Raw genomic sequence first — 57,671 nt, 5'->3', positions numbered from 1 at the left:
TTACGGGTGCAGCGAGCCAAAGATCACGTGAGCTTAAGTTCACCCGAGCCAATCGCGGCCTTGATTCTGCTTGTCGGCCGAATTTGCAAGTGACGCTGTCGTCTCCTGGTTGCCTGTCGGCCCCTAGTTGTGCTGTCGTCCCCTAGTTGTGCTGTCGTCCCCTAGTTGTGACGGGCCGTTTCTTGGTCTCCAAGCAACCCAGGGTTGCAGCGAGATGGCCTTCGGCATTCTCGGCTTTAACCTCCTGGGCTAGGTTGTTTAACGCCGTTGGCGTAGGGAACAAATCCCGCGCACGCACAAACAGCCGCAATACCCTCTTATTAGCAGCCCAAGCTTGGGCCGATCCCCCAGGTTCTCAGACGTGCAGTTCTCAGACGTGCAGTTCTCAGACGTGCAGTCGGCGCAGCACTAAGCAGGTAGGCAGGAATGAATGGCTGAAATCCCATTAGCCACTTGGGCGTTTGCCTGGGCTGCTAAAACTTTGGTATGGACAGAGCATTTCGTGAAGGCATTTTTGTTCCGCGATCTTTGTCCTGAAGGCTTTGTCCTTCCGGTGGTATTCGCTGCGCTCAAGCCACCGGCTACTGTCCGTCATCCCGTCGGGATGAAAATTGCGCAAACCCAAAAAAACACAACCCCAACTTTTCCACGGTCCAGCGTTAGCCCCGCTTGAACCGGCTGAACCGCTTGAACCGTGGCTAACGCCAAAACGGCTAATCTACCGAAAGACTCCTGCCTATCTGCACGGGGTTCCTGGCCGCTCAGTTATTTTGACGTCGCGATGATTTTCTCTCTCGCGATTTCCTGTCGGGGCACAACGTCTACGCGGCACGTTGTTGTGAGCATTCGCGTGCTTCGGCGATCCAACGTGCGACATTGGTTTCGTCCGGCGGTGTGCTGCTGCGCAGGATGCGTTGTCCCGCTTTGGTTTGAGCATAGCGAGCAATCGCAGCGGTCAGTTCATCCGCGTCGCGTTCGGCAAGTTGCGCTGGAGTGCGGCAATCGATCGCGACTAGCAATTGTGATTTGTAACCGCACAGCGATGCGATGGAAGTGACAAACGTGGCTTGGGCTTGCCAATCTTCGATTAACGCGGGCGTGATCCATTGGGTGTTTAACTGGCTTGCCATCTGCTCAGGAGCACTGGCCAAAAATTGACCGATGGTGGTGATCCCGATGTTCGCGAATCGGGCGGCGGTCTTGGGGCCGATGGAAGGGGCGTCGACGAGGTTGTCGGAGACGGAGGTGTTCGTCGAGGCAGGCGGCGATGACGTTTCCGTGGCGGGGGCCAGGATCGGGGAGGCGAGTTTGGCAGGTGCTTGAACGACCGGTTCGCTGGGCAGGGTTAAGGTGGGGATCGGCGGTGTTGTTGAGGATGCGCTCATGGGTCGCTCGGCACGCACGAGACGGACTTCCTCGGGCAAGTGGGTTTGCACTTTTCCAGTGCTTTGGAATTCCGCGAACAGAGCTTTGATGGCTTGTTGTTCTTGTACGGAAGCAATTTTACGAATCACCCATTTCGACGGAATTTGAATCGCCGCGATCACCGTCGTCATGGTCAATGGCATCGCAGGGATCGTGGTTTTGCTTTGCTCGGCGATCCGTTCGAGGATCCGCGCCCAGCCGGTAATCGCGATACCAAACATGTTGCTCAGGATTTCGCGTGCTTCGGCGTTGAGACCGTCGGGGGGATTTTTCACGCCGCGCTGAAGATCGTAAATCTCGATCAGTCGTTCGTAATGGGGATTGGATGCTTGGGCGGCAGCGAAGACGGCGTCGGAGATCCATGCATCGCCGTTGGCGAGTTGGAATTCGACGCGCATCTTGCCGTGGTTGAGTTCGGCGTAAATTTCCTCGTACGCTTTGCAAACACTCCATTCCATCGGTCGATGAACGATCCCTTCACGCTCGCTCGATCCGGTGTGTAGGGGCATGATGGGATCGGTGAAATAGTGGCTCAGCACGCCCAGGCTATAGGCCGCCTCTTGGAATTGTTCGTTGTCGAGTTGCTCGATTGCGATGCGGAGCCATTTTTCGCAAGCGCGTGGAGCGCCTCCCCAATGGTTGTCACGGACATGCAGGACGTGGTTTTTGAAGTCGCGAAACTCGGTGTCGGGCGCCTTCGCACCTTTGAGGTAGGCGTCGTAGTACTTCGTCAACATGTTGCTGAGCAAGATGCCGCGCGGCGTTTTGAGTTGCGCAAACGCATCGAGAGCAAAGTAGTGATGAGTGCTACGGCAATGAGCTGCGCGCAGAATCGTGATGATCCGTGACATTCCGTTCTCCAAGGGGGGACACTTCCGATTCGGCGATCGCGTGCCCCACAGGGGAAGACGCGACACCCGCACGATCGGGTTCGAGGAATCCATGGACGGAAGATCGCAAATCGACGGCCACCGCGTCAAAGGGAATGCTCCTGTTCTTTCTCGAAACTCGCAAAGGAATTAAAGGGATGCGTGTATGAAACGTGGTCGTGAAACCGCTCGGAAGGCTGTTTCCGGCGGATCGCGTCGGAGCTGGTGTTGCGTGGGTGGGTGGGATTCAATGGCAGCCGCGGTCGCTTGATTTGCATGAACCGGTGGAGGTGAAATGCATTGTGATGAAATGGAAATGAATTCGAGAATTTCGGGTGAAACGTCCTGATCGAGGGAGCACCCAAGCCCGGGCAATCGGACTTGTTCCCGCCAGATCAGGGGACTGCCGAATGTTTCACTCCTCGCTCGTCGCCCCTTGTTATTCAAATTCCGTTATGGGAATGTGGGTCGCGTTGTTTCATCCATGTTGCTCATCTACGGGGCCCACTGTGCGGTCATCTCGTCTGTTTTGGAAGCTTTTCCTGATCTCGGTTGGTTTGAATTTGACGCTTGCCGTCGGGTTCTTGTTCATCGTGAATTCTTCGCAACGGGTGGAGATCAACCGGCAAGTGGAGCAGCGTTTGTTCGACACCGCGGTCGTGTTACGGAGCCACATTAGCGGCTTGGTCGCGAGTGTTCTCGACGAGGATGTCGAGCCTGCGGTTCACACCGCTAAGCAACAAGCGTTGCAAACGTTGATCCAGCGTTTGGCGACGGAAACCGACACCCGTTTGACGATCATTGATTCCGAGGGTTTGGTGTTGGCCGATTCCGAGCATGATCCCAGATCAATGATCAGTCATGCCAATCGCCCGGAGTTGATCGCCGCGGGGGAGGTGGGAAAAGGGACTGCGACGCGCGAGAGTCCGACGCTTTCGATCGACATGTATTACTTGGCGTTACAGACCGAAGCGTTCAACGGAAAGTCTGCATTTGTGCGAGTGGCGGAGCGACTGGATACGATCAATGACCGTGTTGCGGCGGTCCGCCGATCGTTGTGGTTGTTGGCGCTGTTGTTTGGTTCGATTGCCACCGGACTGACCTACGCGATTGTCGGCCGCATCATTGACCCGCTGGCCCAATTGACCGAGCGTGCTCAGGCCATTGCCGCAGGGGTCGACCAAGCTCCGGTCTCCGTTCGTAGCCAGGACGAAGTGGGCTTACTTTCCGAAGCGTTCAATCAGATGCAATCGGAGTTGGCCAGGCGATTTCGGCAGTTGCGAGAAAAGAACGAACAGATGTCCACGGTGCTGGGCAGCATGGATGAGGGGATCATTGCTATCGATGTACAGCAGCGGATCGTCTTGGCGAACGGAGCCAGCAAAATGTTGCTCAATTTTGCAGCGACCAATGAAGTCGGTCGTCCGTTGTTGGAGGCCGTGCGGAGCCGATCGCTGCACGAAGTGGTGCAGAAATGTCTAGAAATGGGCGGTCCCGTCCAAACCGAGTTTGAATCCATCAGCCAAATTCGTCGTGATTTAGCGGTCCGAGCGACCTGTTTGCCAGGCAACCCAGCCAACGGCGTTGTGATCGTGTTGCATGACATCACCGAGTTGAGGCGGCTAGAAAACCTGCGTCAAGAATTTGTCGCGAACGTGTCCCACGAACTGAAAACTCCGCTGGCGTCGATCAAGGCCTATGCGGAAACGTTGCGTTTGGGAGGCCTGAGCGATCTGGAAAACAATGTGCACTTTGTCCAACGGATCGAAGAAGAGGCGGAGCGGTTGCACCAATTGATTCTCGATATGCTGCAGATCGCCCGTGTTGAATCGAAGGAAGAGGCGTTTGAGGTGGGGGACGTTCCTGTCCGCCGAGTGGTCGACGCGTGTATCAAGCACCACGACGATGCCGCTCAGCGAAAAGAGATCCGGCTCGTCGTCCAACCGCCTGTGACGGCGCTTTCGGTCTATGTCGATGAAGATGGTTTAACCACGATCCTAGACAACTTGATCGGCAATGCGATCAAGTACACCCCCGAGCGTGGTCAAGTGACGGTGCGTTGGCTTCAAGAGTCGGACCAAGTGTTGTTGGAGGTCAAGGATACAGGGATCGGGATTGCACCTGAGCATCACACACGCGTCTTTGAACGTTTTTATCGGGCGGATAAAGCTAGGTCTCGCGAGTTGGGAGGGACGGGACTCGGGTTGTCCATTGTCAAACATCTTTGCCAAGCCTTTGATGGCTCGGTGAGTTTGAAAAGCAAGCCTGGCGAGGGCAGCACGTTTCAAGTGCGATTGCCATTGAGTTAAGCAGATGGGGGCGCTAGGATGGCGGGGGGCGGTCCTCTCGACCCTCACATTCGGAGCGGGATTAATGGGCCAGTTGTTGGCCGGCCATCAAGGTGGTTTTATTATCGCGCTAGCTTCAATCGTTCTTAACGCATTCTTCACAATCAAGCTCTAGGATCTCGGGGGTCGAGTCGGTGTCACGACTTGTTACCTCAGTTAAGATCCTGGAGAAGGCGAATGAAGTTGTTGGAACCGTTTCGTAGCGGCACTGCGGTGTTTGGCGAAACAGTGGCGGTTTGCTTTGTGTGTTTGGCGTTGATCGGTTGCGGTCCGACGGCGACCACGCCTTCGTCTACCCCTAGCGGGACGGCCCCGGATCTTGGCGCCAGCGAGCTCACCGAGATCGAGGGAGCGGTTGCGATTGACGGTTCGAGCACGGTGGCTCCGATCAGCGAAGCGGCAGCAGAAGCGTTTGGAAAGACGTTCAAAAACGTGAGGGTGACCGTCGCGATCTCCGGTACCGGTGGAGGTTTCGGTCGGTTCACCAACGGCGAAATCGACATCTCCGATGCCTCGCGTCCGATCAAGGATTCCGAATTCAAAGCCTGCCAAGCCAAGGGGGTGTCGTTCGTCGAATTGCCGATCGCCTATGACGGCTTGTCGATTGTGATCAACAAAGACAACGACTTTGTCGACCAGCTCACGATTGACGAATTGAAGAAGATTTTCTTGCGTGAGGGCGGCGCGAAGAGCTGGAAAGAAGTGAACCCAGCATGGCCCGATGTGGCAATCAAAATCTACGCACCGGGCACAGACTCGGGGACGTTTGACTACTTCTTTGGCGATGTGGTTGCCAAGGATAGCGACAACGAGCATCCTCGCGACGACATGTCGGTCAGCGAAGATGACAACGTACTCGTCACTGGGATTGCGGGCGAAAAGGGCGCGATTGGCTTCTTTGGCGCTTCGTATTACTTTGCGAATGTCGACAAGATCAAAGCGGTCAAGATCGTCGATCCTAAGACGGGTGAGGCCGTTGGGCCGACGCCTGAGACAATCGAAAGCGGGCAATACGCTCCCTTTAGCCGCCCCCTCTTCATCTACGTCAACACGGACTCGATGAAGCGTCCCGAGGTCAAAGCGTTTCTCAAGTTCTACTTGAAGGAAGCTGGCAAGTTGGCCGAGATGGTCGACTATGTCGCCTTGCCCCCCTCGATCTACGAAGTCGTGCAAACCCACTACGAAGAGCGGATTACGGGGACCCACTACTTGACCGAAGCGTTGGAAAAGCGAACCGGTCCGCTGGCAGAGCTTTATACAACCGAGAGTGTGGTGGACATCGAGTAGCGAGTTTTCAGAGCTGAATGTTAGGGGGGGGTGTAGTGGATCTTGCGAAAGATCCTGCGGCACAAGGATCTTTCGCAAGATCCACTGCACCAATGGTCGGCTGTAACGCGGCGCAAGTCGGTGGGCCGCCAAACGAGCTAACTGGTTGAACGAAACTTTCTTGTGAGTTTCGTTACAGACAAACGGGCACGATCCAAACGGAAAACGATTTTCATGAGCGTGATTAACGCCCCTTACGAGATCACCGATGTGGTCCACCACCCCTCGCGACGGAGGTCGCCGATCGCTGCACAGATCGGCGATCGTTTGGTTCGCGTGATGTTGTTCTTAAGCGCATCGTTGTCGATCGCCATTACCTTCGCGATTATCTTCGTGTTGTTCCGCGAGACGTTCCGTTTCTTTGGAATGGATGGAGTGAGCGTCGGGAAGTTCTTGGGCTCCGCCAAATGGTCTCCGCTGTTTTCGGGTGAGATTGGGATTTGGCCTCTTGTGGCTGGGACGATGTTGGTGACGACGGTGGCGATGGTCGTGGCATTGCCGCTGGGGTTGGTGACGGCGATCTATCTAAGCGAATATGCACCACGAAAATTGCGAGCGGTGTTGAAGCCGACGCTTGAAATTTTGGCGGGCATCCCGACGGTTGTGTACGGTTACTTTGCCTTGACGGTGATCACGCCTGGTTTGAAGTTTTTGCACGAAGGCTTTAATGTTTTTAATGCCTTCAGCGCAGGATTGGCGGTTGGGATTCTCTGTTTGCCGACGGTGTGTTCGCTCTCCGAAGACGCGTTGCATGCGGTGCCGCGAAGTCTTCGCGACGGGGCCTATGGATTGGGGGGGACTCGCTTTGACGTGGCGACGAAGGTGGTGGTGCCGGCGGCATTGTCGGGTTTGGTTTCGGCGTTCTTGTTAGCAATCGCGCGAGCGATTGGGGAAACGATGATCGTCGCACTGGCCGCGGGAGCGACAGCTCAAATGACCGCGGATCCACGAAATGAGATTCAGACGATGACGGGTTGGATGGTGCAAATGGCACTTGGCGACGCCAGTCATGAGGGGATGGAGTACTACTCGATGTATGCGGTCGCAGCGGTGTTATTTGTGATCACGTTTAGTTTGACGGTGTTGGGAAATGTAGTCCGAAAGCGATTCCGCGAGGCATACGAATGAGTCAAAATAGCGAAGTGACAAACGCGAAATCGCCGCACCGTTCTCTGCACGGTCGCCATCGACTGGACCGCTGGTTCGTTCGCTTTTGTCAAGCCACCGCGATGGTCTCGGTGATCATGTTAGCGATCATGTTGACGGCGGTTTTCTATCAAGGTTTGCCGGGCTTTAGTTGGCGTTTTGTCAGCTCGGCTCCGAGTGCGACTCCGTCGGAGGCTGGGATTCGACCGGCGCTGTTTGGATCGATGTGGGTGTGCGGGGTGTGTGCGTTGTTCGCGTTGCCGATCGGGGTCTCAACGGCCATCTTTCTCGAAGAGTTCAAGCCACGCCGTCGTGTGATGCGTTGGTTCCACAGCTTTATTCAATTGAACATCAGCAATTTGGCGGGGGTGCCCTCGGTGGTCTACGGCATCATTGGGTTGACGGCCTTCGCGGGCATGTTCGGGATCATGGGGCAAACCAATGAAGCGGCGTTTGAAGTCGGAGCCACTTACTTTGATCAATTCGTCAGCGAAGGGGACCGGATTTTGTTGGTGCCGGCCGACGCGGCGGGGGCTCCCGAGCCCATATTGAAATCGGGGTTGGTGGCGTTGACGAGTTCGGGTGAATCGGTCCAGGTGAATGTGATCGGGGCGAAGAGTCGGCTTCCCAAACAGGCTGACGTTCGCGCGGTCACCCTGCGTGAGGATGCCGAAGCGGGACGGATCAGTAAAAAGACTTGGTACTACTTTCGTTTGCCGCTCGGACGAGGCGTGTTGACGGGCGGTTTGACGTTGATGTTGGTCGTTTTGCCGATCGTAATCATCGCGTCGCAAGAGTCATTGCGAGCGGTTCCAAATTCACTTCGCGAAGGGTCCCTTGGCATGGGAGCCACGCAGTGGCAAACGGTGCAAAACGTGACGTTGCCCTCGGCGATCCCAGGGATCATGACCGGGGCGATTTTGGCGATGAGTCGCGCCATCGGTGAAGCGGCACCGGTCTTGATCATTTGTGGGATCGTTTACATCGGTTCCAATCCAAGCAATTTGATGGATGATTTTTCAGTGATGCCTCTGCAGATTTTCAACTGGGCGGCGCGTCCGCAAGCCGAGTTTCACTCCGTCGCGGCACAGGGAATCATTGTGCTGTTGTCCCTTTTGTTGTCATTCAACGCGGTTGCCGTGTTGATTCGTAATCGAACTCAAAAAACTCTTTCTTAATCCCTCTGAATTGTCGTTCGTGACGACGCGTTCATTTGATTGGGGCGGTTTCGAAAGCCACGTTACAAAGCGAAAAACATGATGATGACCTCCGTAAAGAAAGCAAAGTCCGTGGCGGATCCCCTTCCCAGCAACGTGCCATCCGCTGTGGCTGGAAATAACGCGATGGATGACGTCGGTGTCAATGACGCGACTCTGAAAAACGCAGCCGTGAAACAACGCATCGCGGATGAGCGGCCGCAGGATCAGGATGAAGTCGAGACGGCGATTCATATCGATAATTTCAATGCCTTCTACGGCAGCTACCAAGCGCTGCATGACATTCAATTAAAGATCCCCAAGAATCGGGTGACGGCGTTCATTGGCCCGAGTGGGTGCGGTAAGACAACGCTGCTGCGTTGGATCAACCGGATGAACGACATTGTGCCAACGGCGCGTGCCGAAGGAACGATTTCGCTGGGCGGGTTGGACGTGCTGTCCAAGAGCACCGATGTGGTCGATCTACGTCGCCAAGTCGGAATTGTCTTTCAAAAACCAAATCCGTTTCCCAAATCGATTTACGACAACGTGGCGTATGGTCCGCGGTTACACTTGAAAATATCGCGTTCGGAACTGGATGATCTGGTCGAATGGTCGTTACAAAAAGCGGCGGTTTGGGATGAAGTGAAGGATCGTTTGCGAAAGCCCGCGCTGGGTTTGAGCGGGGGGCAACAGCAACGTGTCTGCATTGCCCGAACGATTGCGACGGGGCCGGAGGTGCTTTTGATGGATGAACCTTGTTCGGCACTCGACCCGATTTCGACCAGCAGTATTGAGGATTTGATCTACGAGCTTCGCCAGCAATACACGATCGTGATTGTGACGCACAACATGCAGCAAGCGTCGCGCGTCTCAGATCGGACTGGATTTTTCTATCATGGCCGTGTGGTCGAGTATGGGACCACGGATCAGATTTTCACCCGTCCCGATGAGAAGCAGACCGAAGACTACGTTACAGGCAAATTTGGATAAGCCGTTATGACAAAACATCTCGACCGCGATATGGAACAATTGCATCGCGACATTTTGTCGTTATCGGCAATCGTCGAAGAAATGATTGCCAACGCAGGCCGTTCCCTGTGCGAGGGACGCCTCGACTTAGCTGAAAAAGTGATCCTGGACGATGAATTCGTCGATCAGCACGAAGTCACGATCGAAGAGGAGTGTTTGAAGATGTTGGCACTGCATCACCCGGTCGCGACGGACCTCAGGCGAATTGCAACGGTGATCAAGGTCAACAATGATTTAGAACGGATTGCGGATTTGGCCGTCAACGTGGCTCAGCGAGCGATTGGCGTGGGCGACTATCCGAGGTTCGTCATTCCCGACGAGGTCGGTCCGATGGTGGGAAAGGTGACCGCGATGGTGCGGAATGCCTTGGATGCGTTTGTGAACATGGATACGATCGCGGCCAAGCAGGTGATTCTTGGCGACGATGAAGTGGATCGACTCAATGCGGAGTTGATTGCTTGGTTGCGACGTGTCATGCAAACGGACAGCCAATTGGTGGTAGCGGCACTGCATTGCTTTTCCGCGATTCGTCATTTAGAACGGATTGCTGATTTAGCAACCAATATTGCCGAAGATGCGATTTATTTAGTCGATGGCGAGATCGTTCGCCATCGCTCGGTTACGATCAAAAATGCGAGGTAGGCTGAAAGTAAGATGGCAAAAACCACGGTGCTCATTATTGAAGACGATCGCTCGCTAGCGGAGGTGATTGCCTATAATCTTCAACGCGAAGGTTACGAGGTAATCGTGGCTCATGACGGTGAGGACGGATTGACGCAAGCGCGTTTGAAGTTACCCGCATTGATTCTGTTGGATCTGATGCTTCCGGTGCTCGATGGTCTCGAAGTTTGTCGCCGGCTACGCGCAGACTCGGCCACAAAGAACACACGAATTTTGATGTTGACGGCGAAAGCCGAAGAGTCGGACGAATTGGTGGGCTTTGCACTCGGAGCGGACGACTATGTGACCAAACCGTTCAGTGTCAAAGTGCTGCTTGAGCGGGTCAAGTCGCTGTGTCGCCGCGATGCGGAATCGGCAGCCGTGAAATTGATTGCCAGCCAAGGCGTGGCGATCGATCCGGTTCGTTACCGTGTGACGGTGGACGACGAGGTGGTGCATTTGACGCGAAGCGAATTTCGCTTGCTCGAATGTTTGCTTCGCCAACCCGGTCGCGTGTTCTCGCGAAGCGAATTGATCGACGTCGCACTGGGGGAAGATACCCTCGTATTGGAGCGGACGATCGACGTTCACGTTCGATCGCTGAGGAAGAAGCTCGATACGCACGCCGACGTGGTGCAAACTGTACGCGGGGTGGGCTATAAGTTTCGAGATCCATCGGACCACCGCATCGAAGCGGGAGTCTAGCGTGATCGGTGCAGCAGTTCGTCGAAGTTCAATTCCATTTGAGCGTCGCGGTCTTCGCTACCAAATTCTCGATAGATCAAACTGGGTTGGATATCGGAGCTGTTTTGATATTTTCCCGTGTCGTAGGAGGGGCACTCCCCTTCGACCTGCAAATAGTAAATTTGACAGATTTGCATGTTGGCATAAATGCGAACCGGTTGGACGCAATGCATCTCTAGCGTCCAGGTGCCGCAGTAACCGACGTCGCCCAAGCTTCCGCCTGGATTGACGAACAACCCGAGTCGTCCCAGCGAGCTGCGGCCTTGGATCATCGGCACCAAGCCATTGGTGACCGTATGCTCCACCGTGCGGCCGAGATATAGCAATCCGGGTTGTAGCGTGATCCCTTCCGCAGGAATCTCCAACCGGCGATAGCGGTTGGGGGTCGCGGTATCCAAAATCACCTCTTCATACACCAGTAATTCGTGATGAAGCGCGAGATTGTAGCTGTTGGGATTGACGCGGCTTTCTTCGAAGGGCTCGATCACAATCGAGTCGTTTTGCCTTCGCTTGATTTCTTCACCCGAAAGAAGCATTTTCAATCCGTCAGCAGAGTAGAGAATGGGGGTGCGATGCCAATGAGTGCGTTGCCGTGATTGTCGGCCAGGACCTCGGCGGCGTCAATGATTTGGGCGGCATCGAGAGCGGACGCGTCAGGATATTTTCCTCCACGTTGCCGAATAGGTCGTTTTTAACGCCTCCAAACGTTAATATGCGAAAATGAAATGCGTTTAGAATCTTGGTAAGAGTTTTGCTTGTGTATATTCCGTGGGGGGGCTGAGGCGGAATCGTCGCGAAGACGGTTCAAGAAACTTAACCCTCCGTAGCGGGGTGGCGCGGCGTGCAGCAATGGTTTTTAGAGGATTGGTTCTTAGAATGGTGCGCTGGTCGCGCAGGTCTCCTATTCCCTGAGTTCGCGGGTTCCCTGAGTTCGCGGGGGCTTCAAGCTCGTTGAGGCTCGGATAACCACAAGGTGCGAATAAGTTGATGGATGATTTAGAGGATGTGATTCAGTTGCCCGATGATTTTGACGGTCGGGTGCGTCTGTTTCCGTTACCTGAATTGGTCATGTTTCCACATGCCATGCAGCCTTTGCATCTATTCGAACCTCGATATTGCGAGATGCTGCGCGAATCATTGGCATCGGATCGCTTGATTGCGATGGCAACGTTGACCGGAGGGATCTCCGCGGTTGCCAATGGCGAACCTCCGGTCGCAACGACGATTTGTATCGGACGCATTGTTTCTCATGCGGAATTAGACAACGATCGACACAATATCTTGTTGGTCGGGGTGAAGCGTGCCAAGATCACTCGCGAAATCGACGCGGGGCGTTCGTTTCGCATTGCCGAGGTCGATGTGCGATCCGATTTCTATCCGCCGATCGGTGCGGAGTCGCGAACACAGTTAAAGAAAGAACTTCTCGACGCGTTTGCGACCGTGATTCCGTCCAGCAAGCAGGCTTCAAAGAGTTTGCATGAATTGATGGCCGGCCAAATGGGACTGGGGCCCATCACCGATATCATCGCTTACACCTTGCCGTTTGAAATCGAAGCAAAATTGCGATTGTTGGGCATTGCCGACGTCGATGACCGGGCAACCGAATTGGTGCGTTTGCTGCGCAGCGGTAAGGTCAATCTGCACTCGGTTTCTTCTGAAGAACAGAACGGGGAATCGGGATCCCGAGGCGATCAACCCTTCCCACCTCCGTTTAGTGTGAATTGATTGTCGTTGATCGCTCCGCGATCATTACGCGCAGCGAACCACAAAGCCACCAATGCAACCCGCTTCACAATTTGTTGTGGTAGCCGAGTCCGTTCCGCTACTCGCCAAGATCGCGGAGCGATCCGCGACGATCAGACCAATCCCCATCGCCGCCGCAATGTCCATTCGGTGGACAACGCACCGGCGAATACCACAAACAACAGCCAACCGCTGAGCGGGTCGTCGCCGAGGGTATGTTTTTCGACGACGGGAGCTTCGGCTTGTTGGCGACGATCGGCGATTCGTTGGACCAATTGGTCGATCTGTTCGAACGAAAACGCACCGCCACCGTGCTCTTGGGTGATCTCGGCCAATTGTCGCAAGTAGCCGGGGTCGGCCACGGGCATCACCATTTCACGACTTTGGTCAATCACTTGAAACGCCAATGTTTCGGCTTTGAGGTTCGACTTTTCATTCTCAGGCTGGATTCGTAAACGATAGTACCCTGGGGCGAGTTCGGGGATCTTGCCTGACATCGATTGGCCCCCCGCTTGTGTCGATTTCGCCGTGTCGGTGATCACGGTCACTTGCTGGTTCGCGTCGATGACCTCGGCGATCCATGGCTCGGGTGATGGCTCCGCCGAGGGTTCGGGGGCGAGCGACGTGAAGCGTGCTCGAAATTCGGTTTGATCTTCGTTGGCGAACCGTCGCGAATCGAGCTCGATTACGATTCGGTCCCCGGAATCTTCTTGGCGAGACAGCAGCCACAGCGCGACCTGTCTCCAAAAACGGCGGTAGACTTCGCTTTGCCCTTCACGCCACCACCGCCAAGTCGAATCGAATGCGATCGCGGCTGTTCGTCCTTGGCCGTACTCGCCGACGACGAGCAGCGGATCCTTTTCTGGGGTTTCAAGTAGCACTTGGACGCCGGGAGCAACCTTGGGGCCGACGAAGCGGTTGGCGCCAGGCAATGGTGGCAGCGATGCCCAGATCTTCGCAGGATCGCTACCGCCCAGGTCGGTGATCGGATGAGCCCGAGCGAGATTCATCGTGATTGGCCCTTCGATTTGCTGTCTCACGCTCGCCCCACGGTCCGATGCGATGTCGATCCGACGTGAGGCGTCGAGTTTGATCGGCAGCACATCGGCCAACGGCGAGTTCGCGTAACCTCCTGCGTCATAATTGTGGTAGCCACCTAGCATCACCAAGCCCGCCCCTTCGGAAACGGTTTGGGCCAGTTGTTCCAGTTGTTTGCGCCCAATCGCATCGGCGTCCAAATCGCCGATGATGTAAATATCGAACTTGCCTTTTTGAAACCAATCTCGCATGCCGACGGGCCATCGTGACGCGGTGTCGCTGGGGATCCATTGGTAGGTTAAATCGAGATCCGGGAATCGCCGCAGCGCTGCACGGAGATACGTTTGCTCCATCCGCGCGGTGCCCTCGAGATACAAGATCCGCCCGCCCCCTTCGCGCACATTGACAAACGCGGTTTGGGTATTGTTAGACGTGACCCATTCACCCGATTGCGGTGCGACTTCGACATTCAAGCGATAGACGCCTGGATCGGGGGCAATCACTTGGATCGTCATGCCCTTCACCTCGCTGGCTTTTTCGGCGATCACACGCCTTTCGGCCGCCACCGTTTCCTTTCCTTGTTCGTCAATCCAGAGCAGACGCAGGGGGACTTCGGTGCCTGCCAAACCTCGCAATTGCACCTGGAAATTCACTTCAAATTCGTTTTTAGCAAACAGCGAGAAACTCTCGGGCAACGCATCGATGCCGACATCGCGGTTTGCCGATTGGCCACCTGCGGGCCCGATCGGTACGGTCCACAGGGGGACCCCCCACGTCTTGAGCGTTTGGGCGATGCGCTCGGCACCGGCCCCTGCGATCGGAGCGGTTTGCGTGCCGTCGCCCATCAAGACGACCCCGGCAAGTGGTTGACCCTGGGCTGCTGCGATCGTTGCGGTCGCGGCGGAGGCCAAATCGGTTAAGTCACCCTTGGGGGTGATGGTATCTAACGCGGTGGGCGAAGCATCATCCAATGCCGTCGCGGTTTTGTCGTAGCCGAGCAACCGAACGCTCATCGATTCGTCGAGTGCCGCGATGCCCGAGGCGAGTTCGCGCCACGCTTGTTGTTGATGGGTCCAACGATCGCCTCGTTCGTCGTCGGGAAAGGTCATGCTGCGCGAGGTGTCGACCGCAACGACGAGGGTCGCATCGGCCGGACGGGTGTCGGTCTGGACCAAGCCAGGACGAAACAAGGCCAGCATCAAAATGAAGGCGGCCAGGCCACGCAGTGCGATCAAACAGCGACGATGAAAACGGTTTTCCGTCGGCGGTGTTACCAGCACCAGCACGGCTGCGACGATCAACGACACCATGACGGCGACGATGGCGGAGTCGTAAATTGGCTCGATTAAAAAGGAACTCACGTGGTCGCTCCCTGCGTGGCCGACGAAACCCCGCTGGGGGAACGGCTCGAGTCACGATTGCGATAGAAACGGTTGCCCAAGATTTGCTCCAACAGAAACACAATCAATGCCAACAACATCGCGGGGGAGTGCAGCGAGACCCGTTGATTGTCTTGGTCGCCGCTGAGGTCGATCTCTTCACGCGCGGTGATTAAACGCACCTCTTCGTTAGCAAATGCCGCTAACAGCGCATCGGGATCGACACGGGTTAGCCGGGTGGCCGTATCCGCTAGATTCGCCGAGAAGCCGGAGTTGAGTCCTTTCCCACGGACCCAATACGTTCCAGGCACATTGAGGTTGGTGACCGTGAATTGATTGACATCGATGTCGACATCAATCGGAACCACCCCGGTATCGCCGGGGGGAAACAATTGAAATCGCTGTGTCAGCCGTTCGCTCGCTTGCGGTGCAAGCTGTGGTTCCGGAGAGGAATCCTCCGCCGTGGCCGAGGCACGCGTGGTCGCTGACCTTGCGACCGACGTGTCGATGGGGATGGTGTGAGGTTGACCGACCAAAGGCGACCGTATCGCAGCGGTCCGCTGGGTCAAATAATCGGCTAATTGTCGAACCAGCAAGAACGCCGGCCAGGCGTCGTTGCCGCTAAACAAATCGTTCCAAGGACGGGTCGTATTGGCCAACGCTGGGATCGGGGTGGTCATCATCACCACACGGCCTTGGGATGGGGTGTCGGAGTTGATGATCTCCATCAACAAAGCGTGTTCGGTGCCTGCAAACGTGGCCAGCGTGCGTGTCGCAGCTGGTTTTTTGGGATCCGTTTCAAGTTGCCAATACTGAGCGATTCGAAATTGGTTCCAAGGCACGCCGCCGGAGATCTCGCTGAGCGGGGAGAGCAATGGGTGAGATTGGTTTAGCGGTTGAAAAAACGTGCCCGGCGAAGGGATTCGCCAGCGACGAACGAGTTTGGGCCACGTTGGGGATACGGTGGACGTCGCTTCGGCGGCCGGTCCCAACGCCACAAATACGCCACCTCCCTGAGTGAGATACTGCTTCAACTGAGGATCATGGAGTGCGTGATTGGGTGGGTCTAGCAACATCACGGCGGCAAAATCGGCGAGCCGGACGACGGCGAAATCGCGATAACGAATCGTCTCGACGTGGTACTCGGCGTTGGGATCGTCGATCAACAACGGCGCGGTGATCGATTGTCCGAGCACTTGAGCTTCTTCGTCGCTTTCGCTGACGATCAAAATCGGCGAGGCGGGTAAGACTTCGATCGAAAAGTAACGCACGTCATCGATCTCCAGTGGGTCCGTGCCGACCAAGCGGATTTGACCATGATGCGTACCGGTCTCCATGGGAGGCGCGGTCAATAAGATTTCGCTGGTACCGGTTCCGCTCAAACGAACATTGGTGCGATCGACACTGCGCAGCGTCGGTCGTTGGATTTGGCCGTCACGCAACAACGGCAACCCCGGATCGGAATCGTACATTTGTAGCTCGGCGGTGAGCGATTGCGTTTGGTCTGCAAGGTTACCCGACAAACCCACACGTGCCGAAATCGAAACGGCCGTCGAGGCAGGGGGCGTCAAGTCGGAAACTTGAAGCGACGAGAGAAACCGGTTGGTGCCCGCAAAGTCACCTAGGTCAAATAGCGTCAAGTTCACGGCCGGGTCGGTTGCCGTTAATTGTCTTGTGGCGTCGCTATCGATTGCATCTTGCCAGCTTGATTCGCTGAGGTCACTGATCACGATCACCGCTCGCGATGACAAATCGCTCGATTGCACCAGACGGATCGCTGCTTCGATACGCCCGGTGATCGGCTGGGCGACGGCAAGCGGATCGGTTTGCTCGATTTGCGAAATCGCACTGCTGCTGTCCAGGGCAAACGACGCTGGGCTGGGCGACCGATCGACGACCGCAATTCGACTGGTGCGTGGCACGCGGGCGACGATCCAGTCGGCCAACGATTTGATTCGCCCGATGCGATCGTCGTCGTTGGTTTTCCAGTTCGCTGTGGCGGAATTGTCGATCACAATGGCCAGGGCAATCGGGGTGGCCGAATCGGTCGCCGGACGCGGTCCCATCGCGTAGGTCAGGCCGCCCCACAGTAGCGCCGTCAGCAGGGCGAGGATCGCGATACTGGCCAACGCATAACGCAGCGGGGCAGAATGACCACGGGAAACGGCCAAGCCGGCTAGGATAAGTAACCCCACGCCGGCCGCAGCGAGCAAACCGATCGTGATCCAGGTCAGTGAGAGAGATTGGTGGATGATGGGCCGAGCGAAGGCAAACGCGACTGCCGCCAACGCTGCAATGCGTAGTGCGAGCAACCACCATCGGCGGATTTGCAAACGGCTGCGATTGGTTTCGTATCGCTGGGTTAAAAAACGCAGCGATGGAAAGAGCACCTTCTTCGGTTCGCGGCGCGACAAAAAATGCAGCACGATCGGGACGGCGATTGCCGCGAGACCGAGCATCAGAGTGGCATTTAAGAATGTCACGAGTTTATCTTACCGTTTCACATTGGGATCGAGCGGGAATGAACTGTTGTATATTGAAGCGTTGTCAGAGCGTAGGGCCAGTTCCTACCGGCCGACTCCATCGAGCCGTTAGGGACGGCCGGTAGGAACCGGCCCTACTCGAAACGGGACACTTATTTTCCGCTCGTTCCTTATTTTGATTTTTGTCGCTGCATCAAATACTCCGTTAATGCTTTGTCGAACGGCATGCTGGTATCCAACGGGACGTAATCGATTCGCAATTTGGCACAGCGCTCGCGATAGTTTTCGCGAAACGCATCCAATTGCGCAAGGTAATCTTCGCGGAACCCGGTCGCATCGACCGTGATCGTCTCGCCCGTTTCGCTGTCTTGGAATTGAACGGGACCGTCATACGGAAAGTTCACTTCGGCTGCGTCTAAAACGTGAAAAACGATCACGTCGTGACCGCCATGGCGAAGTCGAGCGAGCGAGGACAGGGTCGCTTCGGGATCGTCTAGCAAATCCGTAAACAGCATCACCAAGGAATGATGCTTTAGCATTGCCGCGACTTGAGTCAGCGATACCGCTAGGTTGGTGTTGCCCTCGGGTTTCAATTGGCTCAACCGCGCCATCACATCGCCGAGATGGCCTCTTCGGCTTCGCGCGGGCAACTCGGCATGGACTTTCTCGCCGAGGGTCAACAAGCCCACGGGGTCTTGTTGCATTGTCATCAAGTACGTCAACGATGCGGCCAAGCAGGTGGCGTATTCAAACTTGGTCATACTTTGGCTCTCGGTGAATCCCATCGACTTGGAGAGATCGATGGCGAGATAGCCGGTTAGGTTCGTTTCGGCTTCGTAGCGTTTGACGTAGTACTTGTCGGTTTTGGCGTAGACCAACCAATCGATCAGCTTCGGATCGTCACCTTGGTTGTAGCGTCGATGTTCGCTGAATTGAACGGAAAATCCGTGGAACGGACTGGAGTGCAACCCTTGTAAAAATCCACGCACGACCATCCGCGCTCGAAGATCGAGTCGTTGGATTTGTTGGATCGATTCGGGGGACAGGAGCGATGCCACCAAACTACTTCGTCATTTTTTCCGGAGCGGGAACGGGAATGTCTTGCAGCAGACGGTCGATGATCGCGTCGGTATCCATGCCTTCGGCTTGGGCTTGGAAATTGGTGGCGATGCGGTGCCGCAGCACTGGCTTGGCGATCCGTTGGATGTCACTCGGATCGACACTGAATCGCCCGTTCATCGCGGCGATCGCTTTCCCGCCGTTGATCAAGTTTTGTCCCGCGCGGGGTCCGGCTCCCCAATCGACCAATTCGCGTATGTAGGACGGCGCGGTTTCGTCTTTCGGACGCGTGGCGCGCACGAGCTGGGCGACATAGCGAATCACCAGCGGATTGACGGCGATGCTGGAAACCAACTTTTGGATATTCAAAATCGCTCGCGAGGATAACACTTTATTGACCGTGTGCGATTCGCCACGCGTCGTCGAAGTCAAAATTTGTTCTTCTTCACTCGCACTCGGGTAACCGACTTTGATGTTAAACATAAAACGGTCGAGTTGAGCTTCGGGAAGCGGGTAGGTCCCTTCTTGCTCAATGGGGTTTTGCGTCGCGATCGTGAAAAAGGGAGGGGACAAGGGATACGTTTCGGAGCCGACGGTGACCTGGCGCTCCTGCATCGCTTCGAGCAGGGCCGCCTGGGTTTTGGGCGGCGTGCGGTTGATCTCGTCGGCGAGCAGAATGTTGGTAAAGATGGGACCTTGGACGAAGCGGAAACTTCGCCTCCCCGACTCATTTTCTTCCATCACCTGAGTGCCGGTGATATCCGAGGGCATCAGGTCGGGTGTAAACTGAATTCGCTTGAATGAGACGTCAAGGATTTCGGCCAACGTGCTAACCATCAACGTTTTGGCGAGTCCGGGCACGCCTTCGAGCAAGCAATGGCCGCGGGTAAAGATTGCGGCAAGCAGTTGCTCGATCGTATCGGATTGCCCCACAATGACTTTGCCAAGCTCGGCACGCATCGTTTGTTGGTGCTGAGAAAACTCGCGTAACACGTCACCCAAATTCCGGGCCGGTTGATTCGGTTGGGGGGGATTGGGTGCAGGAGGGGGACTAGCCATGATGAAAAACGTACATTCCTTTGCCGAGGTACAGGAAACCTTCTCGTCGAAGTATCTTAGACTGCTAACGAAGATGGCGGGAGGACGTCAGCTTGGAACCCTGCTTTTTGTAGGCCTTTTATTGGGGCTGGGGGGGCTCCATTCGGGGACTGCGGCGGCGATTGATCCGGCCAGTGTCCAGCGAGCGATCGATCGCGGGGTTACCTATCTTCGCAGTTCGCAAAATGAACGCGGGGGCTGGAACGAGTATGGCAGCCAATCGTGCGGTTTGTCCTCGCTTTGCACGTTGGCTCTGTTGAACGCAGGCGTCTCACGCGATGACCCCGATATGGTGCGGGCGATGCGTTATCTGAGGTTGTTCGAGCCCGAGGAAACGTATTCGGTCGCCCTGCAAACGCTCGTTTATTGTCAACTGGGGGCCGCCGGTGACCTGGATCGCATCCGCCGCAACGTGCGCTGGTTAATCGATTCACAACGCAACCAGGGCGTGCCAGCGAATCGCGTGGGAAGTTGGAGCTATGGGCGTGGGATGGGCAACGGCGACCCCTCTAATGCGCAGTTCGCGGTGCTGGCGCTCGGTGCGGCAAAAGATCGCGGTATCGAGATTGAAGCGGAGGTGTTCCAGCGCGCCATCGCCTATTGGCAAACGATCCAGCGCAGCGATGGGGGCTGGGGTTACGGCAGCAGCCAGCCGGCGACCGGAAGTATGACCTGTGCGGGGATTGCATCGATGATCATCGGCCGCGATGGGACGGCCGGGGGCAGTTCAAAAATTGCGGGTGACAAAATCCAGTGCTGTGGTAGCGAGTCCGCTGAGAAGGATCCCGTCGAGGCTGGATTGAAATGGCTGGGCGATCGATTTACCACCGAGGTGAATCCAGGTGGCGATTCGATGACCTTTTTCTACTACCTGTATGCACTCGAACGCGTCGGACGGTTGTCGGGGCGACGGTTCATCGGCGGTCACGATTGGTATCGCGAAGGTGCCGAACAATTACTCGCCGTGCATGACCAATTCCAAGGGTTTTGGTCAGGGGCGGCGCCGATGGAAAGCAATCGGGATATCGCGACTTCGTTTGCATTGCTGTTCCTCAGTAAAGGCAAACGACAAGTCGTCGTGGGCCAGTTGCAATACGATAGCCAACCTAGCAATCAATGGCGATCGCATCCCGAAGGGGTGAAGCATTTGGTGCGTCATGTCGAGCGAGATTGGGGGCGCGATCTCACCTGGCAAACGATCATCGGCCAACCCGACAAGCAATCGGTCGCCACGGTCGAAGATTTATTGCAAACGCCCGTGCTGATGATTCGCGGGAAAAATGCACTCAATTTTTCGGAGCCGTTGGTGAAGAACCTGGGCGAATACATCGAACAGGGCGGCACGATTTTGTTCGAAGCTGACGGCGGCGACGGTTGTGGTGATGCGTCGGCGTTTGAAGCAAGCGTGCGAGAATTGTGTGCGACTTGGTTTGAAGGAGCACCGCTGGACCGTTTGCCGCCGAGCCATCCGGTCTGGTTTGCCCAACACGAAGTGGACCCGGCGGCGATTCCCTTGATCGGCGACGATTTTTGGGTCTACGGGGTTCAGGCATGTTGCCGAACCGCGGTGTTCTACGTTCCCAATTCATTGTCGTGCCGTTGGGAATTGAGCGATGTGTTGCTCTCACGCCGTGAGGTTTCCGAATCGGCACGCAAGCAAATTGACCTCGCGATCCGACTTGGCGAAAACGTGATCGCCTATGCCACCGGACGCGAACTCAAGGATAAACTCGACAAACGCGTGGTGTTGGACGCCAGCGATGCTCCGCAGCCAACTCGGGGGACGATCGAAATCGCAATGTTGTCGCTCGATGCGGGAGGCGAAGAGGCTCGGCGAGCGATTCCCAACGCCGCGGATCTCATTCGTCAGCGGATTCCGATCGAGATTATCGCTGCGGATCAGCCGATTCGAATCGAAGCGAAAGGGCTGAACTCCGTCCCCGTGCTCTGGTTGCATGGTCGTACGGAGTTTGAATTGACCGCAGATCAGCGCAAGGGGTTGGCTGAATTTATCCAAAATGGCGGCTTCGTTGTGGGCACGGCGATTTGCGGAAACGAGGCGTTTGCGAAATCATTTCGGCATCAGCTGAGCTTGCTACTGCCCGATTCACCGTTGCAAACGATGCCGAGTTCGCATCGTGCCTTGACCGATGCGTTTGGCGGTTTTGACATCACTTCGGTGACGATCCGCAAGCCGACTGATCGGGGAGCGGGGCAAGTGATCGATCGTCGCACCGGAGCCCCTGTCATTGAGTTTGCCACGGTCGACAATATGGCCAACGTCTTTTTCTCGCCGCTGGATATTAGTTGTGCCCTAGAGAGCCAGAACTCCGTCCAATGCCCAGGCTATCCGACCGAAGACGCCGCCAAGATTGTGGCGAATTTGATTTTGTTTGCGCTCAATCAATAGCCGTGCGGACAAACGCCTGGATCTTTCACAACCCGACGCGTTAGGATTTGCGGGGACCTCCTCATCGTGAGGTTTAGGCGTGGAGTCTAGACGAACACCCAGCGGCCGATGATGCCATCGTCGAGATCGACGAAATACAAGTTTCCATCGAGCCCGGTAGCGATTTGCACCACGACATTCGCTCCGGTGGTAAACGTATCGACGCTGGTGATCGCCCCCGAGGCATCAAAGTTGATATTCCGAACAATTCCTTGCCCGAGATCGTTGAAGAACAGGTCGCCTTCGTATTCCTCGGGATACGCGTCGCCGTGATAAACGTCGCCCAGCACGATGGCGTTGATTCCGGTGGCGGCATGGTTCAACGCAAACAACGATGCGACCACAGGTTCTCCGCTGGCATAGAACGCTTGGGCCTCCGGTAAATCTTGGTAACTGTTCGTACGGTTGCTCACGCCGCTGCCTCCTTCGTAATAAGGCCAACCAAAGTTGGCGCCGGGCTCCGCGGAATTGATTTCCTCCCAGGAGGTCCAACCGACGTCGCCGACATACAATTGGTTGGTTTGCGAATCCAAGGCAATGCGGAATGGATTTCGCATCCCGTACTGATAAACCTTTGAACGATTGGCGTCGGGATCCCCATTAAAGAACGGGTTGTCCGCCAACCCCGCGCCGGTGAGCGGGTCGACCCGCAATATCTTGCCGCTCAAGTTGTCGATGTCTTGAACGCGAACGGTCCGCGGATCGACACGGTTGTATGAAGTGCCATCCCCAATGGAGACGTACAACGCGCCATCGGTACCAAATTCGATAGAACCGATGGTGTGCGATTGGCTGTCCGTGGCGATAAAGTCACGCAGGTTACTACCATCGGGCAGGATTCCCGCCGGCGGTTCATCAAAGTCCGTGGTGCTGTTGACGAAGGCATTGAAGTTGTCCCACACGCTGTTGGTGCCCAGTAAGACAATTTCGCTGTCGGCGATTATGGTGGTGTAGTCGGTCGCTGCATCGAGCGTCACGCGAGTCATCCGCGCGGCGCGATTGCCGATGCCGTCGGGGCGGGCAAGCTCGTCGTTCAGGTGCTGGTAAACCTCAGGCGGATCGTAGGTGTACAGCAAGTACAAGTACGGATTGGCTTCGAGATCAGGGTGCACGGCGATATCAAGCAAGCCACGATCGGAAGTTCCGTTGACATGAGCGGTGAAATCAAGTGTCGGTGTCGCTAACAAAACACCGTCACGCGCCACACGCACAATCCCATCTTGCTGGGACACGTACAGATTCCGACCATCCGGGGTCCAGTCGAGGGATGTCGGTTTGACCAAACCCGAGAGAACCGTTTGCGTCACCAAGGTGTTTCCCGTCGGTGGTGGATCGTTGGGTTCCGGAACATCGGTGGTGAATTGCCAGTTCATGATTTCATGAACGTTAGTGAGGTCTCCCGTCGCAGCGGTAAATCCGACGTACGCTTGGCTCCCAATCAAACTTGGCAAATCGATCACTGCCGAGACCATCGGTGTGTCGGGCTGAGTCACGTCATCGGACAGAAAGACATCCATCTCGTTCGTAAAGCCGTTGTACTCGATCCACGCGGTCAACACGTTGCCGCTATTGAGGTCGAACGCCGCACTGCGGTTGTTCAATGCCGCGCCGACGTTTCCGTTGACGACAATGCCGACGTGATTGTCATTGGGATCGCCTGGGTTTTGATACGTATCGAACTTAATCGCAACGCTATTGGAGACGCCGTCAATTCCAAGCCCGCCGCCTTCGTTCCCCACGGTATTCGCTCCGTTCGCTGCATTTTGCAGTGCGAACGTAAACCCATCGGCACCTGCGGTTGCATTGCCTCCGGTCAATTGAAATTGAAACGAAGTCACAAAGGAGGTGTCCGCGCCGAGCGGAAGAGGAGATTGGTAAAATGCGGTGCCCGCAACCAATTCTTGCGCGCCGGTTAAGCGCAATGCCGAGCCGTTGATCGACGCATCGCCATTGAGCTCTAAGCCCGTCGCGCCGACAAAGGAGGGGTAGTTTGGCAATTGATCATCGCGGATGGTGATTGTCGCGGTTCGTGGTGCCAGTATCGTTGCACCTCCTTGGATATTGTCGATCGCAAAGGAGAACGATTCGTTCCCTTCGGTTAAGGTGTCTGCGATAATGGGCACGACCACACTGGCCGTCGTTTGTCCGTCGGCAAAGGTCAACGTCCCACTTTGCCCTTGAAAGTCGATTCCGTCTTCCGCCGTGTTGCCTAGCGTTTGGTAGTCGACGCTGACGATACCGTCGCTTCCCGTGGTTCGATTGACTTGGATGGTTACCGAACCGGCCGCCTCGTTGACTTGGATCACGCTGGTGTCCAACGCGATCACGCCAGGATTCGTGGTGCTTTGCTCGGCGTATTGGAAATAACCATTCGTGGCGAGGGTTTCATCTTCACGGAATCCGGGCGCGATGCCGTCGGCTTCCTTCCAAACTCCGGTGGAATAAACCGTCGGTGCTTCGGTTTCGAATCGGCTCGAATCAATTGAAATGTAGTCGACGGTCAAATTGGCATCGATTCCGTTGGCTGGGTCATAAAAATCGTTTTTGAACACCACCCGAATCTGGTCCGCCGTGACCGTGGTGCCGCTGCGGAATTGATAGAAATCGAATGACGTTGTCGCGTCGTAGGAGGCAACGGTTTGGCCATCGATTTGCAAATCAAACTGTTCCGTCCCCTCTTGGCCCATCGCTCGAATTTCAATCAACGAGCCTTCGTTGTTGCTTTCGCCGGCATATTGAAAGTAACCGTTGGAGGCCAAGTACTCACTCGTTCGGTAACCTGGTTCAATGCCATCTTCGGGTAACCAGACGCCGGTGGAGAACACGCTGGGGTCTTCGGTTTGGTAGGTCACGCCATCGATGTTGATACTGTCCACTCGCAGATTGCGATCGATCCCGTTGGCCGGATCATAAAGGTCATTGGTGAATACGATGCGGACTTGATTGGGGTTAATGCCGTCTTCGTTGTAAGTGTAGTTGACGAAGGTGTCGTTGGAGGCATTGCCACCGACGTTGTCGTAGGTCGCCACGGTGACGCCATCGATTTGCAACAGCATTTGTTCTTCGTTGGTGGTGCCGGCCGCGCGAATCGTCACCGGCAGAATGGCGTCGTAAGTATTGCGAAACTCGTTTGCGAAGGGCAACGGTGAGTCGATCATTCCGACGCTTCGTTCGAGTTCCCAATTGCCGCCCTTGGATCGATGTCCGGTCGTGTCGCTCGACGCGGCGACGTCAGCGCCAGTCAATCTCGCCAAACGTTTGATGAAATTTGCACCCTCTTGTTGAGCTCCGGTTTCGCAACCATAGAGCAAAATATCCGCTTCTTTGGTCAACGATTCGGACCACCGGTGTAGCTCCGCGGCGTGGGATAGCAGCGTTGCTTCGTCGATCATTTCGTTGCCAAGCATGATCGCGCCGGCGCGACCATGACCGATCAAATGAATGCTTGCCACGGAGGCGTGGTTCGCCATCGCATCGGTGATTTGAGCAACGCCCGACGAGTCTGGCGAAAGCAACACGATTTCAAACGGGGACTCGATCGCATCGATTAACGTGTCGAGGTCTTCGACGGCGGCATCGACAAAGACGAGGTGGACCGCTGTGGCGACCGCCTGATCTGGATCTACGCTGGCGCTTTGGTGGGTCGTCGTGAGCGAGTGGGGGGGGGCCGGAGCAGCGACTTCGGCAGGGATTGCCTCGGCGACGGCGACCCCCGCGTCGCCCGCCAACAGCAGGCGTTGTTCCAGTGGAGCGATACTCCAGTGAAGATTCTGGCGATTCGAGCGAGACCTTTTTTGGATCAGCGACATGACGTTTCCCCTGGACGGTTGGACGTAGCGATTAGAATGCTGGCTGCACCCCCTCTTTCTTAACTGCCCCTGCTGCAATGCTAACCGCGAGTACCTCGGTGGGTCCAGTAAGTAATTGTTGAGTTTTTGCAAAGAATTGAGTCGCATCGGGCCCCGGAATGATGACCGGACGGCCTAGAAATCGAGCTGTGCGGGCCTTGAAGTTGAGCTGTGCCCGGGAAAACGCTGGTTATATTGAGCATGGCGAGGTTCGTCGTCTCGCTAGCAACTTGCGTTATGGCGAGAGGGGAGTCGCCATGAGAACCGTTGCGATTTCACCCTCTCGATGAAAGTTGGATTCCGATGCGAAAAACGTTCGCGATGTTGTTTGCGGTGCTGTTTGTCTCGTTATCATCGCGATTGGACGCGGGGGACGTCACCATCGCCGCCGATGTGGTCTACGGGCATAAACTGGGGCTGGCGATGACGTGTGATGTTTTCACTCCTGCGGAGAACCCCAACGGAGCGGCGGTTTTGTTTATGGTCAGTGGGGGATGGTATTCCAGTTGGACGCCCCCCGAGCAGGCTCAGTATCGTTTCCGACCGTTGACCGACAATGGCTTTTCCGTGTTCGCGGTACGGCATGGCAGCAGTCCCAAGTTCTCCATCGCGGAAGCCGTTGCGGATGTGCGCCGCAGTGTTCGATTCATTCGCAGCAACGCGGAGGATTTTGGTATCGATCCGAAGCGAATTGGAGTTTTCGGACTCAGCGCGGGGGGGCATTTGTCGTTAATGCTGGGGACGGCGTCGGACGAAGGAAATTCGGATGCCAACGACCCCATCGATCGAGTTAGCAGCCGAGTCGATGCCGTGGTGGCCTACGTCGCACCGAGCGATTTGAGGGTGATGGCTCAAGATGCTCCGGAGCGTTTGTCCGCCTACGACCGTTTTCCGGCTCTACAGATCAACGTTCAACAGGCAGAGTCGGTCTCGCCACTCGTGTATGTCACGTCCGATGACGCACCGACGCTGTTGTTGGCGGGAGCCGCAGATGAGCTGGTGCCGATTGAGCACAGTCGCAACATTCTGGCCGCTTTTGAAAAAGCCAACGTCGCGAGCGAACTCATCGAGTTCAATGACGCCGGGCATCGTTTTCACGGCGAAGATGCGCAGCAGGCGAGCGAAGCCATGGTGGCTTGGTTTGTTACACACCTCGCCACTTCGAATTTAAAATCCCCTTAACGAATGACTTTACTTCGCGGTGAAAAATCGCCCTCGGTTACTCCCGGTCGCCCCAGCTTTTGGGCCACCCGCACACCGCTGGGGAATTGACCACGAGTGCCATGGTTTTGCCCCTGTTCGGGTCGCATTTGTTGCGATCGGTTGTCGGACGTGCACCGTTGTTCGGGTGACCGGCTGATGACGCCGTGGCTCCTGCCCGAAACGATGATCCGTGTTTGCCCCCTCTCGATGATCAAATAGGCACAGCGATACGTTCGAACGACCTTCGTGTCGGGATCGCAGCCCTTGAAAGGATCGCAGCCCTTGAAATTCGGACGGCCCTAAAACAGCCCCTAAGTCGCCAAGTCGCTCTAAATCGCGCAGCCATCACGCGGGGGGGGCGTTTTAAGGTGGCTTGTTTTTAGGGTAAGAAAAAAGGTGCCCCGTTCGAAGCATTTGAGTGCCTCGATCGTGTTTCTCGGGCATTTTGCTGTCGTCCGTAGTGGCGGCGTGGGCGAGTGGCGTGAGGGAGGGAATTGGACGGCGTGGGGAGTTTGGTTTTTTGCCCCGCGGTGTCCCACGGGGCATTTTGGGTGGCCGCTTAGTCATCTCGGAACGGTAGTTGCTGGATCCGGCATCATGAGGGTGGAATTGATGGGACCGGCATTTGGGCTCACTCCGCAAGGAGAATCTCGCTGCGGGGGCCACTCACCGTGGATCTAGGACTTGATCTGCGGCGCAAGTGGTTTAAGCGCCAAGTGACCTCTACGGCAACACGGGATTCTTTGCTATTCTTTGCGGCAATTTGCATACGTAGGGGCTTACGTGTTTCCCCGGATGATCCGCCGCCGGATTGTCTGCGGCCCAGCGTGTCAGATTTCGAACTAACCGCATCCCCCTAAAACTCGGGAAAACTCCGTGCCTCGTCGAGACGATATCAAAAAAATCCTGCTAATTGGTAGTGGTCCGATCGTAATTGGGCAGGCTTGTGAATTTGATTATTCGGGTACACAAGCGTGCAAGGCGTTACGCGAAGAGGGCTATGAGGTTGTGCTGGTTAACAGCAACCCGGCCACGATCATGACGGATCCGGCAACCGCCGATGCCACTTACATCGAACCGTTGACTTGGCAAATGGTCGAAAAGATCATTGCCAAAGAGCGTCCCGATGTATTGTTGCCGACGCTCGGGGGGCAAACGGGGCTGAACGTCGCGATGGACCTCGAGGCCAACGGGGTGCTGGAAAAGTACGGCGTCGAGATGATTGGTGCCAACGCCAAGGTGATCGCCAAGGCTGAAGAGCGAGAGCAGTTCAAAGCGGCGATGGAGAAGATCGGTCTGGATGTCTGTCTAGGACGCACCGTTCACACCTTGCAAGAAGCGCGTGAAGCGTTGGCGCTTGTCGGTTTGCCCGCGGTGGTTCGCCCGAGTTTTACGATGGGCGGTTCTGGATCCGCGATCGCGTACAACCGGGATGAGTTCGATTCGCTTGTCCAAAATGGACTCGATCAATCGCCGGTCACCGAAGTATTGATCGAGGAATCGATCATCGGTTGGAAAGAATATGAGATGGAAGTCGTCCGCGATCGCGACGACAATTGCGTGATCATTTGTAGCATTGAAAACTTCGATGCGATGGGGGTTCACACAGGCGACTCGATCACCGTGGCGCCCGCACAAACATTGTCCGACAAAGAGTATCAACGGATGCGTGACGCATCGTTGGCTGTGATCCGCGAGATTGGGGTGGAAACGGGCGGCAGCAACATCCAATTCGCGATCGAGCCGGGCACCGGACGCATGATCGTGATCGAGATGAACCCTCGCGTCAGCCGATCGAGTGCCTTGGCGAGTAAGGCGACGGGATATCCGATTGCAAAAATCGCGGCCAAGTTGGCTATCGGTTACCGACTTTGGGAACTTCCCAACGACATTACCAAGAAGACCAAAGCGTGTTTTGAGCCGACGATTGATTACGTCGTCACCAAGATGCCTCGGTTCGCGTTCGAAAAATTTCCCGAAGCGGACGCCACGTTAACGACTCAAATGAAGAGCGTTGGCGAGACGATGGCGATTGGGCGGACGTTCAAGGAATCACTTCAAAAAGCAATGCGTGGCTTGGAAGTCGGCGCCTTTGGTCTCGGTAGCGATAACCGTGACACCTGGGGGACCGAAAACCAATCGGACCATGACGAAATCGTTGCCAAGCTCAGCACGCCAGGTGCGGAACGCATCTTCTACATGCGTTACGCAATGAAGGCCGGCATGTCGATGGAGGAGATTCATTCGCTCACTCATATCGACCCTTGGTTCCTCGATCACATGTTCCAAATCATCGAAGAAGAGGATCGCATCTTGGCGATCGGTTCGATCGATGCGATGACACGAGACGATTTCTGGCAAGCCAAACGGACAGGATTCTCGGATCGTCAGATCGCAAAAATGACGTCCACCACGGAGTTGAAGGTTCGCACCAAGCGGCTGAGTTTGGACGTCAAACCTGTCTTCAAAAGCGTCGATACCTGTGCCGCCGAGTTCGAAGCCTATACGCCGTACTACTACAGCACGTACGAGCACGAGGATGAGCTTCCGCCGCCATCAGGCAAGAAGCGAGTCATCATTCTCGGTGGGGGGCCGAACCGGATTGGGCAAGGGATTGAGTTTGATTATTGTTGTTGTCACGCCAGTTTCGCGTTGCGTGAAATCGGCATCGAAAGCGTGATGGTCAACAGCAATCCCGAGACGGTTAGTACCGATTACGACACGTCGGACATGCTGTTCTTTGAACCGTTAACGATCGAAGACGTGCTCAACATCTGTGACGCGATCAAGCCGGACGGCGTGATTGCTCAATTCGGAGGACAAACGCCTCTGAATTTGGCTCGCGGATTGAAGGAAGCAGGGGTGCCGATCATTGGCACCAGCGTGGAAACGATTGAAGCGGCCGAAGACCGCGAACTGTTCCAAAAATTGATCGAAGACCTTGGCTTGCGGCAACCTCCAAGCGGCATCGCTCGCAACATGGACGAAGCCCGCCGCGAAGCCAAAAAGATTGGCTACCCCGCATTGGTTCGCCCTAGTTTCGTGCTGGGCGGTCGAGCGATGGAGATTTGTTACGATCAATCGCAGTTCGAGCGTTATGTCGCCGAAGCGTTCATCGTGGCCGATGGACAACCGGTCTTGATCGATCGTTTCCTCGAAGATGCAACCGAGGTGGATGTCGATGCCATCGCCGATGGCACCGATTGTGTGCTGATGGGAATCATGGAGCACATCGAAGAAGCCGGGGTGCACTCGGGCGACTCGGCGTGTGCGATTCCTCCGTTCAGTTTGACGCAGCCGATTTTGGCCGAAATTCGTGAGACCACGAAACGTTTGGCCATGCGGTTGAAGGTCATCGGTTTGATGAACATTCAATACGCGATCAAGATGGAAGACAATAAGCCGACGTTGTACATCTTGGAAGTGAATCCGCGTGCGAGCCGCACGGTACCGTTTGTGGCCAAGGCGACGGGCGTTCCTGTGGCAAACATCGCGACCAAGGTGATGACGGGCATCTCGCTCAAGGAGCTCGGTGTTACCGAAGAACCGATTCCACGGCATGTCTCGATCAAGGAAAGCGTTTTCCCCTTCCGCAAGTTCAGCGGCGTCGACATCGTGCTCGGTCCTGAAATGCGAAGCACCGGTGAAGTGATGGGGATCAGCGAGAAGTTTTCGCTCGCGTTTGCGAAGAGTCAAATCGCTGCGGGCTCGGTGTTACCCGAGACCGGCAAGATTTTTCTCAGCCTCGCGCCACGGCACAAAGATTCTGTCGTGCTGCTTGGCAAGAGTTTGACGGAGCTTGGCTTCGAACTGCTTGCAACGAGCGGGACGGCGGCAAAATTGGAATCCGAGGGCGTGAAGGTGACTCGCGTCAAGAAGCTTGCCGAAGGGCACCCGAACCTGATTGACTACCTGAAAAACGGCGACGTGCAATTGATCATCAATACGCCGAGCGGCAAGGGCGCTCGAACCGATGAAGGCAAGATTCGCTCGGCTGCGGTGCAATGCGGTGTACCTTGCATTACCACGGTGGCTGCTGCCGAAGCCGCGATTCGAGCGATGACGGCGATGCGCGAAGGATCGTTGGAAGTCGAATCGCTGCAAACCCGGTACGCCCGGTCGCTCTGATCGACGCAAGGTTTGTTCTAGCCGCGAAGTTGTTTCTTCGGGACTGATACTAATGAGTTATTAATGAGCGACGAGTTAGCAGATAAAAACGCGTCGAGCGATTCGGATTCGACTCGCTCGTACGATCCAGGTGAGCTTCGTTTGTTGGTGGTCGACAACGAAGCTGCGCACGCACGCGCGATGACGGAAAGCCTGGAAAAGGTTGGTTATCATTGCGAGGTGGCAACCAGCGGTCCTGAAGCGGCCAAGCTTGTTGAGCGTGAAACGTACGACATCATCATCACCGACATGGTGATGAACGATGTTGACGGCATGAAGATTTTGAATCTGGCTCGCAAGCAGTTGCCTGATTGTGAAGTGGTGCTGGTGACGGGGCACGCGACGGTCCCATTGGCGGTTGAAGCGATGCAGCAAGGCGCCTTCAACTTCCTTGAGAAACCGATCACACCGGCGCGATTGCGCGCGATCGTGCAACGGGCTGCGGACGCCGTCTCGCTGCGACGTCAAAACACCGAGTTGATGCAGCGACTCGACGAGCGTTTTGGATTCGAAGGGATCATTTACACCAGCGATAAGATGAAGGGGGTCATCGATCGCTTGCGACGTATCGCGGTGACCGATGCGACCGTGTTGATTACCGGTGAAAGTGGCACGGGCAAGGAGATGATCGCTCAAGCGATTCATCAAAACAGCCCTCGCCGCAATAAGCGGATCGTCGCCCTGAATACCCGCGCGGTCTCGGAGAATCTCGTCGAGAGTGAATTGTTCGGGCATGTGAAAGGCTCGTTCACCGACGCGGTCGCCGATCGAGTCGGCGCGTTTCAATATGCCAACGGCGGAACCTTGTTCCTCGATGAAGTCGGCGACATGCCGATGAGCACCCAGATCAAGTTGCTGCGTGTTTTGGAGGAGAGCCAGATCACGCGTGTGGGCGATAATAAATCGATCAAAGTCAACGTGCGGTTGATTTCGGCAACCAATCGGCCGCTCGAAGCGATGATCGAATCGGGCGTGTTCCGCAACGATTTGTACTTTCGCTTGAAGGTCGTCACGGTGGAATTGCCCGCGCTTCGCGAACGCCGCGATGATGTGATCCCGTTAATGGATCACTTTCGGAAAATGTTTTTGCGACGACATGAAAAGGCGACCGCGCATTTCACCCCTGCGGTGACCAAGCGGTTCTTTGCTTACGATTGGCCCGGCAACATTCGCCAATTACGTAATTTTGTGGAAACGATGGTCGTGCTCGATACCGATGGCTCATTGGACATCGATGACTTGCCGCCGGAGCTCGCCGATGAAGCACCCGAGAGTGCCGAGGGTACGACGTTGGTGATCGGAGGTGAATCGAACTTAATTGGCCAACCGTTGAGCACCGTGGAGCGCTGGGCCATCGAGGAAACATTGAAACTGACTGGCGGAAACCGTGAGGAAGCCGCCAAGATTCTGAAAATTGGTGCACGGACGCTGTATCGGCGATTGGACCAATACAAGAGCGCAGAGGAAGGGATCGAGGAAGAGGAACAAGCGTAGGCTACTCGGCTTGTTTGCGGTGATAGTCTTCCGGAACATAGCGGCCCGGACCGTCGGTTCCGTAGTGACGCTCTAGCGCGGCATCAAACTCTTCACGCAGTCGCACTCGGGCGAGATCGTGCCGCACCGCTTCGTGCTCAGGATGGCTTTGCGAGTACTTGATGCAGTGCTTTCGCATCAATAACAGCGCTCGCTCGGGCGAATACGTTCGTTCGCAAAGGTTGACATGTTCTTGGATCACACTGGCTTGCTCATGAAGCGTCGGCGGTGGCGGCATCGGATCTCCTTTGGCCAGCGCTGCGGCCTGAGTGAAAATCCATGGGTTGCCAATCGCACCGCGGGCGACAGTCACGCCATCGATGCCGGTTTGCTCAAGCATCCGCAGGCAATCTTGGGCGGAGAACAAGTCGCCGCTGCCGAGGATTTTGATCGAATCACCAACATGCTGCTTCACTTCGCTGAGGAACTCCCAGCGACTCGGGCCGTTGTAGCGTTGCTTGACCGTGCGGCCATGAACGGTTGCCGCAGCGAGCCCGGCGTCGATGGCTCCGTCGAGGATCTCAAAAAAGGCGTCGCGTGATTCGGCGGTGTCATCCATGCCGCGTCGCATTTTAACGGTCACGGGAATGGAATCGGGCACGATATCTCGGGTTCGCCTTAGGATCTCAATCGCGATGGAGGGTTGCGAGAGATGAAAGCCGCCTCGGCAACGACCGAGCACTTTTTTCACGGGGCATCCAAAATTGACATCAATGATGTCAAATCCCGCTTCGACCAACTTCATCGCGCCGGCGGAAAACTGTTCTGGCTCGGCTCCCATCAATTGCCCGCCAACCGGTGGTTCGTCGGGATCGATCTCTAGGAAATGCTTGGTCTTTTGTCGCTTGCTGAGGGCGACAAGGAATTGGTCAAGCATCACCTCACAAACCGTATAGCTGGCGCCATGCCGACGCGCAATCACACGCATCGGCAAGTCGCTGTAGCCCGATAATGCGGCTTGCACGACGGGAAAGCCAATCGAAACGTTGCCAATCGTAAGGGGCCGTGTTTGGAATGAGGTTGTCATAAAATGGGAGATCGCTGAAAACGGATCGGTTCATGCCCCGGTCGGGTGGCACATACTCAAAAAAGATACTGCGTGTTAAATTTGCCCGTGCAATGGAGCGTCCTCACGATTGCGTTACTCGCTCCCAATCTAACCATCGCAAAAGCCCTGCCAACCATGAAGATTGAAACTAGCCCGTTCGGGAAGACTGCGGATGATCGCGAAGTGACGCGTTTCACCTTGACCAATTCGCACGGCAATCATGTCTCGGTGATGAATTGGGGAGCCACGTTGTTGGAGGTGAATGTTCCTGATTCGCAGGGGAAAGTCGAAAACGTCAACCTCGCCTTTGCGGAGCTTGCTCCCTATTTATCAGGGCATCCGTATTTCGGCAGCACTGTGGGGCGATTCTGTAACCGCATCGGACAGGGGAAGTTTACGATCGATGGCACGGATTACCAAGTCACCCTCAATCTTGGAAAACATCATTTACACGGTGGCAACAAAAACTTTACCTACCAATTTTGGGAGGGTGAGAGCTACCAGAGCGAAGATGCCGTCGGTGTCCGCTTCCAATTAACCAGCCCCGATGGTCAAGAAGGGTTCCCCGGTACGGTGAACGTCACCGTCGATTACAGCTGGAATGACAAGAACGAATTGGGAATCGCATTCACCGCGACGACGGATGCACCGACCCATCTGAATTTGACCAATCACAGCTATTGGAACCTCGCCGGCGCTGGCTCTGGCACCGCACTGAATCATGTGGCCATGATCCAGGCCGATGAGGCCTTGGACGTGGATCAGGATTTGATTCCTACCGGAAAACTAAACAAGCTCGATGGCAGCGTGCTCGACTTCCGAAAACCCACCGCGTTGGGCGATCGCATCGATCAACTGCCCGCGACGAAGGGTTACGACCATTGCTTGGTGGTTCGCGGAGAAGCCGGCCATTTGCGTTTAGCGGCCCGCGTGGTCGATCCGAGTTCGGGACGCACGCTTGAAGTGGAAACGACTCAACCGGCCATCCAACTCTACACAGCCAACCACTTGACGGGGGACGAGCATTCGGCCGGCGCCGGCGGGCACGAGGCGTTCTGCTTAGAGACGCAGCACTATCCCGATGCGCCGAACCATGCATCGTTCCCCAGTACGCTGCTTCGCCCGGGACAAACGCTCCGTGAAGTGACCGTTCACCGCTTTGGCGTCGAGTAGGTCAAGCCGCTAGACAGGAACGATTCGGTGTTATCGATAATCGCCGGAGGGCGTTGGCGGCGCTCGCGTTAGCATTTGAAACGCTGTTGTATGTGCCCCGGTGCGAGGGCCCATCAATTTACTCAGACTAGCGCATTTTTGATTTTGATGTAGACACCGTCGCCAGACGGTGGGCCGCGTTCTTGCGAACGCAGCTACGGTTTGAATCCCCCGTCATTATTGAAACCTAAGGGGCAACGGCGTCAATGGAAACGAGCCTGCAGGATGGAGAGCTTTAGCGATCGGCCAGTTGTCCATGGGCGTGTCGGGCCAAGGTTTCTTGGTACTTTTTCTTACCCGCTTCGACGCTCTTGCGGATCGCCTTAGTGCTCTCTTCACTTTCACGGCGAAGGTCGGCGATCATTTCCAGCGATTCCACTTGGAAGTCGCTGATCGCATCGACCAACTTCTGTACCGATTCCGGGTCGATGGTGCTCCCGTATCCCGCCTTCAGTGCGGCGCGTTCGAGGTTGCGGCCAAGGGTGGCGATATCTTCGAGCCCTTTGTTGACCCCGGTCTTCATCGCTTCGGTCGCCTGAGTGACTTCGTGAAGCCCATGTTGGCTGGTGTAAACCGTCCCCAGGATTGTGAACACGTGCTCGTTGGTGGTGAAGAAGGTCACCGCGCGACGGAACACGCGCTCTTTCACGTCGTGAGTCTGTTTCAGTTTGGTAATCAACGTTTCGCCGACGTCGTAACCGATCTGCAGGTTCTCGGCGATGTCTTTGAGCAACTGGTACGTTGCATCTTCTTTCTCGTAGCGGTGACGCGATTCATCACGAGCGAGTTCGGCTTTACTCTTGCCCCCTTCGTCGTTGCCGGCATAGTTGTCTAACGCCGATTGGGCCGACGACAAATTTGCTTTCGCAGCGTCAAGCACCGGCACCTGCATGTCCAACAGTTCGCGCGAGAGAATTTCGGCTTCCTTGAGCGCGAAGCGGAAATCGATATAGGCATCCATGATCAGCTCTTCGGTCTTTAGAGCTTCCTTGGTGTCTTTGGCAACCTCACCGTAAATTTCCACGATCTTTTCAAAGCGATCGTTCGGCGTGCCGCGGCGGATTTTCATCCACCAATTGGACACTTTCTCGGTACCACTAATCTTGCCATCATCCAATTGGCCGATCAGTCGTTTGCTGTCTTCGCGGACCGAATCGAATAACTGAGTGATGTCCATGTAGCGATTTCCGATTTGAATGCTTTCCACATTCTCACGGACGAGCGCGTTAAAGGAACTCATATGCTTGATGACTTCGGCGATGGCGATCACTTTGGATTCATCCAAATGGCGAACGCTTTCAAGCAACGAAATCAACTCCTGGGGCGCCTCGTTCGCGCTGCTACTGCCGAACTTTTTCAAGACGACCAAGGCACGATCAAGGTACTCTCGCATGGATTGAGAGTCACGCTCGGTAGCGACCTGCGAGGCCGATCGAGTTTCACTTTTACTAGGTTCCGGTGCGGACGCTTGAGCTTGATCGGACATGCCGTGATTCTCCACGATGATGGTGGTAAAAATAATACCCGTCTGATGAGTCGTTGTATCCATAAAGGTAGGGGCAAAAAGCTTGGCTGGCAATCATGCCTGGGGCGGCAGCGGAGACGCTGGAAATCCTTTGAGCGGTTCCGCCGCGAAGCGAGACGTCGGCTGCGGCCATGGCGACCCGATCCCCGGTGGCAAGCCCGATCCCCTGGTGGCAATCTCGACCTGCCTACCGCTGCGGTCGGTCCCGGCTAAACCGAGGGTGGCGGTAGAAAGTGCGTGATTTCCGGATTCACAACCGACTGGCGTACTCTGCAGAAACGGTGGATTGCATAGAATAAGCGGGCGAGTTCACTGCCGTCCTTTATTTTTGTCTGTATTACCTGTCATGCCTAACCCCAACGCTCAGCAACAGGCTCCACGCCAGGCCCGTCCGCACTCGATGTCCCAGATCGAGTTGCCGGGGCAAAATTTGACGCTCAACGAAACCTTGCGGGTGATGGACGTCGCTCGTGAGATGCGCGATCAGCGAGAGACCGCCGAAGAGATGTTTCGACGTGATGACGCACGCACCAATCTACGCAATAAATTGGTGCGAGCGGCTCGGCTCTCAGGCGACAATGTTAGCGAGGCGGAAATCGAAGCTGCGATCGATCAGTACCTCGCGACGCTGCACACGTACGAAGATCCCCAACCGGGACTGAAGAGCTTGATTGCCCATCTTTGGATTTGGCGAAATCGAATGCTGTGGAGTGCGGCTGCGTTAGCGGCGACCGGCGGTTTGTTATGGTCTCTGTTTGCCTAGGCGGTGATCGCGTTTTTGTTTGCTCGACCTTGTTTGCTCGACTTTGTTGGAAGGTTTAACGTCTGATGCCCATTTCTGGTCCTGTGGTCCATCGTCAATTGATTGAAGCGTATGCCAATGTGCAAACGCGTCTTGAGCAAGAGCGGCAGCGTATCTCGTCCTCCCGAGAGGAACGCGATGGCTTGGAAGATCATCGCGGCGACGCGTTGGCGGAACTCGCCGAACACTACCTTCCGGAGCTCAGCGCCGAGGCGATTCAGGAAACGTGGGGCGAAGTTCGTGGGAGTGTCGCGGACATCTTGATGCGAAAAGAGGATCAGGAACGTCGTGTGAAAGCGATGCTTTCGCAAGCCAATGCGAAACGGGAGCAACTTGAATCCGAATTGATCGCGATCAATGCCGACTTCGATGCCGCGTTGGAGTCTCAGCAACAGACCGCCAAGGAAGTCGAACAGGCGCTTCGTCAGTCCGCGGCCTTCGTTCAGCTTTCGGATCGAGCGGCTGTGGCGGAAGCGGCGTTGGAGCGCGCCGAAGCTAATTTGCAAGAGATCGATCAAGAAGCGGCGCGGAAATTGCCCGCCTATGACAACAGTTCGTTGTTTCGTTATTTGTACGATCGCCGTTTTGGTACCAAACGCTATACCAAGCGAGGCTTTACCCGACGTGCTGATCGATGGTTAGCAAAGTTCATTGATTTCCATTCGGCTCGACAAAGCTACGAGTTTCTGCAACAGACGCCTGAGAAAATGCGTGAGATTATCGCCTCCGATCGGGACGCGTTTGATACGGTGATGAACGAGTTGGAACGTCATCGCGATGAAGTTGCCGAAACACTGGGGTTGCAAGAGAAAGTGTCACAAACGCAACGCATTCAGACGAAACGAGACGCACAGCTAAAACTGCTTAACGCCGCCGTCGAAGAGACGAATGCGATCGAAGCCGAACTCACGCAGCTCGAAGACCCCCGTGGACCCTATTATCGGCAAGCGATCACGGTCTTTCGCAAGATGCTAGAGAAAATGAATAGCCGTGAATTGCGCGACCGTGCGAAGCAAACCCAAGAGCTGACCGACGACCAAATCGTGGCTCGTTTGGTGGGAGTGGAATCGGAAATCGACGCGTTAAAACAGACGGTCGAAGATCGACGTAATCATTTGGTGCACATGCAGAAAATGATGGACACCCTCGGTCAAGTGATCCAGCGTTTTCGGGCTTTGCAGTTCGATTCCTCACGCTCGCAGTTCGTGGGGACATTGGATGTGCTCGATGATCTGTATCGGGCAAGCAATGTCCGCGATGTCGAGGAGATCTGGGAGCGGATTCGCTCGTCCCAGCGTTGGGGGCCTACTGCGGCAGAGAAAATTACGCGTGCGGCAGCCCATCCAATGGCTCAGATTCTTGCCAACGCGATGGAGCAAGCCGCTGCAGCGGCGATGCAAACGCATGCGCGACGCGCTGGGCAACGCCGCGATCAGAATCGAAAGCATTGGGACGGCGGAGATTCAAGTAGCGGCGACTACCGAAAGCGATAGTCATCCCCTGGGTTCGATCACGATCCTGGGCATGGTCACGTTTGGCGTTGCAGCCAACGCCAAGCGGACAAGCCCATCGACAAACCGCCGGCCAGCAGCAATGGCGACGTCAAGGTAAACAGAATGAAAACGATGTGAGCAAGATGCCCCGCGGAGCGGTCACCATCCGTCATCGTACCGCCGCCAAAGAGGGCATCGAGGTCTGCCTTCACCGCAGGAACACGCATCGCGTAGAACCCGCCCGCGAAGATCATCGCGAAGATGATCATCATCAACATCATCACGGCGAGGCTGATTTGCGGCAGGCGACGGCGCGGACGAGTCGAGGAAGGCCGAATCGAGGGAGGCATGGAGAGCGAATCAACGGAGGATCGAGGATGCCGGCTTCCGTGAATGTCCGGAATTCACATTCCATCGGTTGCCGCAGGTACCGCTAATTTACTCTGGCACGCTTCGAATCGTCAATCAATGGGGGTTCTGAACCGCGTCGCTTAAAAAATTCCGACGCCGAATCCGTCATCATGGTCATCCTCGGACGTCGCTTTTTCGCGAGTCTGCGGATCCATGAAGTGCGGTCGTTTCGGACCACTGGTTTTCGATTCATTGTCGTCAAACAAGACGGTTTCGGTTGATGGCAACGCTGCTTCGGAGCCTTGTCGGCTCTCGCTGCGACGGGGCGCTGGAAGTCCCATGTCATCGTCGCCAAAGTCATCGTCGTAACGAGATTGGTAACCCGGCTCACTCGCACGCGCAAGCTCGGCTTCAAATTCTTCGATCACCGCGTTCTGGATCAGCTCGCGACAATCGCTGTTGATCGGATGTGCGACATCCGCATACAGCTTTTGTGGTGAATCGACATCTGAATCGATTTGCAATTTGACACCACAGTGATTGCAATAGGTTGCTCGGAGATGATTCTTGTAGCTACATCGTTGACAATGGCCAGTTAACTTGCGGCTCGGCATCGCGACGAAAGGGCCGTTGGAGCCATCGATGATTTTCAAATCGCGAACCACAAAAGATCCATCGATGGTAATGGAGCAGAATGCGCGGAGTCGATCCTCGGAAGCTTCCATCAGTTTGATGCGTATCTCAGAGATCTGCACGGTTTGATCCTCCCTAACTGCGATGGCGTGGGACGCGGAACGTCCAAAGTAAAAAAGGAGTCCCACTCCTACTCGCGTTACTCTGGACTTCGAATGGATTCAATTTGAATGATTGCCGGCACTCGAACCGAAGTCGCAGCGACAACCCTTGCGCCTGCGGAAATTTGGCTATCGGAACGAGGTTTATCGAGACTTCCAGAGTCTCTACCTAATTGGCGACGCAGTTGTTCTGCCAATCGTTTCGCTTGGATTGCTGAGTCGGCTAGGCCAAAACATGCCGATCCGCTGCCTGTTAATTGACACCCCAGCAGCCCAAGACGCCACATCGATTTCAAGATTTCGTCAATTTGCGGTGTGATTTGTGTTGCTGTCTCCTGAAGTCGATTACACATTTGCGAAGTGATCGATTCTAAAATGCCCGTATTGGCCGCTTTAATGAAATCATTAGCGGACGAGGGGGACGTTGGGACGGAGGACTGCGAATAGACGGTTGCCGTCGATAAACTAATGGCCGGGAAGGCGATCACGGCGTTGAGCTCCGTCGCTAGCGAGACGGGGGTGATTTGTTCGCCGCGTCCGGTGGCGCGTGCGGCAGTCCAGGATGTGGTGTCGTTGCCAAGAAAAAAGGGAACGTCGCTGCCGATTTCGGACGCCAGCGTTCGGAGGTCCGGATGATCCAAGGGGATGCCTGCGAGTGTGGCAGCACAACGCAGCGCCGAAGCCGCATCGCTGCTGGCCCCCCCCATCCCCGCTCCGGCAGGAATGCTCTTGGAAAGGTGGCAGCAGAAACCACCGGCAAAGCCAAAGTGATCGACGAAACGGGTGAGCGCTCGATGCACGAGGTTTCGTTCATCCGCGGGAATCGCGAGTAGCGATTGACCGTGTTCGGATTGAGGGTCCACTCCCAATTCGCGAGCGATGATCTCCAGCGATGGCATCCAATCGACAATCAATTCGATGCCCGGTGAAGGACGTTGTTGTAAGCGAAGTTGGTCGTGCCAATCGATGGCGACCATGATCGTGTCAATGTCGTGGTAGCCGTCATCACGCTTGCCAAGCAGCTCAAAAAATAGATTCAATTTCGCAGGCGGATGCGTGACTGCGACCGATTGCAAAGGGAGAGCGTGCACGGGACTTCTCGATGGGGATGCGGTTCAGCGTTTGAAGTGGCGTCGGTTTCATGCCCCGAAACGCCAGCGAGGGAAGCTCATTCTGGGCTCGGTCCTCCCTAACGCAGTGTGGGATGATTGGTTGGGAACACCGGAAAGAACGCAACTTCAAAGGATTCAAGCGACGATGGTTTTCGGGGCCAACGCAACCTCGTTATCCATCGCAGCGAAGTCGCTTTGCTGCATCGCAACAATGGTGATGCCCTTTTGCCGGGCATCGGCATAGGTTTGATCTTGCTCGACGACGATCGTTTTGCCCGCTTCAATGGCGATCACGGTTCCCCCAGCTTTGGCCACGCGATCGACCGTTTGAGGGCCAATCGTGGGGACGTCAAAACGCATGTCTTGGTTGGGTTTACTGACTTTGACCAAGGTCCATCCACCGCGACGGCAAAGTTCACCGGTGCGTTCGATACAGGCATCGGTTCCCTCGATCGCTTCGACGGCGATCACGGTTCCATCTTTGATCGTGATGGATTGGCCGATGTCCATTCCGCCCATTTGGCGGGCGACTTCCCAGCCCACTTGAACGTCACGTTGAGCGCGGCGACTGAGTGGTTTCCCAGCGAGGGTTCCGTGGTTCACAAGTAGCTCCGGTGCAAAGTCGGTCGCAGCACAGATTTCCATGCCACTGCGCGTGTAGGTGTCGGTAACGGCCATCAGTAAACGGTCATCGCGAGCGTCACGTTGACGCCCGAACAACAAGGGACCAAACGTTCGGATCGCCTGCAGATCGGGCAAGTGTTTCAGCCACACCGAGCCCTGGAATAAGATGTCCGATTTGAACAATTTTCCCGCCATCGTCACTTGCTTGACCCCTTGGCGGCGAAAGTAACGAATGTGTCCGCCGACTTTGCCTACGCCTAACCAATGAACGTCGCTGCAAATGGACTCCAATTCGCGACTGGCGTGCCCCTTAATCGCAATGCAGCAGACCTGGCGTCCATCGCGAACCACCGCCTGAGCGACTTCGATGGGGAAGCTTCCCCACCCCGCAACGATACCGACGGGCGTTTTCACTGAGGTGCAAGTCATGACTACGCAGCACGTTTGGAACAGGATTCGATTGAGATTGGCTCGCTAGGCATCGTTGCGTAGCCGGTTTGTTGGCTCTGTTGAATCAAACGGTCAATGTCACGTCGCAAGTTTTTCAGTTCGCGTCGCATCTCCGGCAGCCTTCGCTCCACTGCCATGATTTGCATCTGCTCTCGTTGAGGCGTGGCCGGCGAACCGAGATAGACCTGATGGCCCTCGCAATCGTCCATGACTCCCGCTTGAGCTCCTACAATGGTTTGGTCGCCCAAGGAAATGTGGTCTTTCAATCCCACCTGACCCGCCAGGATGACGTAATCGCCGGTGGTGCAACTTCCCGCAATCCCCACTTGGCTGCAGATCAAGTTGTGGCGGCCAATCTTACAATTGTGAGCGATCATGACTTGGTTGTCGATCTTGGTTCCTTCGCCGATGAGCGTGGTACCGTAAGTTCCACGATCGATCGTAACGGAAGCCCCAATTTCAACATCCGAGTCAATCTGGACGTTGCCGAGTTGGGCGGTGGGAACGTGTCGACCGGCTACTTGGCGATAACCAAATCCGTTGGCGCCAATGATCGTTCCGGCATGAATCGTAACGCGATCGGCAATCTGAGTGTGTTCGTAGAGGGTGACGTTGGCATGGACGATGCAGTCATCGCCAATTTGGCAATGGGGCAGCACGACCACACCCGGCATGATTCGGCTGCGCTCGCCAATCTTGACCCCCGCACCGATGATCGCCGACGGATGGATGCGCGCCGATTCCGCGAGGGTTGCTGATGGATCGATGCCCCAACTCGGCAGATCGAGTGAGACCGGAGGGCGGAAACAGGCGACAATTTTTGTGAACGCTTGGCGTGGGTCCGCGACAACAATCTGAGCCATCGAGGTCGATTCAAGTCGCTCGGAGCAAACGACCGCGATGGCTTGGGATTCGTTCAGTTCCGAGACGCGGCGAAGATCGTCAAGCATCGTGACATGCCCAACCGTTTTTTCGCCCAACGGAAATGCACCCTCGCAAACGAGATCACCATCACCGCCAATGAGCTCTCCATCGACCAGGGTGGCCAAGCTGCTAAGTCGTTTTTTCATGGGGGCATCCTTGCGTTGCTTTTGAGCTGTTTTTGAAAAGCCTCGCCGGCGTCACGATCCCTGGGACGTCTAGGCTTCGAATTGCTAATCTTCACGGCTTCTCTCATCCCTCTATAACCGCGTCGCAGGATCGCAATCAAGATCGATTTGCTTGTCTGAGGGCATGGTCGACCTGCCACGCCCGTGAATGTCGACTCGGAGGCCTCGCCGCACGCCGCAGCAGTCTCAGTTTGGGGGGCGGGCAGGGCCTCGGGACGGGCGGAGGACGCCGTTTCGAAGTTCAGCTCAAAGCCAACCTCGTGGTTTCCGCATCGATCATTGTAATGCCAGCATTTGTGATGCCAGCATTGCCCGGGTGACCCCAACTGCCCTTTTTGACAGGCAGTTGCGAGTGATAGCAAAAAGCGAGCGAATCCGCAAAATGCGAGGAGCTCAAAGCATTGGGAGCTCCTCGCATTGGGGGGGTGGCTCAAACGCGTTGCGGAGTCTGAGCTGCCGGATCGTTAAATGGGTCGTCTTGGTCTTGCAAGAAGTTGATCTTGCCGCTGGCAATGTCGTAGATCGCCCCCACCACCCTCACTTGCCCGGCATCGACAGCGGCCCGAATGACCTCGCTTCGATTTTTAATTTTTTGCACGGTTTGGGTCACGTTCAACACCGTCACGTGATCGATCACCGCTTGGACTTGCGTATCGCCTTGGGCAGATGCGGTGCGGAATTCGTCACGATCGACCGAGGGTTCGATCTCGTTAATGATTGCCTGCAAATGTGCACATCCGGTCGCCTCTCCGACGTCCTGGTTCGTGCCCAGCAAATTCACCGCGGCGGTGACCGCGCCACAATGCGTGTGTCCCATCACGACGACAAGCTTGACGCCTGCGACGGCGACGCCGTATTCGATGCTGCCGAGCGATTTGGTGCCAATCACATTTCCCGCGACGCGGACGCTGAAAATATCGCCCAGTCCGACGTCCAGCACCAGTTCGGCAGGGACACGCGAATCGATACAGCTGAGCACGACCGCTAAAGGAGTTTGTCCACTCGCCGTTGCATTGACTTGGCGTCCAAAGTCGCGGGTAAGCCGATTGCCCGAAGCAAATCGTCGATTGCCTTCACGCAAAATCTCCAGCACCTGGTCCGGAGTCACTCGGTCTTGCAATTCACGAGTCGAATAGTCAGCGAATTGGATTTCGTCTTGCAGTTGGTATTTGTCGCGAAACCCTTTGAGACTGACGGTGACGCCACGCACGGGAGCCTTGTTTACTTTGTAATCGCGAATCAGGCTTAGGATATCGGGATCGATATAGTCCGATTCGGTGGCGTCGATCAACAGATGGGTGCCTTGCGGGGCCTCGCCAAACAGTTTGTCCAGCGCGGCACGATTCAGAAAGCTAACTTGGTTGGCCAGTTCTACGTGAACGATATCGCCATCCAGATGGGTTTCGACAATACGTCGGATCGGGCGACGTAAATTGCTGTTCAAAATAAACAACACGCTGACGCCGAGTCCGATCAAAATTCCAATCAGCAAGTCGGTCAACACGATCGAGACGAGGGTGATGATGAAGGGAGCGAATTGGTACTTGCCTTCCTTCCACATCTGTGAAAACAGAGTGTAGTTGGCCAGTTTGAATCCGGTGACAAGCAGGATCGCCGCAAGCGCCGAGAGCGGGATCATGTTTAGGTAAAGCGGGAACAACGCTGCACACAACAGCAACAGCACAGCGTGAAAAATGGCGGACAGTTTCGTCTTGCCACCGGCATCGACATTGACACTGCTGCGGACGATCACCGAGGTCATGGGGAGCCCGCCGATGAGCCCCGCGACGAGATTGCCAATTCCTTGAGCGACGAGTTCGCGGCTAGGAGGCGAGTCGCGGCGTTCGGGATCGATTTTGTCGACGGCTTCAAGGTTCAGTAACGTTTCGAGTGACGCCACGATTGCGATTGTGGCTCCGGCGATATAGATCGCTGGATTGGTCCATTGAGAAAAGTCGGGGGTTGTGAAAAATGAGAAAAACGCCGAGGTCGATTCGGCGACAGGAAATTGAACCAAGTGAGTGGAAGTGATTTCCCATCCGCCGCCCAGGGTGCGAAGGTAGACACTTAGGGCGACGCCAACCAAGACAACCACTAAGGGGCCAGGCACAACGGAGCGTTTGAGCGTTTTGACTTTCTCCCAGAGGACAAGGATGGCAATCGAAAGGAGTCCGACGACCAAGGCGCCGAGATGAATGTCGCCAGCGAGCGTGGAGAGGAGTTCGGTAAAGGTGTTTTCGTTGTCCATTTGGGAAAACGCCATGTCGCCGGTCGGGTCATTGTCATGGCCAACGATGTGGGGAATTTGCTTCAAAATGAGGATCACACCGATCGCGGCCAACAGGCCTTTGATCACGCTCGATGGAAAAAATGCGGAGAGTGCACCGGCACGGGCGATCCCCAAACCGATTTGCAGCACGCCGCCGACGACGACGGCGAGCAGAAATGCTTCGAAGGAGCCAAGCAGGGCAATCTGTGCCGCTACGATCGCGGTCAATCCTGCCGCCGGACCACTGACGCTGGTGTGCGATCCACTAAGCGACCCCACCACAATGCCGCCGATGATGCCTGCTAGGACCCCTGCGAACGGAGGGGCGTCGGAGGCCAGGGCGATGCCGAGGCAGAGTGGCAATGCGACAAGAAAGACGACAATCCCTGCCAGAAAATCTTTCGGAAGGGTGTTCAAGGAAAAGAGGGAACTGCGGCTATCGGGCTGGAGTTGTTTTGAATTGGACATCGTAGTGGGGGGGTAACGGGAGCTGTATTGTTGAAATATTTCGAGAGGGTTTTTGATGCGATCCGAGGCCTGCGAAGTTTGCCGTAGCACAAAGGGGTAGGCTCGGCACGGATTATCGTTGGTACGGATTTTTAGCGAGCATTCAGGATGGAACTCGCGTCGTAGCAGAGAACGCAGGTCGTTGCGCGCACTCTCCGCTGCACTGCAATCACGCGGGGGTGAGCGGTTTGCGCAACCGGCGAGGTTCGATATCGGTCGGCACGGCCGGGCGAAACGAAACCTTGTCAATGGTTGCCCGCTGCGATCGGACTAAAATGCGTGCAAGACCCTCAGCCTAGGTTCGGTGAACCCAAGCGGAATGCACCCAAAAGCCCCCACGGTGTTGCAGACACTGGCCGTCGAAATGACGGGGGAACTGCGAACGCAGCGTGCGTTCGCTTAAGAGAGATTCGCTAACAGCGAATCGGGGCGAGCATCACTTCGTTGATGCGATGCCCCACCAAGCTGCGCGGGGTGTTGAGATCGTTGAAGCAAATGCGTCGATTGGCCCGCAAGAGCTCAAGGGTCAAAGGGTAGGCCCGTTCTCGCCGATGCTGCGGCTGCGAATTTCGTTCGCGAGAATTTCGTTCGCGATGGGTCTCCGAATTGGGGACCCGTTCCTCATGCTCTTCGGTCGACGTTGGGGAATTCGACACCGTGGCAAGTAGCGACACAGGCACGAAGAACGTGGCGCATGGCATTACCAAAGCGAATAACACAAGGGCGAAAAAGGCACTTGAACGCGTTGCCATGGAAGGTTGGGGAACCTAGAGGAACGATGGGTGAAGGGCGCGTGAGCACGCTTGGAACGATGTCACGCTGGGAACGAGGCGCGCCACGCTGATGATACGATAGAAATTTAAGTCAGTTCGTCAAGGTGGAAAAAAACAGTCGACGTCAGATAGGTGTAGGCCGGTTATTGGGCAAAGCCGGGATTTTCGATGTGAGTCGCGGTTGGGGGGGGCACTCCTGGACAGCGAGAGCAGGTCGCTTGGGCATCCAGCGTGATGCCGGTGGAGGCGAGACGGTTCACGCCAGGCGTGGAGTCGCCAAAATATCGCAGTGGATTCTCGGGGGATGCACCGATTTCCGGTTTCGTAAGGTCGAACGGCTAACAAACTGGGATAACTGATCCTGGTTCAACCAATTACGGTTGGTGGTCCGCCGGAAAATGGTCATGATAAAACAGGTGGAATCGTTCGGAAATCACGTTGGCATTGGTTGCGGACGAGACTTCGAACCGGCATGGGATGCTGGAAACGCTACTCTTTGGAAGTGGTCGCTTGGCTTTTCAACCTTTTTCAGTTCAGTGCTTGACCTGTTCAAGTCGTTTGCGGGTGACCGATCCGTCGCTAGTGGGGACCATTTCGGCCTGTCCAAAATGCGGATCGATGGTCGAAATCACGGGGGGGGATCCCGTAGAGGATGGCGGTCAAGACGCGCTGCCGAGGGCGCCCGAGCAGGTCGCCCTGGGGGCGGACTCGGTGGACAGCGAAACGATCACGCGCGATGCCATCTCGGCTGCGGAGATTGACGCGGACCATTCGGTCGAAGAGTTGGCTTCGTATTCGCAACCGTTCCAGGGCTCCGACAGCCTGGAGTCAGCGGAGGTCGTGGACACGGCGATGCCGATCTCGCCCGATGATTGGCAGAGCGATCGGACGCGAAAGTCGCGACAACTGGGGATGATCGTTGCGGTTTCCATCGCCACTCTTCTAATCGCGGTGATCGTGTTCGCTTGGTTTGTGCGGACATGGAGCCGAAGTGGCGAGGTCGCCGCGGTTCCCGCAACGGAGGTTCCCGCAACGGAGGAGGGGGCCGAAGTCGAAGAGCCTATCGCTCCGGACGCTACAGAGATCGAGCAATCGGAACCGAATCGCGAGGCGTCTGCGCCCACGTCGCCCGAGGTTGGCCCAGCTGAAGCGAAGGGGACAGGGACCGAAGCGAAGGGGACAGAGCCAGTGCAGGGTTCAGGATCAGCGACGGCGAAGGGGACAGGGCCAGCGAAGGAAGGCGGAACGAGCGACGACCACGTCAAACCACCCGCAACGATGGGCGAAGTAGCGGCGACCGTTCCAGCGGCGAATTCAGCGAGCGTGATCCCCGCGGACTTACTGCCGATCGACCCGTTGGGGCCGATGCCTCCGGTGGTCAACCCGGATCGAGACGCCGTTCCACCGGATGCGGAAGAGGGAATGTCCAAGCTCGATGAAATTCCGCCCGAGTTGCGGAAGTTTACCGTCTTGTTGGACCTTGGTCGCGAGGCCAATGAAACCAAGCCGACCATCGCAACACCACCAAGCTTGAACATTGCGAAGATTGAAAACGCGGCCGAGGAATCACTCGACCCGATGATGATTGCGACTCCACCACCGGCAATCGATATGGACCGGGCGTTGGCGTTGGAATTTGCACTGAACTCCAAGGGCTATCCGCTGGGGGATCTGGTGTTGTTGTTCAGCCAATTGACCGGAGTTCCGGTTCAAATCGATTGGATGACATTCGATCTGGCCCAGAAAAGTATTGGACAAAGCGTCCCAACGCCACGCGGATTCTTGTCGGCCGGTGAGCAGCTTGAGAAGGTTGCGGAGTCGGTCGGAGCGACACTCCGAGTCGATAAATCGTTTGTGTTGTTAACGATCGACGATGCGACGTTTGCGGTGATCGCCGAAGCGATCACCGGTGTCGAGGATTTTGCCGAGCAGCGCAGCTCTGCGATCGCGGTGTTGGGAGCGTTTCTGGAGAGTGAAGCCGAGCCGAATGCGGCGACGGTTCGGATCGGGGCAAGTTTGGGGGAGCAACAACTCGCGGTGCTGGCGTTCGAATCGCTTCGTCGCATGCGGAACATTCAAGGGAAGGTTGAGGATGAGTTTTTGAGACGTTGGGCTCATCCCGTCGACTCGCCGGCCGGACCGTGGACCGTGCTTGCCGCAGGCGATTCGGGCCCGGCCTTGGACGCCCCCGTCACGATTGCTGAATTACTACGGCGCGTCGCGCGAAGGAATCAAGCCACCTGCCTCGTGAATTGGTTCGATGCCAGTCGCCGGCGTCTGTCTCCCGAGCAAATCATGATGCCGTATGTCCAAGACGACGCGGGGACGATGTTGTCCAACACGCTACGACCGTTTGAAATGCAGGTGCGTCGTGTCGACGAGCATCATTGGTGGGTCGGTACCGAGGCAACCTACGATCGATTGATGGTCGTCGTTTGGTCCGAGCCACTGGGCGATCAACGCGGCGCATTTATGAAGCAGATCACCGAGTTGATGTCGGGCCAATCGAAAGACGTGTTTCGCATCGCCTATGATCAGGTCTCCGATCGCGTGATGATGTTGTTGCCTCGCTACATCGTCCGTCAGTTGCCAAAAATCCAGCAAGGGATCGCGGCGCGATAAAGCGGGCGAGGGGCGTGCGGATGGACGATCTCACGCTCCCGATTCCGTCCGCCACTCTCCGAAGCAACGCGTCGACGGCAGGAACGGCTAGCTTGACGCAACCAATTCTTCGATCGGTTGAGGAGGAAAGTGGAACCGTTCATAAGTTGCCGGGGCGACCGTGAGATTGGATTCGTCATACTGGGATTGCACATCGGCAGAGGCGCGAAGGCTCAACAAATACACTTCGTATTTCTCGTCTCGATCGATCTTGACGATCTGGCATTCTCGCTTTTCCGACATCTGAATGGTTTGTTGCAGGTGCTTGGCCAACATGGAGGTCAGCGGTAGCGCGGGAACCGTTTGATAGACGCCCGTGGTCGCCATCTTGGGTTGATCGCCTTGGGAAATGGTTTCGGAGCTGGTGATCACCGGCAATCCATCCTGCAACACACTCGTCAAGCGAATGGTGGGGTGGACGGTGTCATCACTGATGTCGGCGAGCACCGTATTGTTGCATCCCAACAGCAAGCCGATGGAAGTCAACGAACTCAAGCTTTTGTCGCGGACAAATGCGGGGTTGGAAAAATCAAGTTCCATGACTCGATTGATGTATTCCATCGTCAAGCTGCTACACGAGTCGTCCATGGCGGCAATCAGAACCGGATCTTCATAGGCCGTGGGTTGTGGATTGCGAGGGGGCGAAGGATGGGATTCGTGATCCGCTTCACGTTCATGCGAATTCGAATTCGAATTGTAGCGGAGGATATGGGGCAAGCGTGCCGTCTCGGGTTGCGGCATTGCGATGGCCGGAATCACCGTCGGTTTAGGCGTTCGGGCATGAATGATGGTGCCTAGGACGGCGGCAATTCCTATTGCCAAGATCAGGCAGCCGACCACGGCGTGGATTGAGTTGCCCCCGACTTGCCCGAAACCACCCAGGACCGCCATTTCGTATCCGCCCAAGATCAAAAATCCGACGCCAACAAAGTTGTAAATGAAACGCATTTTGCGTCCGCCGCGGCCACATCGCATCGGCATGCCGAGCACGCTGATCGCTGCGGGGATTGGCATTAGCAGGCAAGTCCAAAACGATAGCGAGCTGGATCCACAAAGAACCATTCCCGTCGCGAATGTCAGCACCGATACGGCGAGCAATACGGATGCCTGTAGTCGTGCCGGGGGTGTTTCGAGAGGTTCAAGTCGATACGTTGGTGCGGCGTCCTTGCTCGAGCGGTCGGCTTGTTTGCTTGCCGCCAACGATTCGTTTGAACGCGGGTCAATCTCGCCGACGTTGCTGAATGTCTCCAGCATGCGGATCATGTCACCGCGGGTGTCCAACGATAGAAATCCACGGAGCTCATTGCGATTGTCAATCTGTTGCTTTGCAGATTCGAGTGTCGCAGAATGTCGAGACAACGTGACGATCGGCTCGGTTTGCAGCGAGGATTCGCCTTTAGGAAAGAGGGGGATGCCGCGAAAGGATTCTGCAAGCAGTGGTCCAACCGAAGTGGATTCGAGTGTGCCGAAGAGTTCTTGCCGTATCGTTGCTAGTTTATTGCCGAGTTGGTCGGGATCGCTGCCGAGCTCGACGGGGCTACTCAGCTGACTCAACGTCGAGGTCACTTTTTCGAGCGGGCTGGGGGGCGTGAGGCGATCGAAATCAACGTCGGTGAGTTGGATGAACGCATTGTCATCGAGTCCTTCGGTTTGCAATTGCACCAAACTTAATTCGCGTGGAAACGATTTCATCGCAAATGCACGGTGACAATTGGGAAGGCCCGAGAACAGTCCGAGGACGATTCCCAAACAAACGAGCGTAAACCCGACGAGCAGATAGAACGCGTCATGACGTCGAGGTTGTGGAACCGCGTCTTGATCGGGATTGCGGCGTAAGGAATTCGCCATGTTCAGTGCTTCCAGGTGAAATAAGGATTCTTGTGATTCAAAATAAGAACACAAGGAAAACCTAGCTCACGATTTAAGCGGCGAGAGGTGTTGCAGTACCACCCATTGGAAAGTGGTGCCGGTTGGAATCGTTGTAACGGATAAAGGAAACGTAGGGGCAATCTCTTGTCACGCGGGCTCTTGTCACGCGGGCATCTTGTGACGCGGGCATCTTGTGACGCGGGCATCTTGTGACGCGGGCATCTTGTGACGCGGGCATCTTGTCATGCGGGAGCAGGGGGGGGGGGCTCACGACGGGCTCAACCGCTTCGAGCATCCACGGCTTTACGTTGATTGTGAGGTGCGTAGCTATTGCGTGGAACGTAGCTTGGCTTCGAATGCTTCGAGTTGTCGAATCATCGGAGGGGAGTGTGGCGTCAACCGGATCGCTCGTCGCTGAGTCGCGACGGCGTTTTTGAAATCTCCCGTGGCGAAATAGCAGCGAGCACATGTATCGAGTAAGGCTGAATCATTCGGCTTCAGTTCGAGCGAGCGGATGCTGTAACGCAGCGCTTGTTCGTAGTTTCCCTTCGTGTTGCTAACCAACCACGCGTGTTGGTTCAGAGCTTTGGCAAGTTCGAAGCCACTCGGTTGAAATCGTGCCTTTTGTTTCATCATCACTTCGATGCTAGTGATTTCTTGCATCGTGCGTCGGATACTTTGTTCGAGCAACGCATCGACCTTTGCGGTCCAAGCCGGATCGTCCTGCTCGAGCTGATACATCGAGATCAGGATGTCAATATTGTCAGGTTTAAGTTGGTACGCCTTTTCGAGCATCGGCTTGGCGGACTCGGGATCCCCTTGTTGGATTTTTAGCAGCCCTAAGTGCCATTGAATGTGGCTGCGCATTTCTTCATAGGAGAATCGCTGCAAGTTCAAGCGGTTTTTCAATTGATCGTCACTCTCAATTCGATCGATCAACGGCGTCAATAGATCCACCACCTCCTGGTGTCGCTGTAACTCACTAAGCATCAGGGCAAGTCGGTCACGTGCAACCACCGAAGGGGATGAGTCTATTTCAAGATGGTCAATGATCGCTCGGAATTCGCGTTCGGACCACTCGAACAATCCCCGGTTTTGTAATTCTTGTGCGATCTCGCGATGGGCTTGAGCGGTTTCTTCGAGCTCGTTGGGAGAGAGCTTCTCACGTGCGGATTTGTCGCGTGGCAGGGGGCGGATCAGGATGGCTTGATCGGCGAGCTGGCTGGCTTGTTGGACATCACCGTTGGCTTTGAGTGCTTCGGCGGCGGAATACAACAGCATCGGCTGGGTCTCGAACATTTGGCGATGCAGGTCTCGCAGTTCGAGCACAATCGGATGCAAGCCGTTTTCAATCGCCCAACCGCACGCTTGCGTCAGATCGCGTGTGGTGGGGGGGATGAGATCCAAGTTGGCTTTAGCAAGGGCAAGGGCGTCTGGGACCTTGTCGCTTAGCCAAGCGTGGCGGACGCAAACACGCACCAATTCTAGGACCGAGTCACGCGTGGTTTGAAGTGCCGAAGCGGTATCGAGTTGGCTGCGTTGCTTGGCGATCAATTGGCTCCAACGTTCGGCGTCGTAGCTTTCGTTTTCTAGATCGTCCGCGTAGGCGAACAACCACGTTGCGGCGGCGCGCTGGCATTCGCTGAGTCCGGTGCGAATTTGCTCGGCATGTTGTTTTCGGGTCTTCGCGTCATTCGCAGCTTCTTGCTGCATCACTGCCAAGGCCGCGACGCGACTAAGGTCGAGCGATGTTTCGAAGCGAGTTAGACGGATCAGGGCACGCAACCCGGCGTGCTCGGGTAGTTCGACGAGACGCTCGATCCGGCTTCGTCGTTCGTCGATGTTGCGCGCCCCGTATTCGTGCAAGATCTCGCGGACTTCGTCGGAATCGCTCGGTTGGGACCAACTGACCAACAGACTGCTGACCAGATGGCGGGCGGTCATCGCGATTTCGCTGTCGGGGTGATACTGGGCGATGTGCAGTTCGTCGAAAGCCTGAAGTCCCAAATGGGCGAGCGAATCGCGGGCACGGATTCGGGTCGCGTAGCTTTCGCTGCCGAGTTGGTCGATCAATTCGGCGACCTCCGACGGGGGCGTCGCCGCGCCGGTACGCTCGGCGTGCTCGTCTCCCGAACCGCCCATACTGAGCTGAGGCGACCCGAGAAGCGACGCCACCGATACCAAAACGGTGCCGATGTGGGGGCGAAAGGAGGTGGGGTTCACGCGGAATCGCATCCGGATCTCCGAAAGATAAGAGCAGGTCACTGGGGGTCGCTTCGTATTCTAAAGGAATGGGCAATTTTATGCATTCTGATTCGCAGGAACTCCGGCATTGGGGATGCTTTCGATCCGGAGTCGGTAGAATTGCTGAGCAGGCTGGGGCGGGACACGGGACCCACGGCCGGTGGAACACGGGCCTGTGGAATATTGGGCCCATGGAACATGGGGCGTGAACCGCGTGCAGTAAAAACGGCCGGAACTGCCTGTCGCCAGGTGGACATCTGTTCACATGCTGGCGTTTGGGGGGCTCGTTTTTCCCAATAAATGGCGGCTCCCTTGCCTAAGATAAGGGGGGAATGCTCCCAAAAAAGGATCTGCTCTCAAGCAAACGAGCTTGGGGAGCGAAGGAAATCGAAGTTCCGCAGCTCTCGTAAAATCGCTACTATGCCGAGGGCTGGCACATTCCCACCATCGTCTGACTCGTTGCCGATCCCCCTTGTGACTCTCCGCTGAAAACTCTGATGAATCGAAAAAACAAGAAAGACCAGTCTGCGGGAACCGAATCGGGGCCTGAAATCGATCGCCGTGACCCCGCCGAAATCCGTGCCGAGCGATTTCGTATGTCGGGCCAACGGGAGACGGTCGAGGCCTTTGTGGTGGCCTTCATTCTGGCTTTATTGTTTCGCGCCTTTTTAGCCGAAGCGTTTGTGATCCCCACGGGATCGATGGCGCCCACGTTGATGGGAGCTCATAAAGACCTCGTCTGTGACCGTTGTGGGAACTCGTTCCAAGTGGGCGCTAGTTTGGAGCGTCGTGGTCCGACGACCGACGAAGTCGTGGTTGCCGGGATTTGTCCGAATTGCCGCCACGTGAATTCCATGGACTTGGCCGGAACCTCCGATCATGAAACCTTCAACGGCGACCGTATCTTGGTGAGTAAGTTCGCCTACACGATCAGCGAGCCGGAGCGGTGGGATGTGATCGTTTTCAAATTTCCAGGGAACCCCAAACAGAATTACATCAAACGTTTGGTCGGGTTACCGAACGAGACATTGACGATTCACCACGGCGATGTCTATCAACGTCCCACCGGCAGCGACGCTCGCGATCAAATGATCCGCAAACCGGCGGACAAATTGTTAGCGATGCGTCAGCTTGTCCACGACACCTCGTTTCAATCGCCGGCGTTGATTGCGGCTAAGTATCCAAGTCGCTGGCAACCGTGGAACGCGGAGGCTACGTCGCCCCCGGCCGATTCGTGGAAAGTCGATCGCTCCGAAGACGGATTGACTGCCACGCTTGATCAAGATGCCGCGGCGCGGGTGCATTGGTTGCGTTACTACCATCGTTGGCCTGATCAACCGCAGTGGGATCGCGCCGACAAAGGCTTGTCGCTGGCCGATGTGGATCCTTATTCAAGCCGTTTGATTACTGACTTCTATGCCTACGGTTCTTATGTCACCATCGATGCAGACCGGGTTTACGATTACGCGCCTTCGTCAAGCGGCTCCGGCCGGCTTTCACGATTGACGAGTCTGTTTAGTGGTGGATACTCCACCGGCCAATTCAGCCCTTCCTACAAATCCGGAGCCGGACCTGAGCAATTTGGTGGCCGAGCTAGTTTTGGGTCCAGCGGATTGTCGCGTGATGGAGTGCATTGGGTGGGCGATCTGATCCTCGAAGCCGATGTGGAAACGTCAGCGGACAGCAAGGAAGTGGTGTTGGAGTTGGTCGAGGCAGGCGTTCCCTATCGCTGCTCGATTGATTTAAGCACGGGGGTGGCGACGTTGAGCATTGGCGAGGACGAGACGCGAACGTTCGACCTCCATGGCGACGAAACGAACCTCCATCCATCGGCACCCACCTCGGTGCGTGCCGGTTCACGGCATCGCGTGCGGATGAGCAATTGTGATGACCAAATTTTGTTGTGGGTGGACGATGAACTCGTTGAGTTTGATGCTCCGACGACGTTTGATGTTCGCAGCTACCTTTCCGATGCCGAGAATCATCCGAAATACGTCAATGCCGGCAATCCGCTCGACGCAGCGCCCGCCGGCGTGGGAGTGCGGGGCGGGACGAGCTCGATTCGCCACCTGCGGATCGATCGTGACAAATATTACATCGCCACCAAGGCGCCTGACGCTGGGATGTTCGATTATGACGTGGAAGCGTTCTCAGGGGTTACGGGCGGCTTGAGCTCCCATTTTGGCGCTCATCAGCTCAAGCGTTTGATGGGGGAGCTGCAAGATGTGATGGCGCAACCCGAGTTGTGGTCGGACTTTACAGGTTGGCAGGCCCGCCGCAGCGTGAGCTTTGAATTAGAGCAGGACCAATTTTTTCCGATGGGCGACAACAGCCCGGAGAGTTTGGATGCGCGAGCTTGGGCGGGTACGAAGTTGCGGCCCGGCATGACCAAGGAAGCCGACGCGTGGGCGCGAGCCGACTACGTTCCTCGCGATTTGTTGGTGGGCAAGGCGTTGTTGGTATTTTGGCCGCACTCGTGGAACTCGCCGGTGCCCTTTACCCCCAACTTTCGCCGCATGAAATTGATTCGTTAGGATTGCGTTGTGAGCAGGAGGTCGACGTTCGTCAGCGCTGCGAAATCTCAGCCGCCGTCCGTTGAAACTCCTGGACGCCCGTAAACCTGTCCGCAGATCCCTTTTCAAGAAGCAGCAATAGCATGGAAGCGAACTCCGAACATCAACCGATTCTGCAAGCGGTTGATTTGCAGAAGACTTATGGGCGTCGCCGCGTCGTCGATGGAGTGAACCTGCATGTCGACAAGGCGGAGATTGTCGGTTTGTTGGGCCCTAACGGTGCCGGAAAGTCGACTAGTTTTCGCATGATTTGTGGGATGGTTGAACCGGATCGCGGATGTGTGTACTTGGAAGGCCAAGACGTCACCGATTGGCCGATGTTCCGCCGCGCTCGAGATGGGCACATGGGCTATTTGCCGCAAGAACCGAGCGTGTTTAAGAAGTTAACCGTCGAGCAGAATATTTCGGCATTGTTGGAATTGTTGGGGATGGACCGTGCGGCACGAAAGCATCGGACGCAACAATTGCTCGAAGAATTCAATATTACCCATATTCGAAAAAGTCGCGCTGCGGGGCTTAGCGGTGGCGAACGCCGTCGTTTGGAGATCGCCCGTTGTTTGGTCTCCAATCCGAAAATCGTAATGCTCGATGAGCCCTTTGCGGGGATCGATCCGGTCACGGTCCAGTCCATCCAAGGCGTGATCAAACAACTTCGTGACAGTGGGATCAGCGTTTTGATCACGGATCATGCCGCGCGAGAAATCCTGGGGACGGTCGATCGATGTTACGTGATCTACCAAGGCCAAGTCTTGATCGATGGAAGTCCCGAAGAGGTGAAGGAGCATCCCAAAGTACGCGAAGAATACCTCGGCGACTTAGACGCGGCGGCGTCGAGCCCATCGCAACGCGCCCAAAATCTGTCGCGAGAGATACCGCCGGCGGCCACGAGTGACTCGGGACACCCCACCGTGCCGCGTCCCCACTTTCGCAATCCAGGTGACCAAGTTCGCAAACCAACCCGTTCGGTTACCGACGTTTAGACGACGCGAGGGTCCGGTTGGAGCATCATGCTGTGACCTCATTGAATCATTGGCACGAGCTCCGATGGGGATTTGCGGGGAAATTTACGCGTCGGGTTGTGAATAATCTGGGTTAGCGGCGAGCCCCTCGATGCGTACGATGGAGAGAGTGTTCCGTCTTCGCAGCTTCGTCGTTTCGTCGTTTTGCACACGATGCGCATGGTTGTGTTTGCTTACGACTTTCTAGGGGCTTGTGTCATCGTGAACCGTCTTGCCAAATCGTTAAGCCCCTATTTGTTGCAGCACCAAAACAATCCGGTGGATTGGTTCCCTTGGGGAGAGGAAGCGTTTCAAAAAGCACGTCAGAGCGACGTGCCCGTTTTCTTGTCCATTGGCTATGCGGCCTGTCATTGGTGTCACGTGATGGAGCACGAGAGCTTTGAAAACCCTTCGATCGCCGCGTACTTGAACGATCATTTTGTGTCGATCAAGGTGGATCGTGAAGAACGCCCCGATCTCGACCAAATCTATATGAACGCGCTCCAGTTGA

The 57,671-nt window shown here is 55.9% G+C and carries 36 protein-coding genes (1 of these 36 only partly in view); 19 read left to right on the top strand and 17 right to left on the bottom strand.

Going from position 1 to position 57,671, the window contains the following annotated elements; all coding sequences use genetic code 11:
- Positions 1-821 precede the first annotated feature (821 nt).
- Positions 822-2,276: a DUF4332 domain-containing protein gene (locus Pla52o_RS12545; RefSeq protein ID WP_197169202.1), complete on the bottom strand. Its 1,455-nt coding sequence runs from the start codon at positions 2,274-2,276 to the stop codon at positions 822-824.
- Between the two features lie 527 nt (positions 2,277-2,803).
- Here Pla52o_RS12545 and Pla52o_RS12540 point away from each other — a divergent pair.
- From Pla52o_RS12540 to Pla52o_RS12510, 7 genes are all read left to right on the top strand, one after another.
- Positions 2,804-4,603, top strand: a complete 1,800-nt coding sequence (locus tag Pla52o_RS12540; protein WP_146594952.1) for a sensor histidine kinase — start codon at positions 2,804-2,806, stop codon at positions 4,601-4,603.
- Between the two features lie 216 nt (positions 4,604-4,819).
- The gene (locus tag Pla52o_RS12535) at positions 4,820-5,929 is read left to right on the top strand and encodes a PstS family phosphate ABC transporter substrate-binding protein (RefSeq protein ID WP_146594951.1); all 1,110 of its coding nucleotides are present in this window, start codon (positions 4,820-4,822) and stop codon (positions 5,927-5,929) included.
- Between the two features lie 213 nt (positions 5,930-6,142).
- Positions 6,143-7,096, top strand: coding sequence for a phosphate ABC transporter permease subunit PstC (gene pstC / locus Pla52o_RS12530; protein ID WP_231612289.1), 954 nt, complete (start codon positions 6,143-6,145; stop codon positions 7,094-7,096).
- Positions 7,093-8,292: a PstA family ABC transporter permease gene (locus tag Pla52o_RS12525; protein WP_146594950.1), complete on the top strand. Its 1,200-nt coding sequence runs from the start codon at positions 7,093-7,095 to the stop codon at positions 8,290-8,292. Before pstC ends, Pla52o_RS12525 begins: the two co-directional genes overlap by 4 nt.
- 78 nt (positions 8,293-8,370) lie before the next feature.
- Positions 8,371-9,303: a phosphate ABC transporter ATP-binding protein PstB gene (gene pstB, locus Pla52o_RS12520; protein ID WP_315852946.1), complete on the top strand. Its 933-nt coding sequence runs from the start codon at positions 8,371-8,373 to the stop codon at positions 9,301-9,303.
- Positions 9,304-9,309: 6 nt separating this feature from the next.
- Complete coding sequence (gene phoU, locus Pla52o_RS12515; RefSeq protein WP_146594949.1) at positions 9,310-9,984, top strand: phosphate signaling complex protein PhoU; 675 nt, start codon at positions 9,310-9,312, stop codon at positions 9,982-9,984.
- A 12-nt stretch (positions 9,985-9,996) separates the two neighbouring features.
- Positions 9,997-10,707: a response regulator gene (locus Pla52o_RS12510; protein ID WP_146594948.1), complete on the top strand. Its 711-nt coding sequence runs from the start codon at positions 9,997-9,999 to the stop codon at positions 10,705-10,707.
- Here Pla52o_RS12510 and dcd read toward each other — a convergent pair.
- Entirely contained in the window at positions 10,704-11,282 is a 579-nt protein-coding gene (gene dcd, locus Pla52o_RS12505) for a dCTP deaminase (protein WP_146595229.1), read from the bottom strand. The genes Pla52o_RS12510 and dcd overlap by 4 nt on opposite strands.
- 451 nt (positions 11,283-11,733) lie before the next feature.
- Here dcd and Pla52o_RS12500 point away from each other — a divergent pair, with 451 nt between their 5' ends.
- Positions 11,734-12,471: an LON peptidase substrate-binding domain-containing protein gene (locus Pla52o_RS12500; RefSeq protein WP_146594947.1), complete on the top strand. Its 738-nt coding sequence runs from the start codon at positions 11,734-11,736 to the stop codon at positions 12,469-12,471.
- Between the two features lie 131 nt (positions 12,472-12,602).
- On the opposite strand, the gene Pla52o_RS12495 is transcribed toward Pla52o_RS12500, so the two are convergent.
- The 4 genes from Pla52o_RS12495 to Pla52o_RS12480 form a co-directional block, all read right to left on the bottom strand.
- Positions 12,603-14,888, bottom strand: a complete 2,286-nt coding sequence (locus Pla52o_RS12495; RefSeq protein ID WP_146594946.1) for a glutamine amidotransferase — start codon at positions 14,886-14,888, stop codon at positions 12,603-12,605.
- Positions 14,885-17,389, bottom strand: coding sequence for a BatA domain-containing protein (locus tag Pla52o_RS12490; RefSeq protein ID WP_146594945.1), 2,505 nt, complete (start codon positions 17,387-17,389; stop codon positions 14,885-14,887). Before Pla52o_RS12490 ends, Pla52o_RS12495 begins: the two co-directional genes overlap by 4 nt.
- A 170-nt stretch (positions 17,390-17,559) precedes the next feature.
- Positions 17,560-18,447 carry a DUF58 domain-containing protein gene (locus Pla52o_RS12485; protein ID WP_146594944.1) on the bottom strand — a complete coding sequence of 296 codons (888 nt, stop codon included), beginning with the start codon at positions 18,445-18,447 and terminating at the stop codon, positions 17,560-17,562.
- Between the two features lie 4 nt (positions 18,448-18,451).
- Positions 18,452-19,441, bottom strand: coding sequence for an AAA family ATPase (locus Pla52o_RS12480; protein ID WP_146595228.1), 990 nt, complete (start codon positions 19,439-19,441; stop codon positions 18,452-18,454).
- Between the two features lie 64 nt (positions 19,442-19,505).
- Between Pla52o_RS12480 and Pla52o_RS12475 the strand changes: the two genes are divergently transcribed.
- Positions 19,506-21,956, top strand: a complete 2,451-nt coding sequence (locus Pla52o_RS12475; RefSeq protein WP_231612288.1) for a DUF4159 domain-containing protein — start codon at positions 19,506-19,508, stop codon at positions 21,954-21,956.
- 86 nt (positions 21,957-22,042) lie between these two features.
- Here Pla52o_RS12475 and Pla52o_RS12470 read toward each other — a convergent pair whose 3' ends face one another.
- Positions 22,043-25,804: a DUF4347 domain-containing protein gene (locus tag Pla52o_RS12470; protein WP_146594943.1), complete on the bottom strand. Its 3,762-nt coding sequence runs from the start codon at positions 25,802-25,804 to the stop codon at positions 22,043-22,045.
- 342 nt (positions 25,805-26,146) lie between these two features.
- Between Pla52o_RS12470 and Pla52o_RS12465 the strand changes: the two genes are divergently transcribed.
- The 3 genes from Pla52o_RS12465 to Pla52o_RS12455 all read left to right on the top strand — a co-directional run bounded on the left by Pla52o_RS12465 (position 26,147) and on the right by Pla52o_RS12455 (position 32,707).
- Positions 26,147-27,025 carry an alpha/beta hydrolase family protein gene (locus tag Pla52o_RS12465; RefSeq protein ID WP_146594942.1) on the top strand — a complete coding sequence of 293 codons (879 nt, stop codon included), beginning with the start codon at positions 26,147-26,149 and terminating at the stop codon, positions 27,023-27,025.
- Between the two features lie 897 nt (positions 27,026-27,922).
- Positions 27,923-31,174: a carbamoyl-phosphate synthase large subunit gene (carB, locus tag Pla52o_RS12460; protein WP_146594941.1), complete on the top strand. Its 3,252-nt coding sequence runs from the start codon at positions 27,923-27,925 to the stop codon at positions 31,172-31,174.
- Between the two features lie 63 nt (positions 31,175-31,237).
- Positions 31,238-32,707: a sigma-54-dependent transcriptional regulator gene (locus Pla52o_RS12455; RefSeq protein ID WP_146594940.1), complete on the top strand. Its 1,470-nt coding sequence runs from the start codon at positions 31,238-31,240 to the stop codon at positions 32,705-32,707.
- A gap of 1 nt (position 32,708) precedes the next feature.
- Here Pla52o_RS12455 and Pla52o_RS12450 read toward each other — a convergent pair whose 3' ends face one another.
- Positions 32,709-33,773, bottom strand: coding sequence for a tRNA dihydrouridine synthase (locus Pla52o_RS12450; RefSeq protein WP_146594939.1), 1,065 nt, complete (start codon positions 33,771-33,773; stop codon positions 32,709-32,711).
- Positions 33,774-33,929: 156 nt separating this feature from the next.
- On the opposite strand from Pla52o_RS12450, the gene Pla52o_RS12445 reads away from it, so the two are divergent.
- Positions 33,930-34,967, top strand: a complete 1,038-nt coding sequence (locus Pla52o_RS12445) for an aldose epimerase family protein (protein ID WP_146594938.1) — start codon at positions 33,930-33,932, stop codon at positions 34,965-34,967.
- Positions 34,968-35,241: 274 nt separating this feature from the next.
- Here Pla52o_RS12445 and Pla52o_RS12440 read toward each other — a convergent pair whose 3' ends face one another.
- Positions 35,242-36,492 carry a cell surface protein gene (locus Pla52o_RS12440; protein ID WP_146595226.1) on the bottom strand — a complete coding sequence of 417 codons (1,251 nt, stop codon included), beginning with the start codon at positions 36,490-36,492 and terminating at the stop codon, positions 35,242-35,244.
- A gap of 385 nt (positions 36,493-36,877) precedes the next feature.
- Here Pla52o_RS12440 and Pla52o_RS12435 point away from each other — a divergent pair, with 385 nt between their 5' ends.
- Positions 36,878-37,294, top strand: coding sequence for a DUF6384 family protein (locus Pla52o_RS12435; RefSeq protein WP_146594937.1), 417 nt, complete (start codon positions 36,878-36,880; stop codon positions 37,292-37,294).
- Between the two features lie 65 nt (positions 37,295-37,359).
- Complete coding sequence (locus tag Pla52o_RS12430; protein WP_146594936.1) at positions 37,360-38,826, top strand: hypothetical protein; 1,467 nt, start codon at positions 37,360-37,362, stop codon at positions 38,824-38,826.
- A 35-nt stretch (positions 38,827-38,861) separates the two neighbouring features.
- Here Pla52o_RS12430 and Pla52o_RS12425 read toward each other — a convergent pair whose 3' ends face one another.
- The 6 genes from Pla52o_RS12425 to Pla52o_RS12400 form a co-directional block, all read right to left on the bottom strand.
- The gene (locus Pla52o_RS12425; RefSeq protein WP_146594935.1) at positions 38,862-39,176 is read right to left on the bottom strand and encodes a hypothetical protein; all 315 of its coding nucleotides are present in this window, start codon (positions 39,174-39,176) and stop codon (positions 38,862-38,864) included.
- 141 nt (positions 39,177-39,317) lie between these two features.
- Positions 39,318-39,932 (bottom strand): SpoVG family protein, encoded by a 615-nt coding sequence (locus tag Pla52o_RS12420; protein ID WP_146594934.1) that lies wholly within the window; start codon positions 39,930-39,932, stop codon positions 39,318-39,320.
- 77 nt (positions 39,933-40,009) lie between these two features.
- Positions 40,010-41,062, bottom strand: a complete 1,053-nt coding sequence (locus Pla52o_RS12415) for a 4-(cytidine 5'-diphospho)-2-C-methyl-D-erythritol kinase (protein WP_146594933.1) — start codon at positions 41,060-41,062, stop codon at positions 40,010-40,012.
- A 156-nt stretch (positions 41,063-41,218) separates the two neighbouring features.
- Positions 41,219-42,136, bottom strand: a complete 918-nt coding sequence (locus Pla52o_RS12410) for an LpxI family protein (RefSeq protein ID WP_146594932.1) — start codon at positions 42,134-42,136, stop codon at positions 41,219-41,221.
- Positions 42,137-42,138: 2 nt separating this feature from the next.
- Positions 42,139-43,227: a UDP-3-O-(3-hydroxymyristoyl)glucosamine N-acyltransferase gene (gene lpxD, locus Pla52o_RS12405; protein ID WP_146594931.1), complete on the bottom strand. Its 1,089-nt coding sequence runs from the start codon at positions 43,225-43,227 to the stop codon at positions 42,139-42,141.
- Positions 43,228-43,696: 469 nt separating this feature from the next.
- Complete coding sequence (locus tag Pla52o_RS12400; RefSeq protein ID WP_146594930.1) at positions 43,697-46,003, bottom strand: SulP family inorganic anion transporter; 2,307 nt, start codon at positions 46,001-46,003, stop codon at positions 43,697-43,699.
- A 1,322-nt stretch (positions 46,004-47,325) separates the two neighbouring features.
- Between Pla52o_RS12400 and Pla52o_RS12395 the strand changes: the two genes are divergently transcribed.
- Positions 47,326-49,437: a hypothetical protein gene (locus Pla52o_RS12395; RefSeq protein ID WP_197169201.1), complete on the top strand. Its 2,112-nt coding sequence runs from the start codon at positions 47,326-47,328 to the stop codon at positions 49,435-49,437.
- Positions 49,438-49,524: 87 nt separating this feature from the next.
- On the opposite strand, the gene Pla52o_RS12390 is transcribed toward Pla52o_RS12395, so the two are convergent.
- Positions 49,525-51,324: a hypothetical protein gene (locus tag Pla52o_RS12390; RefSeq protein WP_146594928.1), complete on the bottom strand. Its 1,800-nt coding sequence runs from the start codon at positions 51,322-51,324 to the stop codon at positions 49,525-49,527.
- Between the two features lie 348 nt (positions 51,325-51,672).
- Positions 51,673-53,610, bottom strand: a complete 1,938-nt coding sequence (locus Pla52o_RS12385) for a tetratricopeptide repeat protein (RefSeq protein ID WP_146594927.1) — start codon at positions 53,608-53,610, stop codon at positions 51,673-51,675.
- 476 nt (positions 53,611-54,086) lie between these two features.
- Here Pla52o_RS12385 and lepB point away from each other — a divergent pair, with 476 nt between their 5' ends.
- The 3 genes from lepB to Pla52o_RS12370 all read left to right on the top strand — a co-directional run.
- Complete coding sequence (gene lepB, locus Pla52o_RS12380; RefSeq protein ID WP_146594926.1) at positions 54,087-56,123, top strand: signal peptidase I; 2,037 nt, start codon at positions 54,087-54,089, stop codon at positions 56,121-56,123.
- A gap of 122 nt (positions 56,124-56,245) precedes the next feature.
- Positions 56,246-57,142 carry an LPS export ABC transporter ATP-binding protein gene (gene lptB, locus Pla52o_RS12375; protein WP_146594925.1) on the top strand — a complete coding sequence of 299 codons (897 nt, stop codon included), beginning with the start codon at positions 56,246-56,248 and terminating at the stop codon, positions 57,140-57,142.
- A gap of 198 nt (positions 57,143-57,340) precedes the next feature.
- On the top strand, positions 57,341-57,671 hold the 5' portion of the coding sequence (locus Pla52o_RS12370) for a thioredoxin domain-containing protein (protein WP_231612287.1). Its footprint extends 1,757 nt past the window's final position; the window shows 331 of its 2,088 coding nt (coding positions 1-331); the start codon lies at positions 57,341-57,343; its stop codon lies beyond the right edge, outside the window.

The organism is Novipirellula galeiformis, from assembly GCF_007860095.1.
Taxonomy (GTDB): domain Bacteria; phylum Planctomycetota; class Planctomycetia; order Pirellulales; family Pirellulaceae; genus Novipirellula; species Novipirellula galeiformis.
Note: the sequence above shows the minus strand (reverse complement) of the source record. Positions and strands in the feature narration are given on the sequence as shown.

What these genes read in the sequence shown, in the direction of transcription:
- pstB (WP_315852946.1), top strand. Translation starts at nt 8,371, where the DNA reads ATGATGATGACCTCCGTAAAGAAAGCAAAGTCCGTGGCGGATCCCCTT.
- phoU (WP_146594949.1), top strand. Translation starts at nt 9,310, where the DNA reads ATGACAAAACATCTCGACCGCGATATGGAACAATTGCATCGCGACATT.
- Pla52o_RS12545 (WP_197169202.1), bottom strand. Translation starts at nt 2,276, where the DNA reads ATGTCACGGATCATCACGATTCTGCGCGCAGCTCATTGCCGTAGCACT.
- Pla52o_RS12465 (WP_146594942.1), top strand. Translation starts at nt 26,147, where the DNA reads ATGCGAAAAACGTTCGCGATGTTGTTTGCGGTGCTGTTTGTCTCGTTA.
- pstC (WP_231612289.1), top strand. Translation starts at nt 6,143, where the DNA reads ATGAGCGTGATTAACGCCCCTTACGAGATCACCGATGTGGTCCACCAC.
- Pla52o_RS12430 (WP_146594936.1), top strand. Translation starts at nt 37,360, where the DNA reads ATGCCCATTTCTGGTCCTGTGGTCCATCGTCAATTGATTGAAGCGTAT.
- Pla52o_RS12440 (WP_146595226.1), bottom strand. Translation starts at nt 36,492, where the DNA reads ATGTCCGATCAAGCTCAAGCGTCCGCACCGGAACCTAGTAAAAGTGAA.
- Pla52o_RS12510 (WP_146594948.1), top strand. Translation starts at nt 9,997, where the DNA reads ATGGCAAAAACCACGGTGCTCATTATTGAAGACGATCGCTCGCTAGCG.
- Pla52o_RS12400 (WP_146594930.1), bottom strand. Translation starts at nt 46,003, where the DNA reads ATGTCCAATTCAAAACAACTCCAGCCCGATAGCCGCAGTTCCCTCTTT.
- Pla52o_RS12435 (WP_146594937.1), top strand. Translation starts at nt 36,878, where the DNA reads ATGCCTAACCCCAACGCTCAGCAACAGGCTCCACGCCAGGCCCGTCCG.
- Pla52o_RS12525 (WP_146594950.1), top strand. Translation starts at nt 7,093, where the DNA reads ATGAGTCAAAATAGCGAAGTGACAAACGCGAAATCGCCGCACCGTTCT.
- Pla52o_RS12455 (WP_146594940.1), top strand. Translation starts at nt 31,238, where the DNA reads ATGAGCGACGAGTTAGCAGATAAAAACGCGTCGAGCGATTCGGATTCG.
- Pla52o_RS12445 (WP_146594938.1), top strand. Translation starts at nt 33,930, where the DNA reads ATGAAGATTGAAACTAGCCCGTTCGGGAAGACTGCGGATGATCGCGAA.
- Pla52o_RS12475 (WP_231612288.1), top strand. Translation starts at nt 19,506, where the DNA reads ATGATGAAAAACGTACATTCCTTTGCCGAGGTACAGGAAACCTTCTCG.
- Pla52o_RS12500 (WP_146594947.1), top strand. Translation starts at nt 11,734, where the DNA reads ATGGATGATTTAGAGGATGTGATTCAGTTGCCCGATGATTTTGACGGT.
- Pla52o_RS12425 (WP_146594935.1), bottom strand. Translation starts at nt 39,176, where the DNA reads ATGCCTCCCTCGATTCGGCCTTCCTCGACTCGTCCGCGCCGTCGCCTG.
- lepB (WP_146594926.1), top strand. Translation starts at nt 54,087, where the DNA reads ATGAATCGAAAAAACAAGAAAGACCAGTCTGCGGGAACCGAATCGGGG.
- Pla52o_RS12470 (WP_146594943.1), bottom strand. Translation starts at nt 25,804, where the DNA reads ATGTCGCTGATCCAAAAAAGGTCTCGCTCGAATCGCCAGAATCTTCAC.
- Pla52o_RS12410 (WP_146594932.1), bottom strand. Translation starts at nt 42,136, where the DNA reads ATGACTTGCACCTCAGTGAAAACGCCCGTCGGTATCGTTGCGGGGTGG.
- Pla52o_RS12390 (WP_146594928.1), bottom strand. Translation starts at nt 51,324, where the DNA reads ATGGCGAATTCCTTACGCCGCAATCCCGATCAAGACGCGGTTCCACAA.
- lpxD (WP_146594931.1), bottom strand. Translation starts at nt 43,227, where the DNA reads ATGAAAAAACGACTTAGCAGCTTGGCCACCCTGGTCGATGGAGAGCTC.
- Pla52o_RS12450 (WP_146594939.1), bottom strand. Translation starts at nt 33,773, where the DNA reads ATGACAACCTCATTCCAAACACGGCCCCTTACGATTGGCAACGTTTCG.
- Pla52o_RS12535 (WP_146594951.1), top strand. Translation starts at nt 4,820, where the DNA reads ATGAAGTTGTTGGAACCGTTTCGTAGCGGCACTGCGGTGTTTGGCGAA.
- lptB (WP_146594925.1), top strand. Translation starts at nt 56,246, where the DNA reads ATGGAAGCGAACTCCGAACATCAACCGATTCTGCAAGCGGTTGATTTG.
- dcd (WP_146595229.1), bottom strand. Translation starts at nt 11,282, where the DNA reads ATGCTTCTTTCGGGTGAAGAAATCAAGCGAAGGCAAAACGACTCGATT.